General features: G+C 58.6%; 50 protein-coding genes, 1 tRNA gene and 3 pseudogenes (2 of these 54 only partly in view). 32 read left to right on the top strand and 22 right to left on the bottom strand.

The genetic code is table 11. From position 1 onward, the window contains the following. The 8 genes from HF679_RS21840 to HF679_RS21805 form a co-directional block, all read left to right on the top strand. A protein-coding gene (locus HF679_RS21840) for an urease accessory protein UreD (RefSeq protein WP_123756424.1) crosses the window boundary here: on the top strand, window positions 1-702 show its 3' portion. The gene continues 123 nt to the left of window position 1, outside the view; only the last 702 of its 825 coding nucleotides appear in the window; its start codon lies off the left edge, out of view; its stop codon occupies window positions 700-702. A 9-nt stretch (window positions 703-711) separates the two neighbouring features. Further along, window positions 712-1,014: an urease subunit gamma gene (locus HF679_RS21835; protein WP_123756423.1), complete on the top strand. Its 303-nt coding sequence runs from the start codon at window positions 712-714 to the stop codon at window positions 1,012-1,014. A 9-nt stretch (window positions 1,015-1,023) separates the two neighbouring features. Continuing rightward, window positions 1,024-1,344 carry an urease subunit beta gene (locus HF679_RS21830; RefSeq protein ID WP_123756422.1) on the top strand — a complete coding sequence of 107 codons (321 nt, stop codon included), beginning with the start codon at window positions 1,024-1,026 and terminating at the stop codon, window positions 1,342-1,344. After that, complete coding sequence (gene ureC / locus HF679_RS21825; protein ID WP_123756421.1) at window positions 1,337-3,040, top strand: urease subunit alpha; 1,704 nt, start codon at window positions 1,337-1,339, stop codon at window positions 3,038-3,040. Before HF679_RS21830 ends, ureC begins: the two co-directional genes overlap by 8 nt. Window positions 3,041-3,049: 9 nt before the next feature. Then, complete coding sequence (gene ureE, locus HF679_RS21820; protein WP_154144091.1) at window positions 3,050-3,550, top strand: urease accessory protein UreE; 501 nt, start codon at window positions 3,050-3,052, stop codon at window positions 3,548-3,550. Beyond that, on the top strand, window positions 3,551-4,225 hold the full coding sequence (locus HF679_RS21815) for an urease accessory protein UreF (RefSeq protein WP_154144092.1): 675 nt from the start codon (window positions 3,551-3,553) through the stop codon (window positions 4,223-4,225). A gap of 8 nt (window positions 4,226-4,233) precedes the next feature. Then, the gene (ureG, locus tag HF679_RS21810; protein ID WP_154144093.1) at window positions 4,234-4,848 is read left to right on the top strand and encodes an urease accessory protein UreG; all 615 of its coding nucleotides are present in this window, start codon (window positions 4,234-4,236) and stop codon (window positions 4,846-4,848) included. A 167-nt stretch (window positions 4,849-5,015) separates the two neighbouring features. Continuing rightward, window positions 5,016-6,623, top strand: a complete 1,608-nt coding sequence (locus HF679_RS21805) for a purine-cytosine permease family protein (RefSeq protein WP_123756417.1) — start codon at window positions 5,016-5,018, stop codon at window positions 6,621-6,623. A 53-nt stretch (window positions 6,624-6,676) separates the two neighbouring features. Here HF679_RS21805 and tsaD read toward each other — a convergent pair whose 3' ends face one another. After that, the gene (gene tsaD / locus HF679_RS21800; RefSeq protein WP_123756416.1) at window positions 6,677-7,690 is read right to left on the bottom strand and encodes a tRNA (adenosine(37)-N6)-threonylcarbamoyltransferase complex transferase subunit TsaD; all 1,014 of its coding nucleotides are present in this window, start codon (window positions 7,688-7,690) and stop codon (window positions 6,677-6,679) included. A gap of 255 nt (window positions 7,691-7,945) precedes the next feature. On the opposite strand from tsaD, the gene rpsU reads away from it, so the two are divergent. The 4 genes from rpsU (at window position 7,946) to HF679_RS21780 (ending at window position 13,064) form a co-directional block, all read left to right on the top strand. Further along, on the top strand, window positions 7,946-8,161 hold the full coding sequence (rpsU, locus tag HF679_RS21795; RefSeq protein WP_001144069.1) for a 30S ribosomal protein S21: 216 nt from the start codon (window positions 7,946-7,948) through the stop codon (window positions 8,159-8,161). A 176-nt stretch (window positions 8,162-8,337) separates the two neighbouring features. Beyond that, the gene (dnaG, locus tag HF679_RS21790; protein ID WP_123756415.1) at window positions 8,338-10,083 is read left to right on the top strand and encodes a DNA primase; all 1,746 of its coding nucleotides are present in this window, start codon (window positions 8,338-8,340) and stop codon (window positions 10,081-10,083) included. Window positions 10,084-10,202: 119 nt separating this feature from the next. Then, window positions 10,203-12,077: an RNA polymerase sigma factor RpoD gene (rpoD, locus tag HF679_RS21785; protein ID WP_255417679.1), complete on the top strand. Its 1,875-nt coding sequence runs from the start codon at window positions 10,203-10,205 to the stop codon at window positions 12,075-12,077. A 168-nt stretch (window positions 12,078-12,245) separates the two neighbouring features. Continuing rightward, window positions 12,246-13,064, top strand: a complete 819-nt coding sequence (locus tag HF679_RS21780) for an SDR family NAD(P)-dependent oxidoreductase (RefSeq protein ID WP_123756413.1) — start codon at window positions 12,246-12,248, stop codon at window positions 13,062-13,064. Between the two features lie 63 nt (window positions 13,065-13,127). On the opposite strand, the pseudogene HF679_RS21775 reads toward HF679_RS21780, so the two are convergent. The 4 genes and pseudogenes from HF679_RS21775 to HF679_RS21760 form a co-directional block, all read right to left on the bottom strand. Beyond that, a pseudogene (locus HF679_RS21775) lies at window positions 13,128-13,985 on the bottom strand (helix-turn-helix domain-containing protein); the annotation flags it as partial. Window positions 13,986-14,048: 63 nt separating this feature from the next. Continuing rightward, window positions 14,049-14,372: an NIPSNAP family protein gene (locus HF679_RS21770; protein WP_123756411.1), complete on the bottom strand. Its 324-nt coding sequence runs from the start codon at window positions 14,370-14,372 to the stop codon at window positions 14,049-14,051. Then, window positions 14,369-15,484 carry an NADH:flavin oxidoreductase/NADH oxidase gene (locus tag HF679_RS21765; protein ID WP_154144096.1) on the bottom strand — a complete coding sequence of 372 codons (1,116 nt, stop codon included), beginning with the start codon at window positions 15,482-15,484 and terminating at the stop codon, window positions 14,369-14,371. Before HF679_RS21765 ends, HF679_RS21770 begins: the two co-directional genes overlap by 4 nt. A 14-nt stretch (window positions 15,485-15,498) precedes the next feature. Next, a complete protein-coding gene (locus tag HF679_RS21760) occupies window positions 15,499-17,235 on the bottom strand; it encodes an FAD-dependent oxidoreductase (RefSeq protein WP_123756410.1) in 1,737 nt (578 codons plus the stop codon). 388 nt (window positions 17,236-17,623) lie between these two features. On the opposite strand from HF679_RS21760, the gene HF679_RS21755 reads away from it, so the two are divergent. Continuing rightward, complete coding sequence (locus HF679_RS21755; RefSeq protein ID WP_123756409.1) at window positions 17,624-18,562, top strand: helix-turn-helix domain-containing protein; 939 nt, start codon at window positions 17,624-17,626, stop codon at window positions 18,560-18,562. A 33-nt stretch (window positions 18,563-18,595) separates the two neighbouring features. Here the strand turns inward: HF679_RS21755 and HF679_RS24930 are convergent, their stop codons facing one another. From HF679_RS24930 to mug, 3 genes and pseudogenes are all read right to left on the bottom strand, one after another. Continuing rightward, window positions 18,596-20,338 carry a cytochrome P450 gene (locus HF679_RS24930; protein ID WP_227540142.1) on the bottom strand — a complete coding sequence of 581 codons (1,743 nt, stop codon included), beginning with the start codon at window positions 20,336-20,338 and terminating at the stop codon, window positions 18,596-18,598. 33 nt (window positions 20,339-20,371) lie between these two features. Continuing rightward, window positions 20,372-21,388, bottom strand: a pseudogene (gene benC / locus HF679_RS24925) (benzoate 1,2-dioxygenase electron transfer component BenC); the annotation flags it as partial. 257 nt (window positions 21,389-21,645) lie between these two features. Further along, entirely contained in the window at window positions 21,646-22,137 is a 492-nt protein-coding gene (gene mug / locus HF679_RS21745) for a G/U mismatch-specific DNA glycosylase (protein WP_123756407.1), read from the bottom strand. Window positions 22,138-22,261: 124 nt separating this feature from the next. Here mug and HF679_RS21740 point away from each other — a divergent pair. Together HF679_RS21740 and HF679_RS21735 are read left to right on the top strand one after the other, a co-directional pair. Then, window positions 22,262-22,337: transfer RNA gene (locus HF679_RS21740), tRNA-Ile, on the top strand. Between the two features lie 158 nt (window positions 22,338-22,495). Beyond that, window positions 22,496-22,825 (top strand): hypothetical protein, encoded by a 330-nt coding sequence (locus tag HF679_RS21735; protein ID WP_123756406.1) that lies wholly within the window; start codon window positions 22,496-22,498, stop codon window positions 22,823-22,825. A gap of 136 nt (window positions 22,826-22,961) precedes the next feature. Here the strand turns inward: HF679_RS21735 and HF679_RS21730 are convergent, their stop codons facing one another. The 3 genes from HF679_RS21730 to HF679_RS21720 all read right to left on the bottom strand — a co-directional run bounded on the left by HF679_RS21730 (window position 22,962) and on the right by HF679_RS21720 (window position 26,575). Continuing rightward, window positions 22,962-23,261: a DUF1889 family protein gene (locus tag HF679_RS21730; RefSeq protein ID WP_217426887.1), complete on the bottom strand. Its 300-nt coding sequence runs from the start codon at window positions 23,259-23,261 to the stop codon at window positions 22,962-22,964. Between the two features lie 179 nt (window positions 23,262-23,440). Continuing rightward, entirely contained in the window at window positions 23,441-25,381 is a 1,941-nt protein-coding gene (gene dhaR / locus HF679_RS21725; protein ID WP_123756404.1) for a dihydroxyacetone kinase operon transcriptional regulator DhaR, read from the bottom strand. A 96-nt stretch (window positions 25,382-25,477) separates the two neighbouring features. Continuing rightward, window positions 25,478-26,575: a glycerol dehydrogenase gene (locus HF679_RS21720; protein ID WP_123756403.1), complete on the bottom strand. Its 1,098-nt coding sequence runs from the start codon at window positions 26,573-26,575 to the stop codon at window positions 25,478-25,480. Window positions 26,576-26,772: 197 nt separating this feature from the next. Between HF679_RS21720 and HF679_RS21715 the strand changes: the two genes are divergently transcribed. The 4 genes from HF679_RS21715 to dhaM are packed head-to-tail and all read left to right on the top strand — an operon-like array spanning window position 26,773 to window position 30,317. Further along, a complete protein-coding gene (locus HF679_RS21715) occupies window positions 26,773-27,168 on the top strand; it encodes a hypothetical protein (protein ID WP_148060397.1) in 396 nt (131 codons plus the stop codon). Between the two features lie 3 nt (window positions 27,169-27,171). After that, a complete protein-coding gene (gene dhaK, locus HF679_RS21710; protein ID WP_123756402.1) occupies window positions 27,172-28,242 on the top strand; it encodes a dihydroxyacetone kinase subunit DhaK in 1,071 nt (356 codons plus the stop codon). Window positions 28,243-28,252: 10 nt separating this feature from the next. Further along, window positions 28,253-28,885: a dihydroxyacetone kinase subunit DhaL gene (gene dhaL, locus HF679_RS21705; RefSeq protein WP_123756401.1), complete on the top strand. Its 633-nt coding sequence runs from the start codon at window positions 28,253-28,255 to the stop codon at window positions 28,883-28,885. 10 nt (window positions 28,886-28,895) lie between these two features. Continuing rightward, on the top strand, window positions 28,896-30,317 hold the full coding sequence (gene dhaM, locus HF679_RS21700) for a dihydroxyacetone kinase phosphoryl donor subunit DhaM (protein WP_123756400.1): 1,422 nt from the start codon (window positions 28,896-28,898) through the stop codon (window positions 30,315-30,317). A gap of 70 nt (window positions 30,318-30,387) precedes the next feature. Here dhaM and HF679_RS21695 read toward each other — a convergent pair whose 3' ends face one another. Further along, window positions 30,388-31,164, bottom strand: a complete 777-nt coding sequence (locus HF679_RS21695; RefSeq protein ID WP_187042369.1) for a siderophore-interacting protein — start codon at window positions 31,162-31,164, stop codon at window positions 30,388-30,390. A 238-nt stretch (window positions 31,165-31,402) separates the two neighbouring features. Between HF679_RS21695 and HF679_RS21690 the strand changes: the two genes are divergently transcribed. Next, entirely contained in the window at window positions 31,403-31,978 is a 576-nt protein-coding gene (locus HF679_RS21690) for a PadR family transcriptional regulator (protein ID WP_123756399.1), read from the top strand. Between the two features lie 245 nt (window positions 31,979-32,223). Then, entirely contained in the window at window positions 32,224-33,603 is a 1,380-nt protein-coding gene (ygjG, locus tag HF679_RS21685; RefSeq protein ID WP_123756398.1) for a putrescine aminotransferase, read from the top strand. A 57-nt stretch (window positions 33,604-33,660) separates the two neighbouring features. On the opposite strand, the gene lsrG is transcribed toward ygjG, so the two are convergent. The 6 genes and pseudogenes from lsrG to lsrA all read right to left on the bottom strand — a co-directional run bounded on the left by lsrG (window position 33,661) and on the right by lsrA (window position 39,386). Further along, window positions 33,661-33,957 (bottom strand): (4S)-4-hydroxy-5-phosphonooxypentane-2,3-dione isomerase, encoded by a 297-nt coding sequence (gene lsrG / locus HF679_RS21680; RefSeq protein ID WP_123756397.1) that lies wholly within the window; start codon window positions 33,955-33,957, stop codon window positions 33,661-33,663. Further along, window positions 33,954-34,841 (bottom strand): 3-hydroxy-5-phosphonooxypentane-2,4-dione thiolase, encoded by an 888-nt coding sequence (lsrF, locus tag HF679_RS21675; protein WP_187042368.1) that lies wholly within the window; start codon window positions 34,839-34,841, stop codon window positions 33,954-33,956. The genes lsrG and lsrF overlap by 4 nt, the downstream gene beginning before the upstream one ends. Before the next feature lie 11 nt (window positions 34,842-34,852). Next, a complete protein-coding gene (lsrB, locus tag HF679_RS21670) occupies window positions 34,853-35,866 on the bottom strand; it encodes an autoinducer 2 ABC transporter substrate-binding protein LsrB (RefSeq protein ID WP_123756395.1) in 1,014 nt (337 codons plus the stop codon). A 1-nt stretch (window position 35,867) separates the two neighbouring features. After that, a pseudogene (gene lsrD, locus HF679_RS21665) lies at window positions 35,868-36,867 on the bottom strand (autoinducer 2 ABC transporter permease LsrD). Beyond that, a complete protein-coding gene (gene lsrC / locus HF679_RS21660) occupies window positions 36,868-37,902 on the bottom strand; it encodes an autoinducer 2 ABC transporter permease LsrC (protein ID WP_187042367.1) in 1,035 nt (344 codons plus the stop codon). Next, complete coding sequence (lsrA, locus tag HF679_RS21655) at window positions 37,899-39,386, bottom strand: autoinducer 2 ABC transporter ATP-binding protein LsrA (protein ID WP_123756392.1); 1,488 nt, start codon at window positions 39,384-39,386, stop codon at window positions 37,899-37,901. Before lsrA ends, lsrC begins: the two co-directional genes overlap by 4 nt. 217 nt (window positions 39,387-39,603) lie before the next feature. On the opposite strand from lsrA, the gene lsrR reads away from it, so the two are divergent. The 3 genes from lsrR (at window position 39,604) to HF679_RS21640 (ending at window position 44,545) form a co-directional block, all read left to right on the top strand. After that, window positions 39,604-40,575, top strand: coding sequence for a transcriptional regulator LsrR (gene lsrR, locus HF679_RS21650; protein ID WP_123756391.1), 972 nt, complete (start codon window positions 39,604-39,606; stop codon window positions 40,573-40,575). Window positions 40,576-40,612: 37 nt separating this feature from the next. After that, window positions 40,613-42,202 carry an autoinducer-2 kinase gene (gene lsrK / locus HF679_RS21645; RefSeq protein ID WP_187042366.1) on the top strand — a complete coding sequence of 530 codons (1,590 nt, stop codon included), beginning with the start codon at window positions 40,613-40,615 and terminating at the stop codon, window positions 42,200-42,202. 321 nt (window positions 42,203-42,523) lie between these two features. Continuing rightward, window positions 42,524-44,545, top strand: coding sequence for an NADPH-dependent 2,4-dienoyl-CoA reductase (locus tag HF679_RS21640; RefSeq protein ID WP_123756389.1), 2,022 nt, complete (start codon window positions 42,524-42,526; stop codon window positions 44,543-44,545). Between the two features lie 116 nt (window positions 44,546-44,661). Here HF679_RS21640 and rlmG read toward each other — a convergent pair whose 3' ends face one another. After that, window positions 44,662-45,798: a 23S rRNA (guanine(1835)-N(2))-methyltransferase RlmG gene (gene rlmG / locus HF679_RS21635; RefSeq protein ID WP_123756388.1), complete on the bottom strand. Its 1,137-nt coding sequence runs from the start codon at window positions 45,796-45,798 to the stop codon at window positions 44,662-44,664. Between the two features lie 136 nt (window positions 45,799-45,934). On the opposite strand from rlmG, the gene HF679_RS21630 reads away from it, so the two are divergent. The 4 genes from HF679_RS21630 to sstT all read left to right on the top strand — a co-directional run bounded on the left by HF679_RS21630 (window position 45,935) and on the right by sstT (window position 50,249). Beyond that, the gene (locus tag HF679_RS21630) at window positions 45,935-46,435 is read left to right on the top strand and encodes a M48 family metallopeptidase (RefSeq protein ID WP_123756387.1); all 501 of its coding nucleotides are present in this window, start codon (window positions 45,935-45,937) and stop codon (window positions 46,433-46,435) included. Window positions 46,436-46,508: 73 nt separating this feature from the next. Then, a complete protein-coding gene (locus HF679_RS21625) occupies window positions 46,509-47,498 on the top strand; it encodes a Gfo/Idh/MocA family protein (RefSeq protein ID WP_123756386.1) in 990 nt (329 codons plus the stop codon). Between the two features lie 280 nt (window positions 47,499-47,778). Beyond that, window positions 47,779-48,747, top strand: coding sequence for a TerC family protein (locus HF679_RS21620; RefSeq protein WP_174509455.1), 969 nt, complete (start codon window positions 47,779-47,781; stop codon window positions 48,745-48,747). A 254-nt stretch (window positions 48,748-49,001) separates the two neighbouring features. After that, window positions 49,002-50,249, top strand: coding sequence for a serine/threonine transporter SstT (gene sstT / locus HF679_RS21615; protein WP_123756384.1), 1,248 nt, complete (start codon window positions 49,002-49,004; stop codon window positions 50,247-50,249). 18 nt (window positions 50,250-50,267) lie between these two features. On the opposite strand, the gene HF679_RS21610 is transcribed toward sstT, so the two are convergent. The 3 genes from HF679_RS21610 to uxaC all read right to left on the bottom strand — a co-directional run bounded on the left by HF679_RS21610 (window position 50,268) and on the right by uxaC (window position 53,834). After that, window positions 50,268-50,822, bottom strand: coding sequence for a YgjV family protein (locus tag HF679_RS21610; protein ID WP_123756383.1), 555 nt, complete (start codon window positions 50,820-50,822; stop codon window positions 50,268-50,270). A 93-nt stretch (window positions 50,823-50,915) separates the two neighbouring features. Continuing rightward, the gene (locus HF679_RS21605; RefSeq protein WP_123756382.1) at window positions 50,916-52,403 is read right to left on the bottom strand and encodes a UxaA family hydrolase; all 1,488 of its coding nucleotides are present in this window, start codon (window positions 52,401-52,403) and stop codon (window positions 50,916-50,918) included. Window positions 52,404-52,421: 18 nt separating this feature from the next. Then, complete coding sequence (gene uxaC, locus HF679_RS21600) at window positions 52,422-53,834, bottom strand: glucuronate isomerase (protein ID WP_123756381.1); 1,413 nt, start codon at window positions 53,832-53,834, stop codon at window positions 52,422-52,424. 482 nt (window positions 53,835-54,316) lie between these two features. Between uxaC and HF679_RS21595 the strand changes: the two genes are divergently transcribed. The 4 genes from HF679_RS21595 to mzrA all read left to right on the top strand — a co-directional run. Beyond that, window positions 54,317-55,618 carry an MFS transporter gene (locus HF679_RS21595; RefSeq protein ID WP_123756380.1) on the top strand — a complete coding sequence of 434 codons (1,302 nt, stop codon included), beginning with the start codon at window positions 54,317-54,319 and terminating at the stop codon, window positions 55,616-55,618. 129 nt (window positions 55,619-55,747) lie between these two features. Next, a complete protein-coding gene (gene exuR / locus HF679_RS21590; RefSeq protein ID WP_123756379.1) occupies window positions 55,748-56,524 on the top strand; it encodes a transcriptional regulator ExuR in 777 nt (258 codons plus the stop codon). Between the two features lie 332 nt (window positions 56,525-56,856). Next, window positions 56,857-57,519 (top strand): DedA family general envelope maintenance protein YqjA, encoded by a 663-nt coding sequence (gene yqjA / locus HF679_RS21585; RefSeq protein ID WP_123756378.1) that lies wholly within the window; start codon window positions 56,857-56,859, stop codon window positions 57,517-57,519. Window positions 57,520-57,521: 2 nt separating this feature from the next. Then, window positions 57,522-57,671: the start of an EnvZ/OmpR regulon moderator MzrA gene (gene mzrA, locus HF679_RS21580; protein ID WP_123756929.1), read on the top strand. It continues 234 nt past the right edge of the window; only the first 150 of its 384 coding nucleotides appear in the window; it begins with the start codon at window positions 57,522-57,524; its stop codon lies beyond the right edge, outside the window.

Genomic DNA, 57,671 nt, shown 5'->3' with positions numbered 1-57,671 from the left:
CAGCGTCCCTTTTACCCGGAAGAAGATACCTGCCATCTCTATTTGCTCCATCCTCCCGGTGGCATCGTCGGCGGTGATGAGCTGACGATTAGCGCCACGCTCGATGAAGGCTGCCACACGTTGATCACCATGCCCGGCGCCAGCAAGTTTTATCGCAGCAGCGGCCCACAAGCCCGACTGCAACAAACGCTGACGCTGGCGGAAAACGCCACGCTGGAGTGGCTGCCGCAGGATGCTATTTTCTTTCCCGGCGCGCAGGCCACGCTGCACACCGCTTTTCACCTGAGCGCCTCCAGCACGCTGCTCGCCTGGGATCTGCTGTGTCTTGGTCGTCCGGTCATCGGCGAAACTTTTAGCCACGGCAGCCTCAACAACCGCCTTGAAGTATGGATGGATGGCTCGCCGCTGCTAATCGAACGCCTGAGCCTCGCAGATGGGCGGCTGGCCAGTGTGGCGGAGCAGCCGTGGGTCGGCACCCTGCTGTTCTACCCTGCCACTGAAGCCCTGCTGGAGGGCGTACGCGACCGACTGGCGCCGCTGGCGAACTATGCCGGCGCCACCCTCACCGACGGCCTGCTGACGGTCCGATTTTTAAGTGACGACAACTTACTTTGCCAGCGGGCAATGCGTGATATCTGGCAGTTTATGCGCCCGCATTTGACCGGGAAATCCCCGGTTCTTCCCCGAATCTGGTTGACCTAAGAGAACGCTATGGAACTGACCCCCAGAGAAAAAGACAAGCTGTTGCTGTTTACCGCCGCCTTAGTCGCCGAGCGTCGTCTGGCCCGTGGCCTCAAGCTGAACTATCCGGAAGCGGTGGCCCTGATCAGCGCCTTTATTATGGAAGGCGCGCGCGACGGCACCAGCGTAGCGACGCTGATGGAAACCGGCCGTCATGTGTTAAGCCGCGAACAGGTCATGGAGGGCGTGCCCGAAATGATCCCCGACATCCAGGTCGAAGCCACCTTCCCGGACGGCTCGAAGCTGGTCACCGTCCATAACCCGATAATCTGAGGTATCACGATGATCCCAGGTGAATACAAGGTGCAGCCGGGGCACATCGCCCTGAACGTGGGGCGTGCCACCCGCAGCGTGATCGTTGAGAATCATGGCGACCGGCCGATTCAGGTCGGCTCGCATTACCATTTTGCCGAAGTTAACCCGGCGCTGAAGTTTGACCGGGCGCAGGCTACCGGCTATCGCCTGAATATTGCCGCCGGTACCGCGGTCCGTTTTGAACCGGGGCAAAAACGCGAAGTAGAGCTGGTGGCGCTTGCCGGTAGCCGCGCGGTGTACGGTTTTCGTGGCGATGTGATGGGTAATCTGGAGGCACACGATGAGTGATATTTCACGCCAGGCCTATGCCGATATGTTTGGCCCCACCACCGGCGACAAAGTGCGGCTGGCGGACACCGAACTGTGGGTAGAGGTCGAAGACGATCTCACCACCTACGGCGAAGAGGTCAAATTCGGCGGCGGCAAAGTGATCCGCGACGGGATGGGCCAGGGGCAAATGCTGGCCGATGAGTGCGTCGATCTGGTGCTGACCAATGCCCTGATTATCGACCACTGGGGGATCATCAAGGCGGACATCGGGGTCAAAGCGGGGCGGATCTTCGCCATCGGCAAAGCCGGTAACCCGGATATCCAGCCCAACGTAACGATCCCGATCGGCGCCGCAACCGAAGTGATTGCCGCCGAAGGGAAGATCGTCACCGCAGGCGGCGTGGACACCCATATCCACTGGATCTGCCCGCAGCAGGCGGAAGAGGCGCTGGTCTCCGGGGTCACCACCATGGTTGGCGGCGGCACCGGCCCGGCGGCCGGGACCCACGCCACCACCTGCACTCCCGGCCCGTGGTACATCTCACGGATGCTGCAGGCAGCAGACAGCCTGCCGGTGAATATCGGCCTGCTGGGGAAAGGTAATGGCTCCAACCCGGAAGCGCTGCGCGAGCAGGTCGCCGCCGGGGTGATAGGCCTGAAGATCCATGAGGACTGGGGCGCGACGCCAGCGACCATCAACTGCGCGCTGACCGTGGCCGACGAAATGGATATCCAGGTGGCGTTACACAGCGACACCCTGAATGAATCTGGCTTTGTCGAGGATACCCTGGCGGCGATTGGCGGACGGACCATCCACACCTTCCATACCGAAGGGGCGGGCGGCGGCCATGCGCCGGATATCATCACCGCCTGCGCGCACCCCAATATTCTTCCTTCCTCTACCAACCCGACGCTGCCCTACACCGTCAATACCATCGACGAACATCTCGATATGCTGATGGTCTGCCACCATCTCGACCCGGATATCGCCGAAGATGTCGCCTTTGCCGAATCTCGTATACGCCGGGAAACCATTGCCGCAGAAGATGTCCTGCACGACCTCGGCGCCTTCTCGCTGACCTCGTCTGATTCACAGGCGATGGGGCGCGTGGGCGAAGTGGTGTTGCGCACCTGGCAGGTGGCGCACCGGATGAAGGTCCAGCGCGGGCCGCTGGCGGAAGAGCGTGGCGATAACGACAACTTCCGCGTGAAGCGCTATATCGCCAAGTACACCATTAACCCGGCGCTGACCCACGGCATCGCCCATGAAGTAGGGTCAGTGGAAGTCGGGAAACTGGCGGACCTCGTGCTGTGGTCACCGGCATTTTTCGGCGTTAAGCCGGCGACGGTGATCAAGGGCGGCATGATTGCCATCGCGCCGATGGGCGACATCAACGCCTCGATCCCGACGCCGCAGCCGGTGCACTATCGCCCGATGTTCGGCGCTCTGGGCAGCGCCCGCCATCACTGCCGCCTCACCTTCCTGCCGCAGGCGGCGGTAGACGGCGGCGTGGCGCAACGCCTGAATCTGCACAGCGCGACGGCGGTGGTCAAAGGCTGCCGGACGGTGCAGAAGGCCGATATGATCCACAACAGTCTGCAGCCGAATATCACCGTCGACGCCCAGACCTATGAGGTCCGTATCGACGGCGAGTTGATTACCAGCGAACCGGCAGAGGTTCTGCCGATGGCGCAACGTTATTTTCTGTTTTAAGGAGTCCGGATGCTCTATCTGACCCAACGAGTTGATTCTCCCGCGGCAGCGCTGACCGCCAGCGTCACGCTGCCGATTGATGTGCGGGTAAAAAGCCGTATCAAAGTGACCCTTAACGATGGCCGTGAAGCGGGCCTGCTGCTGCCGCGCGGGCTGTTGTTACGCGGTGGCGATGTGCTCAGCAATGAAGAGGGTAGCGAGTTCATCGAAGTGATCGCCGCTAATGAAGGGGTATCGGTGGTGCGCTGCGACGATCCGTTCATGCTGGCGAAAGCCTGCTATCACCTCGGCAACCGCCACGTCCCGCTGCAGATCATGCCCGGCGAACTGCGCTTTCATCACGACCACGTGCTGGACGATATGCTGCGTCAGTTTGGCCTGGCGGTGAGTTTTGCCCAGTTACCCTTCGAGCCGGAAGCAGGCGCGTACGCCAGCGAAAGCCACGGGCATCATCACGGGCACAGTCACGGCCATGATCACGAACATCACCATCACGAGCACAACCACTAAATGCCGACGCCGGAAAAACGTCTGCGGCTGATGCAGCTGGCCAGCAGCAGCCTGCCGGTCGGCGGCTACAGCTGGTCGCAGGGGCTGGAATGGGCTGTGGAAGCGGGCTGGGTGCCGGATACCCCGGCCTTTGAGCGCTGGCAGCTACAGCAGATGGAACAGAGCTTTTTCACCGTCGATCTGCCGCTGTTCGCCCGCCTGTATCGCGCCTGCGAACAGGACGATTTACCGTCCGCCCAGCGCTGGACCGCCTGGCTGCTGGCCTGCCGCGAAACCCGCGAACTGCGCGAGGAAGAGCGCAATCGCGGTGCGGCATTTGCCCGGCTGCTGGCGGACTGGCAGCCGGATTGCCCGCCGCCCTGGCGCAAGCTGTGCCAGCAAAGCCAGCTCGCCGGGATGGCCTGGCTGGGCGTGCGCTGGCAAATCGCCATCCCCGATCTGGCCCTGAGCCTTGGCTACAGCTGGATCGAAAGCGCGGTGATGGCGGGCGTTAAGCTGGTCCCCTTCGGCCAGCAGGCAGCTCAACAGCTGATTTTACGTCTGTGCGATCGTTACGCGGCGGATATGGCCAGCGCCCTTGCGGCACCGGACAGCGCCATCGGCTCCTCGACGCCGCTGGCGGCGATTGCCTCCGCCCGGCACGAAACCCAGTATTCCCGAATATTCCGTTCCTAGGAGACAGCATGAACAATTACAAACACCCGCTGCGCGTTGGCGTCGGCGGCCCGGTCGGTTCCGGGAAAACGGCCCTGCTGGAAGCGCTGTGTAAAGCGATGCGTGACAGCTATCAACTGGCGGTCGTTACTAACGATATCTACACCAAAGAAGATCAGCGCATCCTCACCGAAGCCGGTGCGCTGGAGCCAGAGCGTATCGTCGGCGTCGAAACCGGCGGCTGCCCGCATACCGCGATCCGTGAAGACGCCTCGATGAACCTGGCGGCGGTGGAAGCGCTGAGCGAAAAGTTCGGTAACCTCGACCTGATCTTCGTTGAGAGCGGCGGCGATAACCTGAGCGCCACCTTTAGCCCCGAGCTGGCGGATCTGACCATCTACGTCATCGACGTCGCGGAAGGCGAAAAGATCCCGCGTAAAGGCGGGCCAGGGATCACCAAATCTGACTTCCTGGTGATCAACAAAACCGACCTTGCACCGTATGTGGGCGCATCGCTGGAAGTGATGGAACGCGACACCATGCGCATGCGCGGCGAACGCCCGTGGACCTTCACCAACCTGAAAAGCGGCGATGGGCTGAACAACATCATCGCCTTCCTCGAAGACAAGGGCATGCTGCGATAACATCCTCTGCACCATGCGGACGCGCCTGCGCCCGCATGGTGCACGCCCTGCCCTTTCTTTACGCTCGCTCACCCCACCAGGCCCGCCGCCGCTGCGCCACGATGTGACATCAGGATGTGGCATAAGGTTTGCTAATCATAGTCATGCCTAACCATTAAGGAATGACGATGTCATCACTGGATATTAAAACTGAGCTGCCTGTACAGACCGATACATCAGGCTCCCGGGAAACCCTGGAAGATTATACCCTGCGCTACGCCCCGCTGAGTTTCCGTCGCTGGGGACCGGGCGTCGTCGCGGTAACCGCGCTGGGCGGCATCGCCTATCTGGCGGACTTTTCAATCGGCGCCAGCATCGGCATGGCATGGGGCACCACCAACGCCATTTACGCTATCCTGCTGGCGGCGCTGGTGATTTTTCTGACCGGGATCCCGCTGGCCATTACCGCAGCCCGCTACAACATCGACCTCGACCTCATCACCCGTAGCGCCGGCTTCGGCTATTTTGGCTCGGTGATCACCAGCATTATCTTTGCCGGTTTTACCTTTATCTTTTTCGCCCTTGAAGGCTCGATCATGGCCCAGGGGTTGCTGGTTGGCCTTGGGATCCCGCTGTGGATGGGCTATCTCATCGCCACCCTGATGGTCCTGCCGCTGGTAATTTACGGTATGAAAGCGCTGACCCGCCTGCAGGTCTGGACGACGCCGCTGTGGTTAGTGCTGATGGTGGTGCCGGTGGCCTGGCTGATTGCCAAAGACCCGGGCCTGGTGGACGGCTTCATGAATTTCAGCGGCAAAAACAACGCCGCGCACGTCGACTTAACCGCCATTATGCTCGGCGCCGGCGTGTGCCTGTCGCTGATTATGCAGATTGGTGAACAGATCGATTACCTGCGCTTTATGCCGCCAAAAACGGCGGAGAACAGCAAAAGCTGGTGGCTGGCGGTCTTTTCCGCCGGACCGGGCTGGGTCGTATTGGGGGCGATTAAACAGATCATCGGCGCCTTCCTCGGCTTCTATCTGCTGACCCGCTTCCCGGCGGTGCACAACACCGAACCGGTGCAACAGTTCGTCAGCGTCTTTGATAACCTGGTGCCCGGCTGGCTGGCGTTAACATTGGCCGTGGTGCTGGTGGTGATTTCGCAGATTAAAATCAACGTTACCAATGCCTATTCCGGCTCGCTGGCGTGGACCAGCGCCTGGACACGGACCACCAAACGCTATCCGGGGCGGATTATCTTCGTGATCGTCAACCTGGCGATTGCGCTGGCGCTGATGGAGGGCGATATGTTCAGCGCCCTGTCATGGATCCTCGGCTTCTACTCTAACTTTGCCATTGCCTGGGTTGTGGTGGTTGCCACCGATATCACCGTGAACAAGGGGCTGCTGAAGCTCGCGCCGGCGCAGCCGGAATATCGTCGCGGGATGATTCACAACGTCAACCCGGTCGGCGTGGTCTCTTTCGCCCTGGCCGCTGGCCTGTCGATCTGCGCCTTCTTCGGCCTGCTGGGAGCGACCCTGGCGCCATTCTCTCCGCTGATTGCCCTGGTTGTGGCGCTGGTGATGACCCCGCTGATGGGGATCCTTACCGGTGGCCGTTACTACATCAAACAGCACGACGACGGTATCAGCGAACCGCGCTACGACGCGCAAGGCAACGCTTCCACCACCGTTTACCAGTGTCTCAGCTGTGATGAAGAGTATGAACGTCCGGACGTGATGCACTCGCACAAGCATCAGGGCGCGATTTGCTCGCTGTGTAAGAGTATGGAGTAACGCAGGAAAGCAGGAAAGAAACAGGCCGACGCAGCGTCGGCCTGTAGAGTGGCTTACGCCGCAGGCAGTTCAGCAAGCGGCCAGCGCGGACGCACGGTCACCCCGAGGTCAGGCTTCGCGCCGGTGCGCAGACGCACCATCCCGGCATAGGCGATCATCGCGCCGTTATCGGTGCAGAATTCCGGGCGAGCATAGAAGACTTCGCCGCCGCGCTTAGTCATCATCTGTGCCAGCTTCGCTCGCAGCGTGCGGTTCGCGCTCACGCCACCGGCCATCACCAGGCGTTTAAAGCCGGTCTGTTCCAGCGCTCGCTTGCACTTGATCATCAGAGTATCCACCACCGCATCTTCAAACGCCCGGGCGATATCGGCACGGGTCTGCTCGTCGTCGGTGTTATTGCGGATGGTGTTAGCCGCGAAGGTTTTCAGGCCTGAGAAGCTAAAATCCAGCCCCGGACGGTCGGTCATCGGACGCGGGAAGACAAATCGTCCCTCGGTGCCCTGCGCCGCCATTTTAGACAGCATCGGCCCGCCAGGATAATCCAGCCCCAGCAGCTTCGCCGTTTTATCGAAGGCTTCGCCTGCGGCATCATCGATAGACTCGCCCAGCAGCGTGTACTGGCCAATGCCGGTGACGCTGATCAACTGGGTATGGCCACCGGAAACCAGCAACGCCACAAAAGGATATTCCGGCGGATTATCTTCCAGCATCGGTGCCAGCAGGTGGCCTTCCATATGGTGCACCGGAATCGCCGGTACATTCCAGGCAAACGCCAGCGAGCGCCCGACCGTAGCGCCGACCAGCAGCGCGCCAACCAGACCCGGTCCGGCGGTATAGGCCACTGCATCAATGTCTTTTGCCGTCAGCCCGGCCTCTTTTAATGCTGCCTGGATCAGCGGTACGGTTTTGCGCACGTGATCGCGTGAAGCCAGCTCAGGCACAACGCCGCCGTAGTCAGCATGTAATTTCACCTGACTATACAGTTGGTTGGCTAGCAGCCCTTTTTCGTCGTCATAAATGGCGATGCCGGTTTCATCGCAGGATGTTTCAATACCCAGTACACGCATGTCTTTTTTACCTCACTCTAATACCGCGCAGTGTAGGACCAATGCCGGTTGATGTATACCCTCAGCGTATCGCGGTAAAACTTTGTTCGCCCCAGGAAGAAGGCTCGTGTATACTCCTCACCCTTATAAAAGTCCTTTCAAAAAGGGCGCAGGTGCTTTACAAAGCAGCAGTAGTTGCAGTAAAATTCCGCACCATTTTGAAATAAGCTGGCGTTGATGCCAGCAGCAAACCGAATTAATAAAGGTGAGAGGCACATGCCGGTAATTAAAGTACGTGAAAACGAGCCGTTCGACGTAGCTCTGCGTCGCTTCAAGCGTTCCTGTGAAAAAGCGGGTGTTCTGGCGGAAGTTCGTCGTCGTGAGTTCTATGAAAAACCGACTACCGAACGTAAGCGCGCTAAAGCTTCTGCAGTGAAACGTCACGCGAAGAAACTGGCTCGCGAAAACGCACGCCGCACTCGTCTGTACTAATCTGTTGAGGGCACAGCCCTCAATTCAGACCGAGTTGTAGTTGTAAGGCCGTGCTTCCGGAAGGAATGCGCGGCTTATTTTCGTTTATGCATTAGCATATACACAGCATCAGGTCAGAACGTCCGCAGTCAACGCTGAGGCCGTCTACAGGATCATGTGTATAGTTTACGGGGCCTATGGCTGGACGAATTCCACGCGTATTCATTAATGACCTGCTGGCTCGAACCGACATCGTCGATCTTATCGACGCGCGGGTAAAGCTCAAGAAGCAGGGCAAGAACTACCACGCGTGCTGTCCATTCCATAACGAAAAAACCCCCTCTTTTACCGTCAACGGTGAAAAACAGTTTTACCACTGCTTTGGTTGCGGTGCGCACGGCAACGCCGTCGACTTCCTGATGAACTACGACAAGCTCGAGTTCGTGGAGACGGTCGAAGAACTTGCCGCCATGCACAACCTCGAAGTGCCATACGAAGCAGGCAGCGGGCCGAGTCAGATAGAGCGCCATCAACGGCAAAGTCTCTATCAGTTAATGGACGGTCTGAATGCGTTTTACCAACAGTCTCTGACACACCCCGCCGCCGACCCTGCGCGCCAGTATCTGGCAAAACGCGGTTTAAGCAGCGAGGTCATTGCGCGCTTCGCGATTGGCTACGCGCCGCCCGGTTGGGATAACGTCTTAAAACGGTTTGGCGGCAATCAAGAAAACCGCCAGTCGCTTATCGATGCCGGCATGCTGGTTACGAACGATAAGGGGCGCAGTTACGACCGCTTCCGCGAACGGGTGATGTTCCCCATCCGCGATAAGCGAGGCCGGGTCATTGGGTTTGGTGGACGCGTGCTGGGCGATGCCCTGCCGAAATACCTGAACTCCCCGGAAACCGATATTTTCCATAAAGGTCGCCAGCTGTATGGCCTTTATGAGGCGCAGCAGGATAACGCCGAACCACCCCGTCTGCTGGTTGTCGAAGGCTATATGGACGTTGTGGCGCTGGCGCAGTACGACATCAATTATGCCGTAGCGTCGTTGGGAACCTCGACCACAGCTGACCATATTCAGCTGTTGTTCCGGGCCACCAACCAGGTCATCTGCTGTTACGACGGCGACCGGGCCGGCCGCGATGCCGCCTGGCGAGCGCTGGAAACGGCGCTACCGTACATGACCGACGGTCGTCAGCTACGCTTTATGTTTCTGCCTGACGGTGAAGACCCGGATACGCTGGTGCGTAAAGAGGGTAAAGCGGCGTTCGAAGCGCGGATGGAGCAGGCTCAGCCGCTCTCCACGTTTTTGTTTAACAGCCTGATGCCGCAGGTCGACTTAAGCACCCCGGATGGGCGCGCGCAGCTCAGTACGCTGGCGCTGCCGCTGATAACCCAGGTGCCGGGCGAAACGCTGCGCATATATTTACGTCAGGAATTAGGCAACAAGTTAGGGATTTTAGATGACGCCCAGCTTGAACGTTTAATGCCAAAACAGACAGAAAGTGGTGCCCCGCGTCCCGCACCGCAGCTAAAACGCACGACCATGCGTATACTTATAGGGCTGCTGGTGCAAAACCCGGACCTGGCCCCGCTGGTTCCACCTTTAGAAGGTCTGGATCAGCGCAAAATGCCGGGACTGGGTCTGTTCAGCGAACTGGTGAAAACCTGTTTGTCACAGCCAGGTCTGACGACCGGGCAGCTTTTAGAGCAGTATCGCGGCACAAATGAGGCCGCCACCCTTGAAAAACTGTCGATGTGGGACGATATAGCAGATAAAGATATCGCGGAAAAAACCTTCACCGACTCGCTCAACCATATGTTTGATTCACTGCTGGAACTGCGGCAAGAAGAGTTGATAGCTCGTGACCGCACACACGGTTTAAGCAGTGAAGAACGCCGGGAACTCTGGACCATCAGTCAGGAACTGGCAAAGAAATGAATTGCACGGCTTAAGTGCCGAATATCGTTCGGGAAGCCCCCGACAGCCGCGCTGAGGCGCAGCGGCAATAATATAAGTACGCCCTCGCTTTAAATGTTGGCAGTTTGTTGTCGACACCAATCAAACGAAATAAGTGTGGATACCGTCTTATGGAGCAAAACCCGCAGTCACAGCTGAAGCTTCTTGTCCAACGTGGTAAGGAGCAAGGCTATCTGACCTATGCCGAGGTCAATGACCATCTGCCGGAAGATATCGTCGACTCCGATCAGATCGAAGACATCATCCAAATGATCAATGACATGGGCATTCAGGTGATGGAAGAAGCACCGGATGCCGATGATCTACTGCTGGCTGAAAACAGCAACAACACTGACGAAGATGCAGAAGAAGCAGCTGCACAGGTGCTGTCCAGTGTTGAATCTGAAATCGGACGGACAACCGATCCGGTGCGCATGTACATGCGCGAAATGGGTACCGTCGAACTGCTGACGCGTGAAGGCGAAATTGACATCGCCAAACGTATTGAAGATGGGATTAACCAGGTTCAGTGCTCCGTTGCTGAATATCCGGAAGCCATCACCTATCTGCTCGAGCAGTACGATCGCGTTGAAGCGGAAGAAGCACGTCTGTCTGACCTGATCACCGGCTTTGTCGATCCTAACGCTGAAGAAGATCTGGCGCCGACCGCAACGCACGTCGGTTCTGAACTGTCTCAGGAAGAGATGGATGACGACGAAGACGAAGATGAAGACGACGATGACGACAGCAGCGATGACGACAACAGCATCGACCCTGAGCTGGCGCGCGCGAAATTCGGTGAACTGCGTACGCAGTACGAACTGACCCGCGACACCATTAAAGCAAAAGGTCGTAGCCACGCCGCCGCGCAGGAAGAAATTCTCAAGCTGTCCGAAGTGTTCAAACAGTTCCGTCTGGTACCGAAACAGTTCGATTACCTGGTTGGCAGCATGCGTAGCATGATGGATCGCGTCCGTACTCAGGAACGCATCATCATGAAACTGTGCGTTGAACAGTGCAAAATGCCGAAGAAAAACTTCATCACGCTGTTCACCGGCAACGAAACCAGCGAAACCTGGTTCAACGCCGCTGTCGCTATGAACAAGCCGTGGTCTGAAAAGCTGCATGACGTGAAAGAAGACGTTCAGCGCGGCCTGATGAAACTGCAGCAGATTGAAGAAGAAACCGGCCTGACCATCGAGCAGGTTAAAGATATCAACCGTCGCATGTCCATCGGTGAAGCGAAAGCCCGCCGTGCGAAGAAAGAGATGGTTGAAGCAAACTTACGTCTGGTTATTTCTATCGCCAAGAAATACACCAACCGTGGTCTGCAGTTCCTGGATCTGATTCAGGAAGGTAACATCGGTCTGATGAAAGCGGTTGATAAGTTCGAATATCGTCGCGGCTACAAGTTCTCCACCTACGCGACCTGGTGGATCCGTCAGGCAATTACCCGCTCTATCGCGGATCAGGCGCGCACCATCCGTATTCCGGTGCATATGATTGAGACCATCAACAAGCTCAACCGTATCTCCCGCCAGATGCTGCAGGAAATGGGTCGCGAGCCGACGCCGGAAGAGCTGGCTGAACGTATGCTGATGCCGGAAGATAAAATTCGCAAAGTGCTGAAAATTGCCAAAGAGCCAATCTCCATGGAAACGCCGATCGGCGACGATGAAGATTCGCATCTGGGTGATTTCATCGAGGATACCACCCTCGAGCTGCCGCTGGATTCCGCTACCACGGAAAGCCTGCGTGCCGCCACTCACGACGTTCTGGCTGGCCTGACCGCCCGTGAAGCGAAAGTTCTGCGTATGCGTTTCGGTATCGATATGAACACCGACCACACGCTGGAAGAAGTCGGCAAACAGTTCGACGTAACCCGCGAACGTATCCGTCAGATCGAAGCGAAAGCGCTGCGTAAGCTGCGTCACCCGAGCCGTTCTGAAGTGCTGCGTAGCTTCCTCGACGATTAATCGGTTCCGATTAACGATCCGACAAAAAGCCAGTCAACCGACTGGCTTTTTTTATTTCCGCGAAAAATCCTCTTCTGCTTTTCGTTCGTGCATTCCTTTTCGCCAGCGCTTATCGAACAATAAACGCTCTGCTTACCCCTGCATATACCAATAAAAAAGGAAGACACCATGACTGAATCACAGACCACTCATGACTGGTTGGGTCTGGCTAATCGCGTCTTTGCCGTGAGCGGCGCCGCCAGCGGGATCGGCGAAGCCATCGCCACCGCGCTGGCGCAGCAAGGCGCCGATGTCGCCCTGCTCGACCGAAACCCTCAGGGGTGTGAAGCGCTGCGCCAACGCCTGCAAAAGTACCCCGGCAAACGCCTGGCCGTCGCCTGTGATGTGGCTCATGAAGAACAGGTAAAAGAAGCGGCACAGAGCGTGCGCGCCCACCTCGGCCCCTGCTATGGGTTGGTCAACGCGGCCGGTATTTTACGCCCGGCGGGGCTGGCGGATATCAGCCTCGAGCAGTGGAACGCCCAGCTGGCAGTGAACCTGACCGGCTATCTGCTGTGCGCGCGTGAATTTGCCCACGATATGCGCGCCGCCAGATGCGGCAGCATCGTGCATATCGGTTCTATTTCCGGGCGTATCCCGCAGCCCTGGAGCGGCGCCTACAGCCCGGGGAAAGCGGCGGTGGGTCTACTATCGCAGCAAATTGCCGTGGAATGGGGCCAGGAAGGTATCCGCAGTAACCTGGTCGCCCCGGGGATGATTGAAACCGCCCTGACCGCCGAGTACTACGCGCAACCCGGCGTACGCCAGAGCCGCGAATCCTTCACCGCCAGCCAGCGTATCGGTAAGCCGGAAGACATTGCCCGCGCCGTTCTGTTCCTGCTAAGTGAACGCTCGAGCTATATCAACGGCGCGGAACTGGGAGTGGATGGCGGCCTGCCCACCATGCTGATGGGGAAAATCCCGCGTCCCGGTTACTCCGGCAACTAAACTGCCCGCCAGCCTGGCGGATGATGCTATTCCGGGAGGCTGGCGGTCTGGTTCCACCGGCCTCTCGCGGAAGCCGCGCGGCGACACGCCGGTACTGCGGCGAAAGAAACGCGAAAAATAGGTCGCGTCGCTGAAGCCAAGGTAATCCGAGATTTGGCTCACCGTCATGCTGGTGTACAGCAGGCTGCGCTTGGCCTCAAGCAGCAGACGCTGATGCAGAACGCTCAGCGCGCTGCAACCATAAAACTCCCGACACAGGGTGTTGAGATGCGCGCCGGACATCGCAATCTGGCTGGCGTAATGGGCAATCTGAAAATGTTCGCGGTAGTGGCTTTCCACCAGCTGATTAAAACGCCGAATAACGGCGCGCTTACGCTCCACCTTATCGCTCACCTCCGGACGGGGCAGCGCCTGGCGATTCAACCACACCATCAGCGCGCTCAACTGTGAATAGAGCATCATGTCCCGGGCATCGTTGTCCGCCTGGCACTCCTGATGAAGGGTGTGAAACAGGGAATGAATTTGCCATCCTGACTCGCCAACCGGCAGACAGGCCGGCTGATCGAGCACCTGCAAAGACCGGCCAAACTGCTGTTCAAACTGCGCGACCAGGGGGGCAGCAAGCGACAGTGAAAAGCCTTCGGTTCCGGATGAAAAACGAAAGCCGTGCACGCACAGCACCGGGATTATCTGAATACAGGCATCGCTAAAATGGTGGGTCATCCCTTCGATCTCGATCTCGCCCTGCCCCTTATGAATATAAAGCAGCTGGATCAGATCGGTATGCTGGTGCGCCTGAATACTCCAGTCATACAGGCTGCTGCGGCTCTGGATCGATTCGCAGTGCAGCAGATCCGGCGTGGTCCAGTGCCGGTTTTCGCCGTACAGTTTAAAAACCGGAATGTGGTTAACCTGGTTCATGATGCCTCCATCAACATCGTCACGCTTCCCCTCACCCGGCGGTGAGGGGAAAGTGGATCGGGTTCAGCGGGACGGCATCGCCGCCGCGCGGATCAGCCGGGTCTCCTGAGAAATAATCAGCTGCTCAGACGCGCTTAAATAGGCCGCGAAATCCGGATGCGTATCGCGCAGGGCGCTGCGGCGCTCATACTCGCTCAGGCTCTCGTATCCCCACAGGTGCACAAACTGATTCTGCGGGCCGACAAGGCTGGTGTAGAACCCCAGCGGCTGGCCCAGCGTATCCAGCAGCACCGGCATCGCCAGGCGATGAAACACCTCCAGAAACTCGCCCATCTTGCGCAAGCGGATGGTATAGATCCGATGATCCACTATCGGCATCGTGTTCATTTGGCCTCCTGAGTCTGGTGCGTTGGCCACCCCAGCGGACCAAAACGATCGTACGGTTTCGGCCATGGCGCCGGTACCCCCAGCGCGATCGCCGCATGAATGGGCCAGTTTGGATCGTCCAGCAGACCGCGGCCAATCGCCACCAGATCCGCGCGCTGCTCATCAATGATGGCCTCCGCCTGCGCGGCTTCGTAGATCAGCCCCACCGTAATGACCACCGCGTCGGGAAGCGCCGCTTTCACCGCTTGCGCGAAAGGCACCATATAGCCGGGCTGGTCGGCGGGCGGTTGCTGGTTATAGATGTTATAGCCGCCAGAAACATGAAGATAATCATAGCCAAGCTGGTGTAGCTCACGTGCAAACTGCACCGCTTCATCCAGCAACAGCCCCCCTTCGGCAAACTCGCCGCCGTTAAAGCGCACGCCCAGCAGACGGTTTTTCGGCCAGGCATCGCGTAACGCCCGGGCGACCCGCAGCGGGAAGCGCATGCGGTTTTCAGCGCTGCCGCCATACTGGTCATCACGCTGATTACTGAGCGGCGATAAAAACTGATTCAGCAGATACCCGTTCGCCGCGTGCAGTTCGACAAAGTCCACGCCGGCCTCCAGCGCCCGCTGCGCCGCCTCGACGAAGCCGGCGATGATCCGCGTCATACCGGCTTCGTCCAGCGCCGCCGGCACACGCCAGCCGGGCTTGTACGCAATGGCCGACGGCGCCACGGTCGGCCAGCCGCCTTCGTCATCCGCCAGCGAAGCGCCCTGGTTGCGCCACGGCGGGTTCGTCCCCGCTTTACGCCCGGCATGATTAAGCTGCACGCCGATGGGGGTGTTGCTGTAGGTGCGAATATCCGCGAGCAATTGACCGAGCGCCTGCTGCTGATCGTGGTTCCACAGCCCAAGGCAGCAGGGCGTAATCCGGCCATCGGCGGTCACGCCGTTGGCTTCACAAATCACCATTCCGGCCCCGGAGATCGCTAATCCGCCAATGTGCTGGGCATGCCAGGGCGTGGCGATACCGTCGTCTGACGCTGAATATTGCGACATCGGCGGCACGACAATGCGGTTGGTCAGCGTCAATGGGCCGACCGGTAACGGACTGAAGAGTGTTGACATGGTGTTCTCCAAACTCATGATGCGGCACGCTGCGGCATCGTTTCGGTTTCCCCCAGAGCCGTCAGGCTGCAGGCGGCGATATAGCCAAAGGTGGCGGCAGGGCCAAGGGTGATCCCCGCTCCGGGATAGCTTCCCCCCATAATGCTGGCCATCTCATTCCCCGCGGCGTACAGCCCCGGAATGGCGATCCCCTGGTTATCCAGCACCTGGGCGTTGGCATCGGTTTTCAGCCCATGGAAGGTGCCGAGGTCGCCCATAAACATCTTCACGGCATAGAACGGCCCGTGCTCGATCGGAGCCACGCAAGGGTTAGGTTGGTGATTCGCATCGCCAAGGTAGCGGTTATACGCAGATTCGCCGCGGCCAAACTGCGGGTCTTTGCCCTGCCGTGCGGCGGCGTTGTAGGTGGTCACCGTGTTTTCGAGTGCCGCAGGCGGTACCCCGATTTTCTGCGCCAGTTGCTGCAACGTTTTGCCGGCGACCAGATAGCCGCTTTTCAGGTACAGCGACACCGGCAACGGGGCCGGTTTGGCAAAGCCCATCCCGTACTGGCGTAACGCCCGCCGATCGCAGATTTGCCAGGCGAAGGTTTCGGTATCCTCACGGCAGGTTTCCAGCATGGCGATGCCAACATCGTGATAGGAGTCGGCCTCGTTGCAGAAGCGAACTCCATGGCGGTTAACCATGATAAAACCCGGCTTATAGCGGTCGACGAGGTGCGGAAAGACATATTCCCGACGCCCGATGTTCACTTTCGAGGCCGGGATCCACGCCGCTCCATGGCGGTAGCTATCATCAAAGCGGGCGCCGATGCGTTCCGCCATCGCGATGCCATCGCCGGTATCCACGCCCGGCGGGGTGGGCGAGAGCTGGCTCCCGCCGCGCCGGACGTGCGGATAACTCTTTTTCAGCCGCGGTTCATCGCGCGCAAACCCGCCGCTGGCCAGCACCACTCCGCGTCTGGCATACAGCGCGATGCGTTCCCCTTGATGCTCAACCATGACGCCGCGGACCACGCCCTGCTCCACGATAAGATCTTTTGCCGCCACGCCGGTATGAATCGGGATGCCGAGATCCAGCGCCGAGCAGGCCAGCCGGGCCACCACCGCATTACCGCCGTTTGCCGTGACGCCGCGTCCATAGCGGGCCAATTCCAGCAGATGGCGGCTCAGGCGTTTCGCGACGTAGATAAACGAGGTCAGGGAACGGGTCGCATTGAAAAAGTGCTTCAGATCGTTATTCGATGAGCTGAACATCATGCCCATGAAGGTGATGGTGCGCAGAGGCTTACGCAAACGGCGCATTGCCGGGCCAAGCGCGCGAATATCAAAGGCTTCCGGTACTACCGAGCGCCCGCGCATCACGCCGCCAGGTGCATCGGGGTGGTAGTCCGGGTACTGATAGAGGTTGCAGCGAAAGCGGCTCTTTTCCTCCAAAAAGCGCAGCATTTGCGGACCATGGCGTAAAAATGCCTCCACCATCTCCGGGCGGTAGCTCTCCCCCGCCTCGCCCTGCAGATAGGTACGGGCCGCCTCCTGGCTGTCTTCGATCCCCTGCTGACGCGCCAGGTGATTATCGGGGATCCACAGCACGCCGCCGGAAAAGGCCGTGGTCCCGCCGAACACCCGATCTTTTTCAATGACCTGTACATCCAGCCCCTTCAGACCGGCGGTGACGGCGGCGGAGAGACCGCCAACGCCGCTGCCGACCACCAGAACATCGCATTCGCGAACGAGAAGTTCTCCGGCCATCAGCACTCTCCCCTGGATTGCACAGCACGCAAACCGGCGTCAGCACGAGCGTTCGGGTTTTTCATAGGGTACCTCGCAGATGAATGATCTAAATTGTCGATTTATTGTTTTAAATTTGTTTCATTTGCATTTTTGACATCTCACCGGGGAAAAAGAAGGTCACTTTCTCGCCAAAACATGCACTTTTGAAAAATTGCGCAGAAGTGTGCCGGGCTTCAAATTTCTCATCCGAAAACGCTACGTTGGGGGACAAACATCATTCCGACCGAGCTCACAAGATGAGGATCTTGCACTTGCGCGGCAGAAACGTTTACTGCCGAATAAATGCCCCGTCATCCTCTGGAGATAGCCCTTATGCAGCAGAGTCACCCCACTCAGAGCCAGCGCCATGCCTGCTAACGGCCTCCGCCAGCGGGAGCTGCCAAACTATGCGCTGTACGGCGCCGAGGCCGCGCAATCCTCCGTCGATATCGTGCATCACGAGCGCATTCCATCGCGCGCGGGCCGCTTTGACTTCGATATCACGCCCCACTTTCATGACACGTTAATTCAGGCGCTGTATGTGACGCACAGCAGCGGCGAGGCCACCATCGACGGTAAGGTCTGGGCCTTTAACGCGCCGTGCCTGATCGTCGTACCGGCCCGCTCGGTCCACGGCTTTCGCTTTTGCAAAAATGTCGATGGCCACGTGATGACGGCGGCCCAGTCGGCTATCGAATCCGTCGCCATCACCGTGGCGCCTGAACTGCTGACCTTCGTGCGAACGCCGGCGGTACTGACCGTCGATCCCGCAAGCCGCTGCGGCGAACCGCTGGAGACGCTGTTTGAGGCCATCGGCCGGGAAGCCGAGCGCCCCGAGCGCTGGCAGTTCACCGCCGGACTGGCGCTGGCGATCACCCTGTTTGTCCAGATCGCCCGTCTCAGCGAGAAGGCCCGGCTGGCGGGCAACCCGGCACGCGCGGCGCTTGCCGCGCGTATCGAGCGCTTTCGCACGTTGCTTGATGAGCGCTGCCGCACGCGTCGTCCGGTTGCCAGCTATGCCAACGCCATGGGCGTCACTCCCGGCCAGCTGACGCGGATTTGTCGCGAAGCCTTCGGCATTTCGGCGATTGAAGCCATCGACCGGCGGGCGATCCACGAAGCCAAAAGGCTGCTCGGCTATTCATCCTTCAGCGTGAAGCAGATAGCCGGCGAGCTGGGCTTTCGTGACGAGGCCTATTTTGGCCGCTTCTTCCGCAAGCAGACCGGCTTGCGCCCCACCGAATACCGCATCAAGGAGCAGAGCCGGCTGTCGCTTTACTCCCCGAACGACGCTGACGAACCGTAACCGCCGCCGGAACCCGGCGGTGGCTGGAGCGACTTAATCAGGGCGTTTGCTTAAGCGCACGAACAGATGTTCCGGCCCGGAGTTGGTCAGGTTATTGCCGCGCACATACTGAATGGGCCGTTGCGGATCGAAGGTTATCTCCCCCACTTTTTGCGCCACCAGCCTGCTCGCTATCAATGTTTCGAGCTTCGCCAGCGGCTGGCCGAGACATTTGTGGATGCCGTTGCCAAAGCCAAGATGCCCGTTGGTGTCGCGGTCGATATCGAAGGTGTCGCCATCAGGGAATTTCCGGCTGTCGCGATTGGCGGCGGACAACAGCAGGCGCACCACCGCCCCTTTCGGCAGCGTCACACCCGCGATTTCAGTCGCTTCGGTGGTGATACGACTCACCCGCTGCACCGTGCCGCGATAGCGAGCCACCTCCTCAACAAAGCGCTCGGCATCGTCAAGGTTGTCGCGGATCCGGCCCACCAGTTGCGGCTGTTCGGCAAACATCCGGAAGGCGTTGGCCACCAGAATAGTGGTCGTGTCATGCCCGGCGATAAACACGAAGGCGCACAGTTCGGTGGACTCTTTTTCAGAGAGCAGCCCCTCTTTCCACATACGGGCAATATGGCCGCCGATAGACTGGCTGTTGCTGAGGTACAGGCGCTCCATCGCTGCCTTAAGATAGGCGAAGAAAGCTTTCGCACTCTGCTCGTCCGTACCGGTTCCCGGCGCGTTTCGGGCCAGACGGCCGAAGTAGCTGAAGGTTTCATCGGACCAGAACTTCATCTTATCTTCGTCTTCGTTGGGCACGTCGATCAGCGCTGAAATCGTGGCGATACTGAGCGGAATAGCAAACTCCTCCACCACGTCGCCTCCGCCTTTGGCAATCAGGTTATCGATCAGCACTTCGGCGCGTCGCTCGATCTCGGCGATAAACGGCTCCAGCGACAGCGGCATAAACGAAGGCTGAACCACCTTCCGCAACCGCGAGTGGGCCGGGGAGTCGAAGAGCGTCAGGAAGGTCAGCGGCGGCGGGCTGACGACTTCCGAGGAGAACAATTTCGGATTACGAATCGCCTGATACACATCTTCGTAGCGCGAGAGGAACCAGACGTCGGAGGTCGCCGACTGGCAGCGCAGGACCGGCGCGTGTTCACGCATCCAGCGATAGTGTTCGTAGGGATCGCCCTGATAGCCATCGTCCACCACCTTAAACGGCGCCAGTTCCGGAGGCCACTCCAGCTCATGGGAATAGGCCGGCATGGCGAGGGCCGCAAACGGACAGCGCGCCGGTTCCGGTTCTGGTTCCGCCACCGGAGGCAACGGTGTCGTTTTCACCGCAGCAGGCGCGCTGGCGGCAGGCGTCATCTGCTCCAGCGCCCGGCTCATAGTCGCTCGTGAGTGCAGTGCGTGCTGCGCCAGCACGTTGCGCGCCGCGTTGAGATCGTCGTATTCAAATGCCGCCACCAGATCCCGGTGCTGCTGAACGATGTCCCCCACAATCTCGATGGTGTTGGTCAGCGCCCGGCCGATGTAATCCTGAATGGCGAGCTGTTTGTAGAGCGCGATGAGTAAGGCATTCTTTGACGCTTCAATAAGAAACATGTGGAAGGCGTGGTTCGCCTCGCTATAGCGCGCCACATCGATAAACCGCCGTCCGGAGACCCACGGGGCCATCGCCTCCGCCAGCCGGCGGAAGGTCATGAGCTGTTCCGCAGAGAGGCGTCCCATCGTCAACTGTACCGCACCAAGCTCCAGTGCCAGACGCAGGTCGAAGGCGTTATCCACATCGACCGGGGCGATCGGCGCTTCACCCGTCTGGGCCACGACCGCGCTCCCGGCGAATTTCTCATAGTAAAAGTTGCGCGGCGTTAACTCGCGCGACGAGAGATATGAGCGCACGGCGTCCACCATCGGCGGCGGCCCGCAGAGGTAAATATCCACATCACCCTCGTTGAGCTGCTGCCCGGTGATATGTTGCGTGACATAGCCTTTATGGGGATAGCTGCTGTCCGGGTCCGCCACAGTACAGAGGAAGCTGAAGTTCGGCAGGCGGCTGGCGTATTCTTCCAGCGCCGCGATTTCGACGAGGTCCTCATCCCTGGTCACGCCAAAGATCAGATGCACCGGCTGTTCGCCGGGACCGTCCTCAACCATTTTATCCAGCATTGACAAGAACGGCGCGAGGCCGGTCCCTCCCGCGAGGAACAGTACGGGACGCTCGATCGCCCGAAGGTAGAAGCTGCCCATCGGCCCCTGCAACGTAATGGCATCGCCAATGCGCGCCTGTTCACGGACCCAGGTCGACATCAACCCCTGCGGTACGTTGCGGATCAGGAATGAGACCTCGTCTTTCGACGGGCCAGAGCTGAAGGAATAGGAGCGCGTCTGGTCGCTACCGGGAACCGTAACATTGACGTACTGGCCGGGGAAAAAGCTCAGCGCCTGGCGATCGTCCAGCGCGACGGAGAAGGTCAGCGCCGTGGCCGAGATTTGCTGGCTGGCGGTTACCCGCCCTTGATAAACGGCATCGCTGGCGCCCGACATCCCGGAGGCGGCAGCGATGTTCACCACGCAGTCGCTGGAGGGGTGCATTTGGCAGGTCAGCACCCGGCCGGCAGCCACTTCTTGCGCTGAAAGCGCGTCGTCGACATAGTCCCCGTGCTGGTACTGACCGGATTCGCAGGTTGACTTGCAGGTGCCACAGACGCCGTCACGGCAGTCGAGTGGGATATAGATTTTCGCTCTCAGGGCGGCATCCGCAACGGACTCTCCCGCACGGCATTCTATGGACTGCGTCGCTCCGTCTTCGAAGCGAAGGGTAATGTGATGCGTCATCTCGTTTATCCTTCAGGTCAGTAGCAGTTTGACAGGCCATCGGTTCCGCAAGCCGGAACCTTGAGCTTCATAAAATGCCGGATGCCATTTGGGATCAACGGACAGAGATGACATAAAACAGGACAAAACAGGCATCACACCGAGTTAGCGGCGGAGGTCACATTCCGAAAGGGCGTCGTGATATTGCCTGACACCGGGTTCAGGCCGGCGTCAGGGCAGCAGAGAAATGTCGGGATAAAGCGCGGTATAGCGTTGATTCAGAGCGAATCGTACAGCTCGCGATAGGCTTCAGTCAGGTTTTCCAGCGTGGCGCGATTGAGCCCGCTGGGGTTTGGCAACACCCATACTTGCGTGGCATCGATGATGACCGACTGCTTTCCCCAGCGCGCGCCGCGCACCTGAAAGGCTTTCTCAAAAGCCTGTTTGCCGAGGATCGCCAGCGCTCGCGGCTGATACTGTTCCATTTTCAGGGTGAGCTCCCGCCCGCCGCTGCGAAACTCCTGCAACGCCACTTCGCTGGCCTGCACCGTCGGGCGTTCCACCAGCATCGTGATACCGCAGCCGGTATCGAGCAGATGCTGCTCCTCTTCCGGCGCCAGCAGGCGCTCGGTAAATCCGGCCTGGTGAATCACCTTCCAGAAGCGATTGCCCGGATGGGCAAAATGAAAGCCGGTATGCGCGGAGGACTTCCCGGGGTTGATGCCACAGAAGACTACCCGCAGGTCCGGAGCCAGAATATCGTTGATCATCTTTTCACCCACTCAATACCGAAAAGGTGATTATAAAGGATTGAAAATGCGTTGTTTATAAAATCAGCAGCCGTGCGTTTTACGCTGGATTGCGCTTGCCAGTTACTTTATAATCCCTCGCCACGGCCCCTTAGCTCAGTGGTTAGAGCAGGCGACTCATAATCGCTTGGTCGCTGGTTCAAGTCCAGCAGGGGCCACCAGACACCGCAAGGGCTGGCGAGAAATCGCCGGCCCTTGTGCTTTTTAGCGTTTCGCACTGCCACCACACCAGTTAACGCCCGCCAACAGGCCATTAAAGGACTGTCGCTGCCCACGGAACACCATTACATTTCGCCCCTTTCATTTTGAAGGCGATACGATGGATTTCAGAAAGGTCATGATTTTGGCTTTGGTTGCGGGGTGGTTTTCGGTTTCGGCTAATGCAAGCGTGTTTCCCGCTTCAAGCGGTCCGGTGCTGGCGTGTGGCGCCGACGGGGGTCAGCATTATCAGGTGGATGTGACGCTGTTCCCGAAAACACTGCGGGTAAACGGTACATTTCTGGAGCTGCAGTCATCGACGGATGCCAATGACGGTTTTAAAGTCGGCATCTACAAGCAAACGGGCGGCCTTGAGAACGCCATGCTGGCGGTGAAAGCAGGTTTTAAACCGGTGCTGATAGAACACAACGCGACCTACGTGTGCGGTTAGAAATCGCCGCCATCGTCACTGAAGCCATCCGCAGACAGGTAAAAATAAAAGGAGCGCCGTTAATAACGGTTCGCTCCTTTTTTATACCTTATACGCTGAACAGCACGGTCATGAATGGGCGGTTGAAACGCTCAACTCACACCAGTTCCCGCAGCTGCTCCCGCATGTAGGAAGAGAAGAACTCAGGGTTTTTAATAATGAGACGGTCACCAGATGCGATCTTATCTGCCCATCCGGCCACTTTTTCCGTGAACCCGGCGTTCCATCCCTCCTGCTGACCTCGCGCCATCACGTCGTCGGCACTTGCAGGAACACCTAACTCATTCAAATACTTTAAAATGCCTTTAGCTGTGCTTTCATCCATTGAAGGCGGAGCCGGTTCTGATGTGTTCATACCACCAATAAAATCTAATGCTTTATCTATCGCTGTTGGCATGCTCTTATCCTTAAAATTAACCATGTGATGAACATGTTTATACTATGGACCCAAGTTCGCCGGGATATCAAAGAGAACGTTGCCTTTATTTGATTCAGCCCTCATTCAAACGTTTGCATGGCGGTTTTCTGCGCACTTAAAACGCTCGTTTGCGCACTAACTGGCGCGCCGCGCGGGCGTCAGGTCAACGATGAGTCCTGGTTTTTACGCTTGAACTGGCTGGCGTCGATATCGTACTGCTTCATCTTGCGCCACAACGTCGTGCGCCCGATATTGAGCAGGCTGGACATCTCCTGCACCCGGCCACTGGTGACGCGGGCGGCATGAATAATTGCCTCTTTTTCGATGGCGCTGAAGGTCAGGCTGGCGGGTAAGAGCGGCGACGCGCTGTCGCTGCTGCCCAGACGCTCGGAGAAGAGATATTCCGGCAGGTTGCTCAAGCGGATATGGCCGTTATCGCTGCTGATGGCGATATTTTCAATAATGCTGTTGAGCTCAAAATCATTGCCCGGCCAGGAGTAGTTCACCAGCTGCGCCAGGGCGTCGTCGTCCACTTTCAGGCGCGATGAAAAACGCCGCTCCAGACTGCGCAGACGGTTATGCACCAACGCGGAAATACTGCTGCGTCGCGACCGCAGCGGCGGAATGGCAATCTCAAACGAGTGCAACGCATAGTAGAGCTGGCGGCTAAAGCGGTTCTGCTCCACCAGGTTGGCGAGGTCGACGGTGGTGGTGGCGATCACTTTCACATCCACTGGGATCAGCCGGCGGGCATCGAGCCGGGTTAACACCCCCTGCTTAATCACCTGCAACAGCACGGACTGCAGTTCCGGCGCCAGGTACTCGATTTTTTCCAGGAATAAGGTCCCGCCGCTGGCCAGCTCCAGGCGGCTCAGACGGCCGTTTTGATCATCGGTCGGCGCGCTGCCCATAAAATCCTGCCCCAGCACGTTGTCGGCATACAGCTGGCAGTTAACCGCAATATACGGGCCGCCCGCCCGTTCACTTTCATTATGAATCGCCTGGGCGATCAGCTCTTTCCCGACGCCCTCTTCGCCGCACAGCAGAACCGGGAAAGCGCCGCGTGCGGCCTGCCGGCCAAAATGTATCAGCCGCCGCGTTTGCGGATCGTCCGCAGACATCTGCTCGAACGTATGGCTCACTTTGCCCAACTGGCTGGTCATCAGCTGACGCAGCTGCTCCACCGGATGCAGCAGCAGAATAAAGCTGTTGCCCTGCGCTTCGACAATCGGCTTGAGGGTAATCACGGCGTCGATAAACTGATGCTGACTCTCAAACGTCACTTCCGCATGATTCAGCGCCCGCGCGTGCTTAATGGCCCGACGCAGCAGCGCCGGCAGCATCACCAGGTCGTGAATATTTTTCCCCTGGCTGGCCTGCGCATCCAGATGCAGGAGCCTCGCGGCCTGGACGTTAATAAACTGCAGCACCCCTTGCTCATTCCACGCCATCACCCCGTCGTCCATGCTTTCCAGCAGGCCGTACATCTGGTTGAGGTGGCGATTGGATTCGGCGAGCAGGCTGTCGGTGAGCAGTGAATTCCCCACCTCCCGGGCAATCGCGAGGGTCAGGGACAAATCAGAAGCCGCCTGCTGTTCGCGCAGACAGCACAGCGAAATGGAGCCAAACAGGCGCCCGTGATTATCAAACACCGGCGTCGAGCTAAATGACCAGTCGTGCAGCGCCTGTTTAAAATGTTGATCGCCGGAGGTTCTCACCGGCTGTCCCAGCATCGAAGCCAGCGACAGCGCGCAGCTGCCGATAATGCTTTCGGCGCAATAGCTGCCGTCGAGGAACCCTAGCGTTTCCAGCTGCGCCAGCGTCTGCGCTTCACCGCAGCGGCTGAGAATACAGGCGGACTCATCCAGAATGAACAGCGCGCAGGGGCGGCCGTCCATAAATTCCCAGGCATCTTCCAGCGCGGCCTGGCCGATAGTCAGCAACGCGGTTTTACGCCGACAGATCGACTCAAACGTCAGCCCCTGCGCCTGATGCGGCGCCTGCCAGGTGTCCCGCTGCATAAACCGGCTGCAACGATGCCACGACTGGCCAATTACGGAAGATGCTGATTGTGAAGAATCCTGAGTCTGCGCCGCCATGTCCCTTTCCACTGTTGACCAATAGACAACCCCTCCGGCAGAGACTGTCGGAGGGGAGAAACGTCCTTCACGTTCAGACCACGCGTTCGCGTAACCTTAACGCGCCAGCCACTGCTGACCGAGCAGGTCGGCCGTCATAATCGCGGCATAGACGTTATCAGGCGCCACGGCAAAAGGCATGTTATGGATGGTTTCACCTTCCGCACAGGTCGCTTTCGCCACCGCCTGAATTTTCCCTTCAATGCCCTCTTTCACGCCCATCTGCGCCAGCGTCACCGGCAGCCCCACTTTCTGACAGAAGCCCAGCACCGTCTCAATCTCTTCCATCGGGCTGTTTTGCAGCACCAGTTGAGCCAGGGTGCCAAAGGCGACTTTCTCGCCGTGGTACAGATGGTGGCACTCTTCCAGAATGGTGAAGCCGTTGTGAATAGCGTGCGCCGCCGCCAGGCCGCTGCTTTCAAAGCCTATGCCGCTGAGGTAGGTGTTGGCTTCGACAATGCGCTCCAGCGCATCGGTTACGACGCCGGCCTGGGCCGCCAGACGCGCTTTTTCGCCTTCCGCCAGCAGCGTATCATAGCACAGGCGGGCCAGGCTCAAGGCCGCCGCCGTGGACTGGCCGCCGGCCATGCTGGTAGCCCTGGCATCAAAACAGGCCTTCGCTTCAAACCAGGTGGACAGCGCATCGCCCATCCCCGCCACCAGCAGACGCACCGGCGCTTTGGCGATAATCGCCGTGTCCATCACCACCATATCCGGGTTTTTCGGGTAGATCAGATACTCTTCAAATTCACCGGCTTCGGTGTAAATCACCGACAGCGCGCTGGTTGGCGCATCGGTCGAGGCGATGGTCGGGATCACCACCACCGGCAGCTTCTGGTAGAAGCCGATGGCTTTGGCGGTATCGAGCGTCTTACCGCCGCCAATCCCCACCACGCCGCGGCAGCCGTGCTGCTGCAGAATGGCGATCAGGCGGTTGATTTCCGCATGGCTGCATTCGCCGTTAAAGCGTGTGGCATGGCAGCTGAGCCCGTGGTTATGCAGGCCATTAAGCACCTTCTCCCCCGCCAGCTTCATGACGAAGTCATCGGCAATCACGAAAAAACTGTCCGCCAGGTTTTTGGCATACTGGCCAAACAGCGTGGATGCATCAGGTCCCTGAAGATATTTGGCCGGAGATTGAATAACGTTTAGCATTCCTTTCACCCTCAAATAAGTGCATGTTTTACATGATGTGCCCTGGCGTCATCCCGTTCAGCTTTCGGTAAAAGGCGGGAACGGGAGCATGACCGGAGCGATGCAAACACTGTAGGGCGAGCGGCGAACAAAAAAATTTTTGCCGATTTTGTTCTGATCTGAAACGACGATCGATTTTTAATGTTTCATATTGGAACATGACTGACGAAGAAACGCCGGGATTGCGATCCCGATCGGCCCCTTCAGTCACCAACCGTCACAAAACCACGGACCAGCGGCGGGTGATGTTGCCCTCTGCGGCAAAAAAAACGCCGAAAAAGTCGTCCCGGCCGCCATCCGCCGCCGTGGCGCACGAGGTGAAAAAACTGCCCTGGCTCGCATTTTTCGCATTTCCTCAGCAAAAACGTTCCATTACGGAACGAAAATTAATAATCATGTTCCGTAATGAAACCCGTTTTCGCGGCATTTTTTTTTCCGTTAACTCAGCCAGAATCATCACATCGCCGGTTGTTGTTCCCGCCAGGCGATACCCCTACACGATGACCGCCTCCGTGCGCAGAGAGGCCGCATCGCATCACGTCGACGGAGCATGAATAATGAAAAAACTGATTAACCGTGTCGAAGATGTCCTGAGTGAACAATTACAAGGCCTCGCCAGGGCCCACCCTGAATTAACGCTGCATCAGGACCCGGTCTACGTCACCCGCGCCGATGCGCCGGTGGCCGGAAAAGTCGCGCTGCTCTCCGGCGGCGGAAGTGGACACGAGCCGATGCACTGCGGCTATATCGGCAAAGGGATGCTCTCCGGAGCCTGCCCGGGCGAGATTTTCACCTCGCCGACGCCGGACAAAATGTTCGAGTGCGCCATGAATATCGACGGCGGTGAAGGCGTACTGCTGATCATCAAAAACTACACCGGGGATATCCTCAATTTCGAGACCGCCACCGAGCTGCTGCATGAAAGCGGCGTCAAGGTCACCACCGTGGTGATCGATGACGACGTGGCGGTCAAAGACAGCCTCTACACCGCCGGACGCCGTGGCGTCGCCAACACCGTGCTGATAGAGAAGCTGGTCGGTGCCGCCGCCGAACTCGGCGATTCGCTGGAAGCCTGCGCTGAGTTGGGCCGCCGCCTTAACAACCATGGCCACTCCATCGGCATTGCGCTGGGCGCCTGCACCGTGCCGGCCGCCGGACAGCCGTCGTTTGAGCTACAGGATAATGAGATGGAGTTCGGCGTCGGTATTCATGGCGAACCGGGCATCGACCGTCGCGCCTTCAGTTCTCTCGATCGCACCGTGGATGAGATGTTCGACACCCTGCTGGAGAACGGGAACTACAGCCGTACCCTGCGCCAGTGGGATCACCTGAAAGGCAGCTGGCAGGACGTGCAGCAAAGCAAACAGGCGTTGCAGAAAGGCGACCGCGTCATCGCCCTGGTCAATAACCTCGGCGCGACCCCGTTATCGGAGCTGTATGGCGTATTCAACCGCCTGGCGACACGCTGCGAGGAGCACGGCATCACGATCGCCCGCAGCCTCGTCGGCAGCTACTGCACATCGCTGGATATGGTGGGCTTTTCCATCACCCTGCTGAAAGTCGATGACGCCACGCTGACGTTATGGGACGCCCCCGTTCACACCCCTGCGCTGAACTGGGGCCACTAAGGAGCACGACATGTCACTGAACAGAACGCAAATCGTTAACTGGCTCTATCGCTGCGGCGATACCTTCACCCGCGAGAAAGATTTCCTGACCGGCCTCGATAAAGAGATTGGCGATGCCGACCATGGTCTGAACATGCATCGCGGCTTCAGCAAAGTGGTGGAGAAGCTGCCGTCCATTGCCGATAAAGACATTGGTTTTATTCTCAAGAATACCGGGATGACGCTGCTTTCCAACGTCGGCGGCGCCAGCGGGCCGCTGTTCGGCACCTTCTTTATTCGCGCAGCCCAGGTGACTCAGGCTCATCAGAGCCTGACCCTCGATGAGCTGTATCAGATGATGCGCGAAGGGGCCGAGGGCGTGGTCAACCGTGGCAAGGCAGAGCCCGGCGACAAAACCATGTGCGATGTCTGGTTGCCGGTGGTCGAGTCGCTGCGCCAGTCCGGCGAACAGCACCTGTCGGTGCAACAGGCGCTGGACGTCGCAGCGCAGCAGGCGGAGGAAGCCGTTCGTTCCACCATCACTATGCAGGCCCGCAAAGGCCGCGCCAGCTACCTCGGTGAGCGCAGCATCGGGCATCAGGATCCGGGGGCAACCTCGGTGATGTTGATGATTCAGGAACTGGCGGCAGCCGCCAAAGCGTAAGGATAAGGCGATGGTAAACCTGGTGATTGTATCTCATAGCGCCCGGCTGGGCGAAGGCGTCGGGGAACTGGCCCGGCAGATGTTAATTGGCGATGGCTGCAAGCTGGCGATCGCCGCCGGGATTGACGATCCGCAGAACCCGATCGGCACCGATCCGCTGAAGGTGATGGAGGCGATCGAGTCCGTGGCCGATACCGACCACGTGCTGGTGATGATGGATATCGGCAGCGCCCTGCTCAGCGCCGAGACCGCGCTGGATCTCCTCGATCCGGCCATCGCGGCCAAGGTCCGCCTGTGCGCCGCTCCGCTGGTCGAAGGCACGCTGGCGGCCACGGTCAGCGCCGCCACCGGATCGGATATCGATAAAGTGATCGCCGACGCCATGCACGCCCTGGAAGCCAAGCGCGTGCAGCTGGGGTTACCATCGTCAGCGCAAGAGGTCATTGAGGCTGCGCCCAATGTTGACGATCTGAGCGGGCAGTCCGTCTCGGTGGTGATCAAAAATCACAACGGGCTGCACGTCCGCCCGGCATCGCGTCTGGTGGCGGCCTTAGCCGGGTTCCAGGCGGATCTGGTGCTGGAGAAAGGCGGTAAATGCGTATCGCCGGACAGCATCAACCAGATTGCCCTGCTCCAGGTTCGTTGCAACGATACCTTGCGGCTGCTGGCCCGCGGGCCGGACGCCGAGGCGGCGCTGGCGGCATTTCAGGCGCTGGCGGCAGAAAACTTTGGCGAGCAGCCGGACGCCACGCCCACCGCCCCTGCGCCGGCTGTCGTCCGCGTCCAGGGGAGCGCAATGCGCTACCCGCGCCCTCAGGCCCGGCCGGAGCGGCAAAGCGGCGCGGATATTGCCGATGAGATGCAGCGCCTGAAACAGGCGATCGACCAGACCCTGGCGGATCTCACCGCGCTGACCACGCTGGCGGAAGATCGTTATTCCGCTGATATCGCGGCGATTTTTTCCGGCCACCATACTCTGCTCGACGATCCTGATTTATACGACACTGCCTGCGAGATCATGCGAAATGAGCACTGCGGCGCGGCCTGGGCGTGGTATCAGGTGCTGGTTGATCTTAGCCAGCAATACCGCGATCTGGACGATGCCTATCTGCAGGCTCGCTATATCGATATCGACGATCTGCTGCAGCGTACGCTGCGCCATCTCGCGGGCCACAACGAGGAGCCGCTGCGCCTGCAAGGACCGACGATCCTCATCGCCGACGATATCTTTCCTTCCACAGTCGTGCAGCTGGATCCCCGGCAGGTAAAAGGCATCTGTCTACAGGAAGGCAGCGACCTCGCCCACGGGGCGATTATCGCCCGCCAGGCCGGCATCGCCTTCCTGTGCCAGCAACGTGAAGTGCTGAGCCGCTTTCATGACGGTGAAGCGCTGACGCTGGATGTCACCGGGCAGCGCGTGATGCGCAGCTAAAGGTAAGGTTAAAGTGGCCCCGGGCTACGCTTCTATGTCGTTACCCGGGGAGCGCTCGCAGGAGCAGCGATTACTTGCTGTGCCAGTAGGCCTGAGAGCGCACCAGCTGCGGATCAATCTCATCGTTTTCGAAGCGACCAAGCAGCGATTTGACGACCGCGCCCTCGCCGGTGACCCAGATAAAGTAATCCTCTGGCGGAACGCTCACCTGTGCCAGACGCTCTGCCACGACGGAGGGTTGATGGCCCACCACCCACTCAATATTAAAGCCCTGCAGGTCCGCCAGATAATCCTGGTAAGACACATCGCCGATGGTGACCAGCGCCGTCACCTGCGGGCGCATGGGCAGACGGCTGAGGCCGAGCAGGCGACGGCGCAGTGCCGGCATCCCGGACTCATCACAGACATACAGCTGCCAGGCATAATCTTCCGGCACCACCAGTGAACCTCGCGGCCCGCCAATCACCAGGGTATCGCCCGGTTTGGCCGCCAGCGCCCAGCTGCTGGCAATCCCGCCGTCGTGGATAAAGAAGTCATATGCCAGCTCATGGCGCTCGGCATCGTACAGCGGCGTATAGTCGCGGGTTGCCGGACGCACGCTCTCACCCCAGTTAATGCCTTCATCAGTGACCTGCGGCGGCGTAAACGCGGCGCCGGCTTCGGGGAAAAACAGTTTGGTATGGTCGTCAAACCCCTGGGAAACAAAACCGTCCAGCGCGTCCCCGCCCAGCACAATGCGCTGAAAAGCCGCGCCGATACGCTCTACGCGCAGGACGGTTAGTTCACGGAAACGCAGCTCATTACGAACGCGTTGCGGGTACTGAGTGTTTTTCGTTTTTATCATCATCGATTCGATCGCCTTCGTGAAAAATAGATATATCTAAACATGACCTAAATGATAATGATTGCCATTAAAAAAGAATGCAAGTTATTTTTGATATAGTCGTGACAAAAAGCAAAAAAGTCCAAAACCACAAATAAAAACATTTAAAATCAACAAATTATAAAAATATCAGATCTCATGCTTGCTAACCGTCATTTTTTAGATATAAATTAGATATATCAAAACTAATGAGGAATACACGATGCGACATCATCATGAAGAAGGGCGCGGGCCACGTGGGCACCGCGGCGAACGTGGGGAACACGGCCACAGAGGCGGTGATCATGGCGAGCACGAACGCAGAGGCGGCGGACGCCGTCAGCGTTTCTTTGGTCACGGCGAACTGCGACTGGTTATCCTCGATATCCTGACTCGCAACGCCAGCCACGGCTACGAACTGATTAAAGAGATAGAGACCCTGACTCAGGGTAACTATAGCCCTAGTCCGGGCGTTATCTACCCGACCCTCGATCTCCTGCAGGATCAGGGTCTGATCAGCGTTGAAGAGGAAAATGGCCGCAAGAAAATCGCCATTACCGCCGAAGGCAGCCAGCTGCACGCCGAAAATCTCGAGCAACTGGCTCAAATTCAGGAGCGTTTACAGGCGCGGATGGTCGGCTGTGAACTGCGCAAAAATCCGCAAATGAAGCGGGCGCTGGAGAACTTTAAAGCCGTACTGGATCTGAAAGTGAATCAGCAACCCACCAGCGACGCGCAGCTCAAGCAGATCGTCGCCGTTATCGACCGCGCGGCCATGGAAATTTCTCAGCTCGATTAAGCCCCCTTCTGCCCTCTAATTGGGCAACCTGCACCGCCGCGAAGCACGCGGCGGTATAGCAGCCAGCAGGTTATCAGCTCCTTTCAGGAGTAAAACATGCCAAAAATATCGCCGTGAGATTAAATTCCGCGCATATCCGCTTTCACGCTGCGTTTATCCCGATTTTCAGCGCCTCCACCGAAGTGGCGTAATCCCTGCAATACTTAATTCAGTATCATGTGATACGCCCGCCCCAGGAGCTCACTTTGAACAGGTTACCTTCCAGCGCATCGGCTCTGGCCTGCAGCGCACACGCACTGAATCTCATTGAGAAGCGAACGCTTGATCATGAGGAGATGAAAGCACTTAACCAGGAGGTCAGGGAATACTTTAAAGAGCATGTCAATCCAGGGTTTTTAGAGTACCGAAAATCGGTCACCGCTGGCGGGGATTACGGAGCCGTAGAGTGGCAGGCGGGAGGGTTAAATACGCTTGTCGACACTCAAGGACAAGAGTTTGTCGATTGTCTGGGTGGTTTTGGGATTTTTAATGTAGGGCACCGTAATCCAGTTGTGATTTCCGCCGTCGAGCATCAGCTCGCTAAACAACCTCTTCATAGCCAGGAACTGCTGGACCCACTTCGGGCCATGCTGGCCAAAACGCTGGCGGCATTAACGCCCGGCAAACTGAAATACAGCTTCTTCAGTAACAGCGGTACGGAATCGGTCGAAGCGGCGCTCAAGCTCGCCAAAGCTTACCAATCGCCACGCGGCAAATTTACCTTCGTGGCCACCAGCGGCGCGTTCCATGGGAAATCGCTGGGTGCTCTGTCGGCTACGGCCAAATCAACCTTCCGTAAGCCTTTTATGCCGCTGCTGCCGGGCTTTCGTCACGTGCCGTTTGGCGATATCAACGCCATGCGCACGCTGCTCAGTGAGTGCAAGAAAACCGGTGATGACGTCGCGGCGGTGATCCTTGAACCGATCCAGGGCGAAGGCGGCGTGATCCTGCCGCCTCAGGGCTATCTGCCGGCGGTACGCAAGCTGTGTGATGAGTTTGGCGCACTGCTGATCCTCGATGAGGTGCAGACCGGCATGGGGCGCACCGGCAAAATGTTTGCCTGTGAGCACGAGAACGTTCAGCCGGACATTCTGTGCCTTGCCAAAGCCCTCGGCGGCGGTGTGATGCCAATTGGCGCGACGGTCGCCACCGAAGAGGTGTTCTCGGTGCTGTTCGACAATCCGTTCCTGCATACCACCACCTTCGGTGGAAATCCGCTGGCCTGTGCCGCGGCGCTGGCGACGATCAACGTTCTGTTGACGCAAAATCTCCCGGCACAGGCGGAACAGAAAGGCGAACTGCTGCTGGATGGCTTCCGTCAGCTGTCCCGCGAGTACCCGGATCTGGTGAATGAGGTGCGCGGTAAAGGAATGCTGATGGCGATTGAGTTCGTGGATAACGAAATCGGCTACAGCTTCTCCAGTGAGATGTTCCGCCAGCGCATTCTGGTGGCGGGGACCCTCAACAATGCCAAAACCATCCGCATTGAGCCACCGCTGACGCTGACGCTTGAGCAGTGTGAGCAGGTGCTTAAAGCGGCACGTACAGCATTGGCTGCACTGCGGGTTTCAGTGGAAGAGGCCTGATCGACCCCCTGCCTCTCCGCACACGGGGAGGCAGGTATTTCCGCTTCACGTTTTTCCTTAATCTGCCGGCAGCAGCCCCACAAAACTGCGCTTGTGCCGCGGCTGCGACATCATCTCCTCCAGTTTCTCCACGCAGGCCAGGTAGTGCGGGGTTTTCTTATGCGCCAGCACCGCCGCGTCGTCTTTATAGGCTTCATAGATAAAAAAGCGGGTCTTCACTTCCGGGTCCTGCAGCACGTCAAAACGCAGATTGCCTGGCTCCTGCAGCGCTCCTTCGTGGTTGGCGCGAAAGACGTCGAGAAACTCATCCACCCGCTCCGGCTTGATATTAATCTCCACCAGCGTCACGTTCATTTTAGCTCTCCCTGTTTCTCTTCCTGCCAGAACTGGTACGCCTCGCGGGCGCTGATATTCTCATGGACCACTTTTTTCACCGCTTGCAGCATGGCGCGCGGCGCGCTGGACTGGAAGATATTGCGCCCCATATCCACGCCGGATGCCCCCTGGTCGATTGCCCGCCAGCACATCTCAAGGGCTTCGAGTTCCGGCAGCTTTTTCCCGCCGGCGATCACGATCGGCACCGGACAGCTGGCGGTGACCTTTTCAAACCCCTCTTCGACAAAATAGGTTTTCACAAACTGCGCCCCCATCTCGGCGGCAATCCTGCTGGCTAACGAGAAGTAGCGGGCATCACGGGTCATCTCTTTCCCCACGCCGGTGACTGCCAGCACCGGCATGCCGTAACGGTTCCCGGCGTCCACCAGCCTGATGATGTTGTTGATCGACTGATGCTCATACGAGCTGCCGATATAGACCTGGGCCGCCACCGCACAGACGTTCAGGCGCAATGCGTCCTCCATCGCTACGGCGACGCACTCATTGGAGAGTTCGCTGAGGATTGAGTTGCCGCCGGATGCCCGCAGCACCACCGGCTTGTTGGTCGCCGCCGGGACCTGGCTGCGCAGCACCCCGCGGGTACACATCAGCACATCGGTTTCATCAAACAACGGGGCGATAGAGAGGTCAATCCGCTCCAGCCCGGTGGTCGGCCCCTGGAAGTAGCCGTGATCGAAGGCCAGCATCACCGTCCGGTTGCTGTGCGGATTAAAGATACGCGCCAGTCGGGACTGCATCCCCCACTCCAGCGAGCCGCAGCCTTTCAACGTATAGAGCGTGTTTTTCTGCGGCCGGTCAAAACCGAAGTCTTTTCCCTCTTTGATATCGTCTAAATCTGCCATCTCATCCTCCCTCAGAAGTCGTAGTTATTGATGTTCTCTTTGGTGAACACCACGCGCTCCGGCAGCAGCACGATCCCGTTGCCTTTCGCTTCATACTGATAACCCTGCACGCTGTTTGGCTCGACCTTCAGCGCCCCGAGATCTTTCACTTCCACACTGTCACCGACGTTAAGATCGCCCTTTTTCAGCAAGCGATCGGCGACGTTGACCGCAATTTTGCCCTGCTGCACCACGTCCCACAGGCCGAAGGCTTTCACCGTGCCGCGCTCAACGTACGGGCGCATCACGTTCGGCGTACTGAAGCCGACGATGGCGACGCCCTGGCGTTTGAGATTTTCTGCCGCCTGTGCGGCGGCCGGCAGCGCGTTGGCGTCCGGGGCAATAATGGCGTCAAGATCCGGGTAGGCTTTTAAGATCCCCTCAGCGGTTTGCAGGGAACGGGTGGCATCGTTATAGCCAAACTGGGTGGTGACAATTTGCCACTCCGGGTGCTCTTTTTCGATTTTGGCTTTTGCCTCTTTCACCCACTGGTTCTGGTCGGTGACCGTAGGGCTGGAGTAGAAAAACGCCACTTTGGCGGCCGGTTTACTCACCTGCTTCCCGGCCATCTCCACCAGCAGGCCACCGAGCTGCTGCGGCGTGCCTTGATTGATATAAATACTGCGGCACTCTGGCTTGGTGTCGGAATCCCAGGTCAACACCTTCACCCCGCGCTGCATCGCCCGCTTCAGCGCCGGACACAGGCCGTCCGGCGACACCGCAGAGACGATAATCGCGTTGTAACCCTGGTTGACGAAGTTATTGATAAGCTGCACCTGACCCGAAACGCTGGGTTCAGTGGGGCCGTCGTAGGTGACATCCACGCCGAGCGCTTTGCCCGCCTCTTTCGCGCCGTTGCCGCCGCTGGTAAAGAAGCCGACGCCAACCAGCTTAGGAATAAAAGCGATGCGGTCTGCCGCCTGGGCGGTGGCTACGCTCATCGCGATCGCGAGGGCACTGATGTGCAAGAGATGTTTAGCTTTCATTTTATGCTCCGAGTGAGTTATGCGCGTGAAACACGTCGCCAGGCCATCCGCAGCCATTCACGGTGCAGGCTCAGCGAGCGCCCCATCACCACCACAACCAACAGCGCCCCTGACAGCGCGCTCGACACCTGGTTGGGGATGCCGACCATCTGTAAACCCTGTTGCAGATACCCCACCAGCAGTGCCGCCAGTGCCGTACCGAGGATCGAACCGGACCCACCGTAGATATTCGCCCCGCCGAGCACGGCGGCAGTGAGGGCCGGCATCAGCAGGTCGCGGCCGAGATCCGAGCGCGCCGAGCCGAAGTAGGAGACCAGAATCAGCGCCGCTATCGCCGACGCCACCCCCACCAGGCCATACAGCACATACGGCATGCCGTTCACCGACAACGCCGCATAGCGCGCGGCCCGGGGGTTTTGTCCCAGCAAAAAGAGGTGACGGCCAAAGCGCCCGCGGTGGGCCAGCAGCCAGAAGAAAAAGCTCAGCACCGCAAACAGCACCAGCGGTAACGGCAGCGGAAGCCCGGGCAGCGTCAGGTTAGCAAAGGCGGTAAAGCTGTCCGGGAAACCGCCAATCCCTTCATAACCGGTCGCCCCTGCCATCCCGGAAAGCAGCAGCGCCGCACCGCCGTAGAGGTACAGCGTGCCGAGGGTGATCACCAGCGGGCTGATGCCGGTGTAGTGAATCAGTGCTGCGTTAAGCAGGCCGCACAGCAGCCCCACCACGAGGGTCAGCGGGATCGCCAGCGCCATCGGCCAGCCCGCCTGCATCATCACCCCGAGGGCAATGGCGCACAGGCCAATGGTGGAGCCCAGCGAAATATCGATCCCGCCGCTGATGATCACCAGCGTCAACGGCAGCGCGACGATACCGATACAGATAAAATCGCTGGTGCTGAACAGCAGCATGTTGATGTCCAGCATCCGCGGGTTGATCGCGCCAAACAGCAGGATCTCCAGCACCAGTAACAGCAGCAGCGCGCATTCCCAGTTGAGTTTCATCTACGCCACCTCTTTGTTCTTACGGTTGGTGAACGGGGTGACGTGCTTTCCCCCTTTGTTACCGGACTGAAAGCGGCTGTACTTCAGCGCCCGCTGATGACGCGCCAGCGCCTGGCGCAGCCGTCCGTCGAGCACCAGCACGCCCAGCAGCACCAGACCGGCGATAAAATCGTTCCACCACGCCGGCAGCCGAAGCAGCACCAGCACGGTATCGATTTGCGTCAGGAAAAAGGCGCCGAGGAAAGCGCCCACCAGCGTGCCGGTTCCGCCCAGCAGCGAGATCCCGCCGAGGACGCAGGCGGCGATGGCTTTCATCTCCAGCCCGCTGCCGGTCTGGTTAGGGACAAAACCGATCTGCGCGGCAAAGACGATCCCGGCGCAGGCCGCCAGCATGCCGTTCAGGGTGAACGCCAGCATGCGCGTGCGATTCACCGCCACGCCGAGCTGACGCGCGGCGGCCAGGTTGTCGCCCACGGCGTAGAAGTCACGGCCAAACGCGGTGCGCGCCAGCAGCCACGCGCCTACCAGCAGGAGCCCCAGCACCAGCCAGCCCAGCGGCGAGACGCCGATAAACAGCGGCTCCGACAGCGACTTCAGGCTATCGGGCAGCCCCTCGATCCACTTGCCGCCGGTCCACAGCAGCATCACCCCGCGATACAGCCCCAGGGTTCCCAGGGTGGCGACAATCGCCGGAATACGCAGCCCCACCACCAGCAGGCCGTTAAACGCCCCGGCCAGGGCGCCAACCGCCAGCGCAAAGCCGATGGCCAGCGCCAGGTCATAGCCGGCGTTGAGCGCGGCACCGACCGCAATCGCGCTCAGGCCGACGGTCGAACCGACGGAAACATCAATATTGCGGGTCAGCATCACCAGCGTGGCCCCCAGCGCCAGCAGGCACAGGATTTGCGAACTGGCAAAGATCATCGCCAGAATCTGCAGGCTGAACCAGGCCGGGTTGAGGGCGATCAGCAGCGCAAACAGCGCCAGAATTGCCAGCAGCGCGCTGAGCTCGCGGTTTCTGAGTAACGTTTTCATGACTCTCCTCCAAAGGCCAGGGTCATCATGCGATCGACGGTCACCGCCGGCCGGAGCAGTTCACCGCTCTGCCGGCCCTGATGCATCACCAGTACCCGGTCGGCCAGCCCGACAAACTCATCGAGATCGCTCGATATCATCAGCACCGCCACGTTTTGCGCGGCGACGCTTTTCAGCAGCTGGTAGATGTCGGCCCGGGCAGAAACGTCGACGCCGCGCGTGGGTTCATCGACGATCAGCAGCAGCGGGTTGGCCTCCAGACAGCGGGCCAGCAGCACCTTCTGTTGATTGCCGCCGGAGAGCGTCCGCACGGTCTGCTCGCTATGATTCAGTTTGATGCCCAGCGCCCGGTGGTAGCGCTCCACCACCGCCGCTTCGCGCTGGCGCTGCTGCCACCACGATGGCTGGTTGAACATCACCGTGTTCCAGCGTACCGGCGCATCGAGAAACAGCCCGGACACCTGCCGGTCCTCGGGCAAATAGACCAGCCCGCTGGCCAGCCGCTGGCGGGTGCTGTCGCGGCTGACATCGCGGTTCTCCAGCCACACGCGCCCGGCCCGCGACGCACGCAGCCCGTACAGCGTTTCGGCAAATTCGGTGCGCCCGGATCCCACCAGCCCGGCCAGGCCGACGATCTCGCCGGCGTGGATCTCCAGACTGAGATCGATAAACCCTTCGCCGGTCAGATCCTCCACCCGCAGCACCGGAAAATCCTGCGGTTGAGTACGGCGGTTGCCCGGCAGCGCCAGCCACAGCTTCTGCGAATCGCTCAGATCGTGCTGGCGGTCGGCCGGCGTCATCGCGCTAATCAGCTGGGCGTCGCTGTATGCCGCCGTTTCACCGCTCAGCACCACCGCGCCGTCCCGCATCACCGAGATATGGCTGGCGATCTGGCGGATCTCCGGCAACTTATGCGAGATAAAAACGATACCGACGCCGAGATCCTGTAGCGCGCGGATCTGACGAAACAGGCGATCCGTCTCGCCCGGGGTCAGCGAAGCCGTCGGTTCATCGAGGATCAGGATCTGCGCATCGCGCATCAGGCCGCGCAGGATCTCCACCATTTGCTGATCCGCCACCTCCAGCGTGCCGGCTGCCGCCTCCAGATTGATCTGGCAGTTCAGCTGCTGCAGCTTCTCCTGCAAACGTTCGCCGTTTTCGGGCCGTCTCGGCAGGCGGAAAAGAATGTTCTCGCGCACCGTCAGGTTGGGAAACAGCATCGGCTCCTGAGGCACCAGGTAAATCCCTAACTGGTGAGCCAGCGCCGGATTGAGGCGCGAAAATGTGCGGCCGCCGAGCGTCAGTTCACCGTCATCAGGCGTTTCGACCCCGGCGATAATCTTCATCAGCGTCGATTTCCCCGCGCCATTGCCGCCCATCAGCGCATGCACCTGGCCGGAAAAGAGCGTGAAATCAATGCCCTTCAGCACGGCGATGCCGGAGAACTGTTTGCGGATCTGGCGGGCTTCAAGCAATGGCTTCATTGTCACGCCTCGTATGAACAAATGATTTTTTAATTTAATAATGTTCAAAAGCGTAGACCGTGAACTATATTTACAACCGTGCAAAGATCACAGATTGGTGCTTTAGATCGTTGGAAAAAATCGCCAAACCATGAAAGATCGGTTTTGCCAGTCGGCTCACACTTTCCGGCTGCGCAAGAGCGAACATATGATCTAAATTTTTATAAGAGTTCACTTTATGAGCGAAAAACGCATTACGGAAGAGAGCCGCTACGCTGGCCTGGCGTTAGCCGAAGAGGAGCTGGTGGCGCGCGTGGCCTGGTGTTACTACCACGATGGATTGACGCAGAACGATATTGGCGAGCGCCTGGGGCTGCCGCGCTTAAAGATCTCCCGCCTGCTGGAGAAAGGCCGCCAGTCCGGGGTGATCCGCGTGCAGATCAACTCTCGCTATGAGGGGTGCCTGGCGCTGGAAACCGAACTGCAGCAGCGTTTTGGCCTGAAGATCGCCCGGGTGCTGCCGGCGCTCAATACCCCGCCGATGAACACCCGTCTGGGGATCGGCGCGGCGCAATCGCTGATGGGCGTCCTCGAACCGGGGCAGCTGCTGGCGGTGGGTTTTGGTGAAGCGACCATGAGCTGCCTGCAGCATCTCAGCGGGTTTATCAGCTCGCAGCAGGTACGCCTGGTTACGCTCTCCGGCGGCGTCGGCCCGTATATGACCGGCATCGGCCAGCTGGACGCCGCCTGTCGCGTCAGCATTATTCCGGCACCGCTGCGGGTCTCTTCGGCCGATGTGGCAGAAATTTTACGCCGGGAGTCGAGCGTGCGGGACGTGATCCTTGCGGCAACGGCGGCAGATGCGGCGGTCGTGGGCATCGGCGCCATCGACCAGCATCGCGATGCCACGATCCTGCGCTCTGGCTACATCAGCGAAGGCGAACAGCTGATGTATGCCCGCAAAGGCGCGGTGGGCGACATTTTGGGGTATTTCCTGCAGGCCGATGGTCAGCGGGTTGAGGGGCTGGAGATTCACCGGGAATTGCTCGGGGTGACCCTCGACGAACTGGCGCAGCTGCCGACCATTGTCGGCGTTGCCGGTGGGACGGAAAAAGCGCAGGCGATTTATGCCGCCCTGGTGGGCAAACGCATCAATGGCCTGGTAACGGAAGAGACAACAGCACGCGCGGTGCTCACGCTGGCCTCCTGACGGCCCTGCGCCGCGCAACAATCGCGAGGCGCATGTCATGAGTTACCTGTTAGCGTTAGATGCCGGGACCGGCAGTATTCGGGCGGTAATTTTCGATCTCAGCGGCCGCCAGCTGGCGGTCGGCCAGGCAGAATGGAAGCACCTGAGTATCGAAAATGTGCCCGGCTCAATGGAGTTCGACCTCACCACCAACTGGCAGCTGGCCTGCCAGTGCATTCGCCAGGCGCTGGCAAACGCCCATCTCCAGGGGGCCGATATTCAGTCCGTGGCCTGCTGTTCGATGCGTGAAGGCATCGTGCTGTACGACCGTAACGGCGAGGCTATCTGGGCCTGCGCCAACGTTGATGCCCGGGCCAGCCGCGAAGTGGCGGAGCTCAAAGAGATCCACGATTTTCATTTTGAATCCGAAGTGTATGACGTCTCCGGCCAGACCCTGGCGCTGAGCGCCATGCCGCGTCTGCTGTGGCTGGCCCACCATCGCCCGGATATCTACCGCAAAGCGGCAACCATCACAATGATTAGCGACTGGCTGGCGGCAAAACTCTCCGCCGAGCTGGCCGTCGACCCGTCCAACGCCGGTACCACCGGCATGCTCGACCTGTTCAGCCGCGACTGGCGCCCGGCGCTGCTCGACATGGCGGGACTGCGCGCGGATATGCTCTCCCCGGTCAAAGAGACCGGGACGCTGCTCGGCGCGGTGACCCACGCGGCGGCGCAGCAGTGCGGCCTGCGGGCCGGCACGCCGGTAGTGATGGGCGGCGGCGATGTTCAGCTCGGCTGCCTGGGTCTTGGGGTGGTGCGCGCCGGGCAAAGCGCCGTGCTGGGCGGAACCTTCTGGCAACAGGTGGTCAACCTGCCGGAAGTACGGACCGACCCGGACATGAACATCCGCGTGAACCCGCACGTCATTCCCGGCATGGCGCAGGCGGAGTCCATCAGCTTCTTTACCGGCCTGACCATGCGCTGGTTCCGCGATGCGTTTTGCGCCGAAGAGAAGCTGGTTGCCGAGCGCCTCGGGGTGGATGCCTATTCCCTGCTGGAGGAGATGGCCAGCCGCGTACCGGCAGGCTCGCACGGCGTGATGCCAATTTTCTCCGACGCGATGCATTTCAAGCAGTGGTATCACGCCGCGCCGTCGTTTATTAACCTCTCCATCGACCCGGAGAAATGCAACAAGGCCACGCTGTTCCGCGCGCTGGAGGAGAACGCAGCCATCGTCTCCGCCTGTAATCTGGCGCAGATTTCGCGCTTTTCCGGGGTTGCCTTCAACAGTCTGGTATTCGCCGGCGGCGGCTCGAAAGGCGCCTTGTGGAGCCAGATCCTCAGCGACGTCACCGGCCTGCCGGTGCGGGTGCCGGTGGTGCGCGAAGCCACCGCGCTGGGCTGCGCCATTGCCGCCGGGACCGGCGCCGGTCTGTACCACGATATGGCGAGCGCCGGGGAAAAACTGGTGAGCTGGCATCGGGTCTTTACACCTAACCCGGCCCACCGCGAGCTGTATCAGGGGATGATGGAAAAATGGCAGTCGGTCTATGCCGACCAGCTGGGTCTGGTGGACAGCGGTCTGACCACCTCGATGTGGCAGGCGCCGGGGCTGGTTCCGCCCGTCCGGGCGCGGACGCCGTAACCTGCCTCACCCCGACGACACCGTCCACACCACAGGCGGCGCATGCTGACTCCAGCATCGCCGTTCAGCTGGCCTGCAGGATCTTTGAATCCCATCACAATCACCGCACTCTCTTTTTCCCTTTTTCCGCGCGACGGCTAAATTAGTAACTCATCCGACCACATAACAATAATGTTACATATCCGAAATCATTCAAGCTGCATGAAGGCGGCAAGGCCGTAAATCCCCAGGAGCTTACATCAGTAAGTGACTGGGGTGAGCGGGCGCAGCCAACACATATGCAGTTTGAAGTATGACGGGTATAAGAGACTGGAAGCCATTATGAGCCACTACCCGTCGTTATTCGCCCCGCTCGACCTGGGTTTCACCCAGCTGAAAAACCGCGTGCTGATGGGTTCCATGCACACCGGGTTGGAAGAACATGCCGACGGCGCAGAGCGGCTGGCGGCCTTTTACGCCGAACGCGCCCGTCACGGCGTGGCGCTGATTGTCACCGGCGGCGTGGCCCCTGCTGCTTCCGGGGTTACGATGGCAGGCGGCGCGGTGCTCGACGATGCCCACCATCTGGCGCACCACCGGCAGATTACCGAAGCGGTACACCGCGAAGGCGGCAAAATCGCCCTGCAGATTCTGCATACCGGGCGCTACAGCTATCAGCCGCAGCTGGTGGCCCCGTCGGCGTTACAGGCGCCGATTAACCGCTTTACCCCGCACGCGCTGAGCCATCAGGAGATCCTGCAGCTGATCGACGATTTCGCCCGCTGCGCGCAACTGGCCCGGGAAGCCGGTTACGACGGCGTTGAAGTGATGGGTTCAGAGGGCTATTTGATTAACGAATTCCTCGCCACCCGCACCAACCAGCGTACCGATGAGTGGGGCGGCGATTATGCCCGGCGCATGCGCTTTGCCGTGGAAGTGGTGCGCGCGGTCCGCGAACGGGCCGGCCACGACTTTATTATTATCTACCGCCTGTCGATGCTCGATCTGGTGACCGACGGCAGCACGCTGGAGGAAGTCACCACGCTGGCGCAGGCCATCGAAGCGGCGGGCGCCACAATTATCAATACCGGTATCGGCTGGCACGAGGCGCGCATTCCCACCATCGCGACCCCGGTCCCGCGCGGAGCCTTCAGTTGGGTGACCCGCAAGCTCAAAGGCGCGGTGTCGATCCCGCTGGTGACCACCAACCGCATCAACGATCCTGGCGTTGCGGACGCGATCCTCGCCCACGGTGATGCCGATATGGTGTCGATGGCCCGTCCCTTCCTTGCCGATGGCGAGTTCCTGAGCAAAGCGCAAAGCGGACGGGCGGACGAGATCAACACCTGCATCGGTTGTAATCAGGCCTGCCTGGATCGGATCTTCGTCGGCAAAGTCACCTCCTGCCTGGTCAACCCGCGCGCCTGCCATGAGACCCTGATGCCGGTGACAGCAGCTCCGACACCAAAACGCCTGGCGGTGGTCGGCGCAGGCCCGGCCGGACTAGCATTTGCCGTGAATGCCGCCGCGCGCGGCCACTCTGTGACCCTGTTTGATGCACAGCAGGAAATCGGCGGTCAGTTTAATATCGCCAAACAGATCCCAGGCAAAGAGGAGTTTTACGAAACGCTGCGTTACTACCGCCGGATGCTGGATCGGCACGGCGTTAACGTACGCATCGGCGATCGGGTGACGGCGGATCGCCTGACGGCGTTCGACGAAGTGATCCTCGCCACCGGGATCGCCCCGCGGATGCCGGAGATCGACGGCATCACCCACCCGAAAGTGCTGAGCTATCTCGACGTCCTGCGTGACAAAGCGCCGGTGGGCGATAACGTGGCGATTATTGGCTGCGGCGGGATCGGTTTTGATACCGCGATGTTCCTGAGCCAGCCCGCCATCGCCACCAGCCAGAATATCGCCGAATTCTGCAAAGAATGGGGCATCGATACCAGTCTGCAGACCGCCGGCGGCCTGCGCCCGGAAGGGCCGCAGCTGGAGAAAAGTCCGCGCAAAATTGTGATGCTCCAGCGCAAGGCCAGCAAGCCTGGCGACGGTTTAGGTAAAACAACCGGCTGGATCCACCGGGCGACCTTGCTGGCGCGCGGCGTTAAGATGATCCCGGCCGTGAGCTACCAGAAGATCGATGATGAGGGGCTGCATGTGACGATCGGCGGAGAGCCGCAGGTGTTGCGCGTCGATCAGGTGGTTATCTGTGCCGGGCAGGAGCCGCGCCGCGAGCTGGCGGATCCGCTGCGTGCGGCAGGGAAAGTGGTGCATCTGATTGGCGGGTGCGATGTGGCGATGGAGCTGGATGCCCGCCGCGCCATCGCCCAGGGGACGAAGCTGGCGCTGGAGATTTAACGGGAGTTCCCGGGATTTCCAGGGATTTCCCGGGGGCGCTGCGCTTGCCCGGGCTACATGCGCTGGCTACACAGATACGGGCTACTGAGAGGAGTAGCCCGGCGGGCGGTCTGCGATTAGCGCAACTTGCGCATTTTCACCGCTTTCAGCACCACGAATTTATTGTTGGTGGCGACGGTGGTGCAGTTGCCGAAAATCTTCTTCAGCTTGTGGAAATAGTCGAGGTGACGGTTCGCCACGATGTACAGCTCGCCGTTGATCTTCAGGCAGCGGCGCGCGTGGTGGAACATCTCCCACGCGATATTGTCCGTCAGCGCATGCTTCTGGTGGAACGGCGGGTTGCACAGCACGGCGTTAAAGCGGAAAGGCTCGACGCCTGACAGGGCGTTGTTGATCATAAACTCGCAGCGATCCAGCGCGTCCGGCATGTTGGTTTCGACATTCAGGCGGCTGGAGGCGACGGCCATCGGCGACTCATCGACGAACACCACGCTGGCCTGCGGGTTTTGCTCCAGCAGCGTCAGCCCGACCACCCCGTTGCCGCAGCCCAGATCGACGATTTCGCCTTCAAGGTCTGACGGCAGGTGTTCGATAAAGAAGCGCGCGCCAATATCCAGTCCGGTACGTGAGAACACGTTCGCGTGGTTGTGGATCGTCCAGTCGGTCCCTTCCAGCTTCCAGCTTAAAGTCTGCGGCGCATCGGCAAGAGCCGGGGCGCTGAAGGTACAGTTGATCAGGCGGGCCTTTTTCCAGGCCAGGGTGGTGGTGGTCGGCCCCAGCACTTTTTCAAACAGCTCAAGGGTCGAGGTATGGATGTCACGGGCTTTTGCCCCGGCGATGATTCGGGTTTCCGGCGTCACGACCAAACGCAATGCGCGCAGCTGCTGCTCCAGCAGGGCCATGGTTTTCGGCACTTTGATCAGCACGATACCCGGCGCTTGCGGGTACTCTGCCGTGCTGTCGAGGAACTTGACGCTGGATTCTTCGATCGCGTTATGGCGTAAATTCTCACGGGTGGCGAGTTCGGTTAAATAGGAGTCGCCGATGCTGAACGGGGTATGCTCCGCCAGGGCGCAGCTCAATGCGCCAAAGGTATCATTCAGAATCAGGACCGGGCCGTTAATCTCCGTGTCATCTAACTGCTGCAGCAGATATTCATCCGCCGCTTCCCACGCCTGAAGCGGGTTGACGTCATCCGTTTCCGGAAAACGTTTCAATGTCAGTGAACGGAAACCGTTGTCTAAGTGGCTCATCGGCCCTCCTGAGTGGTAAAATTTCGGTGTTATCCCTGAAAGGGTGCGTGAGTATACCCTTTTTGCACACAAAATCATTCAGGATGCGCCGAAGCCACCTGAAAGAGGATGTGATGTTCTTCTGTCTGGAGTATTGATGAGCCAACTGACTTACCTGCAGGGCTACCCGGAGCATTTGCTTTCTCAGGTCCGCACCCTAATCGCCGAGCAACGTCTGGGCGCGGTGTTGAATAAACGCTACCCCGAAGGCCACGACGTCAATAACGATAAGGCGCTGTATCAGTACACCCAGGATCTGAAGTCGCGCTATCTGCGCGGCGCCGCGCCGATCAACAAGGTCATGTACGACAACAAAATTCACGTGCTGAATAACGCGCTCGGCCTGCATACCGCCATTTCACGGGTTCAGGGCGGCAAGCTGAAGGCCAAAGCTGAAATCCGGGTGGCGACGGTGTTCCGCGATGCGCCGGAGGCCTTTCTGCGTATGATTGTGGTCCATGAACTGGCGCACCTCAAAGAGAAAGATCACAACAAAGCCTTCTATCAGCTGTGCTGTTATATGGAGCCTCAGTACCACCAGCTGGAGTTCGATACCCGCCTGTGGCTAACGCATCTTTCGTTAAATCGTTCTGCGTAATGGCGCACTGGTTTTGTCATGCTGGCATGGTAGAGTGGCAAAAGGTCCCCTTTAACGGAGTTCGTCAACGTTTATGATACGTTTCGCTGTTGTTGGTACAAACTGGATAACCAAACAGTTTGTCGATGCCGCCCATGAAACTGGCAAGTATAAACTCACCGCAATTTACTCTCGCAGCCTTGAACAAGCCCAGGCTTTTGCGCGCGATTATCCCGTCGACCATCTGTTCACGTCGTTGGAGGATCTGGCGCAGAGCGATGCCGTTGACGCCGTGTATATTGCCAGCCCGAACTCCCTGCACTTCCCGCAAACGCAGCTGTTCCTGAGCCATAAAAAGCATGTGATTTGTGAAAAGCCGCTGGCCTCCAACATTCAGGAAGTCGAAGCCGCCATCCTTACCGCCCAGGAAAACCAGGTGGTGCTGTTCGAAGCCTTCAAAACCGCCAGCCTGCCGAATTTCCTGCTGCTGCAGCAGTCGCTCAGCAAAGTGGGCAAACTGCATAAAGCCTTTATCAACTACTGCCAGTACTCCTCCCGCTATCAGCGTTACCTTGATGGCGAGAACCCGAACACCTTCAACCCGGCGTTCTCCAACGGCTCGATCATGGATATCGGTTTTTACTGCCTGGCCTCCACCGTCGCGCTGTGGGGTGAACCGCGCGCCGTGCACGCCAGCGCCAGCCTGCTGGACAGCGGCGTCGATGCTCAGGGTACCGTGGTACTGAGCTACGCGGATTTTGACGTCACGCTGCACCACTCAAAAGTGAGCGATTCTACGCTGCCAAGCGAAATCCAGGGCGAAGCCGGTGCGCTGGTGATCGAGAAAATCTCGGAGTGCCAGAAGGTTGCTTTCATCCCCCGCGGTGGCAAAGCGCAGGATCTGACGCAGCCCCAGCACATCAATACTATGCTGTATGAGGCGGACGTTTTCGCGGATCTGGTCGAGGCCAACCAGGTGAATCACCCGGGTCTGGAAGTCAGCCGGATTACGGCCAAACTGCTCAGCGAAATTCGCCGTCAGACCGGTGTGGTATTCCCGGCGGATAATCCACAGGTGGCGTAAAAGAGTGTAAAGAGGCCGTCATCGACCATTGACGCCTCTTATGACTTGTAATATTTTGTTACGTGCAAAGGGGAGTAACTTCCTTGCCGGTGGATCGTCATTACGATGCGTGCAAAACCGCATCCGGTCGCCGGGCAATAACCAAAGCGTTCGCCTTCAGTGTGCGGTATTTTGGTTGTTGTAAGTGAGACCTTGCCGGAAGGCGAGGTCTATGCATAAACACGCAGCGGCTGCCGTCTTCCGACGTCAGCCGTTTTGTTTTTATGTAAGGAATCGAGTAATGAATACTGTCGGCACACCGTTATTGTGGGGTGGATTCGCCGTTGTCGTCGTGATCATGCTGGCCATCGATCTGTTTCTTCAGGGTCGGCGTGGCGCGCATGGCATGACCATCAAGCAGGCTGCAGGCTGGTCGATGCTTTGGGTCACCCTCTCCCTTCTCTTTAACGCCGCTTTCTGGTGGTACCTGGCGCAGACCCAGGGCCGCGAGGTTGCCGATCCTCAGGCGCTGGCTTTCCTTACCGGCTATCTGATTGAGAAAGCGCTGGCCGTTGATAACGTCTTCGTCTGGCTGATGCTGTTCAGCTACTTCGCCGTGCCGCCTGCGCTGCAGCGTCGGGTGCTGGTTTACGGTGTTCTTGGGGCGATCGTGCTGCGTACGGTGATGATCTTCGCCGGAAGCTGGCTTATCTCACAGTTCGAGTGGCTGCTCTACATCTTCGGTGCGTTCCTGCTGTTTACCGGTGTGAAAATGGCGCTGGCGAAGGAAGATGATTCCGGCATCGGCGACAAACCGCTGGTACGCTGGATCCGCAGCCACCTGCGCATGACCGATAAAATTGAAAATGAACACTTCTTCACGCGCAAGAACGGTGTCCTGTTCGCTACCCCTCTGCTGCTGGTGCTGATCCTGGTGGAGTTAAGCGACGTTATCTTCGCGGTCGATAGCATCCCGGCGATTTTCGCCGTGACCACCGACCCGTTCATCGTGCTGACCTCAAACCTGTTCGCGATCCTTGGCCTGCGCGCCATGTACTTCCTGCTGGCAGGCGTGGCGGAGCGCTTCTCGATGCTGAAATATGGCCTGTCGGTGATCCTGGTGTTTATCGGTATCAAGATGCTGATCGTCGATTTCTACCACATCCCGATTGGCGTTTCGCTCGGCGTGGTGGGCGGCATTCTGACCCTGACCCTGTTGATTAACGCCTGGGTCAACATGCAGAACGACAAGAAAAAATTACAGCAATAAGCCGTAAATGGCCGGGTGAAGAGGTTTTTTGCCCGGCCAGCAACTGACACCATGCATTATCCCTCGCTATGTCACACATTCGTTAATATATAGTTAAAAAATAAGATCTGAACGAAATAAGCAGCATTTTACGCTTCCTACCCGCCGCGCTTTCCGTATACTCGACCAGGCAAACATTTATTTACATCCGGACATAAGCGTAACAAAGAGTACGTACATGAGACGGACAGCGACATCACCACAAGGAATGCATTATGACGACACAAACTCCTTCATCGGGCCTGCTACGGCGTCTTGTTCAGGGTAGCCTGGTAAAACAAATTTTAGTGGGGCTGATTCTTGGCGTGCTGTTAGCGCTGGTGTCAAAACCGGCGGCCATTGCCGTTGGCCTGCTCGGCACGCTGTTTGTCGGCGCGTTAAAAGCCGTCGCACCGGTACTCGTATTGATGCTGGTGATGGCATCGATCGCTAACCACCAGCAGGGGCAGAAGACCAGCATCCGTCCGATTCTGTTCCTGTACCTGCTGGGGACCTTCAGCGCTGCATTAACCGCCGTGCTGTTTAGCTTTGCCTTCCCTTCCACGCTGCATCTGTCCGCTGCCGCCGGCGATATCACCCCGCCATCGGGGATCGTCGAAGTCCTGCGCGGGCTGCTGATGAGCATGGTGTCGAACCCTATTGATGCGCTGCTGAACGCCAACTATATCGGGATCCTGGTATGGGCCGTTGGCCTGGGCTTTGCGCTGCGTCACGGCAATGAGACGACCAAAAACCTGATCAACGATGTGTCCCATGCGGTGACCTTCATTGTGAAAATGGTGATTCGCTTCGCGCCGCTGGGGATTTTCGGCCTCGTCTCATCCACCCTGGCGACTACCGGCTTCTCTACGCTGTGGGGCTATGGTCAGCTGCTGGTTGTGCTTGTGGGCTGTATGCTGCTGGTGGCGCTGGTGATTAACCCGCTGCTGGTGTTCTGGAAGATCCGTCGCAACCCGTATCCGCTGGTGCTGACCTGCCTGCGTGAAAGCGGCGTGTACGCCTTCTTTACCCGCAGCTCCGCCGCCAACATCCCGGTGAATATGGCGTTGAGCGAAAAGCTGAACCTCGATCGCGATACCTACTCCGTCTCCATCCCGCTGGGTGCCACCATCAACATGGCCGGGGCCGCGATTACCATTACGGTGCTGACGCTGGCCGCCGTCCATACCATGGGTATCCCGGTGGATCTGCCGACCGCCCTGCTGCTGAGCGTCGTGGCATCGCTGTGCGCCTGTGGTGCTTCCGGCGTCGCCGGTGGCTCTCTGCTGCTGATCCCGCTGGCCTGTAACATGTTCGGCATCCCGAACGATGTCGCCATGCAGGTGGTTGCTGTGGGCTTCATCATCGGCGTTCTGCAGGACTCCTGCGAAACGGCACTGAACTCCTCTACCGACGTGCTGTTCACCGCCGCGGCCTGTATGGCTGAAGACGATCAGCTGGCGAAAAACGCGCTGCGCGATTAATCCTGCCGACCCTCTCCGCTAACGTGCGGAGGGGGTTTCTTGCATCTCTGCCACTTCCTGTTTAAACGGATCGATCCCCCGCTTTATCATGCGTCGGAAACGGATAATATTCAGACCGTTGACGATCAAAAAGCTGCCTTCAATCAGCGTTCCGCCAATCGACCCCAGCCACAGGTTATGCGTCACCCAGCAGGCGGTAGAGCACCACATGACGCAGCGAATGGTCAGCCCTTTACAGCGGAACAGGGCCCAGGTGCTGGCTACGGTGCCCACAACCGGCAACAGCTCCATCGGATGCTGTAGTTTCCCCAGCCCCAACACCAGAGTCAGCACAATAAAAATCGTCATCACCCACAGGCTACGGGTGCGCAATGAAATCAAGGTGCGCACGGCGTTCAGCCCGGCGCTCATGCCCGCCGGTATCGCCCCCATCAGAATAAAGTGCAGACCGATGATCCCGCTGTACAGCGCCAGCTGACGTTTAAAACGACCTTCGTCGCGGTGCACAAAGGTGGTGATACCGATACAAAAGGCGATGACACCGACGCCCTGGGCAACCCAATACGCAGTCATGAAAGATCCTTTTCAGCAAAAAGAAAAAAACGGCGTTCCTGCGAAGGAGCGCCGTTTTCACGTTAACGACAAAGACCGGGGTCCCTCTCGAACCTACAAGGTGACGCCGCTCTTGAAGATCGCCAGCTCGCGGAAATCATTGCGTTCATTGCAGGTCGGTTTGCCATTCACGAACTCAACCAGGGTATCGACAAACTCTTCCAGCAGCTGCGGCATGGCTTTGCCATGAATCAACTGCCCGGCATCGAAGTCGATCCAGTGTTTCTTCTTCGCAGCAAGCTCGCTGTTGGTGGCAATTTTTACCGTCGGTACAAAACCGCCATACGGGGTACCGCGACCGGTGCTGAACAGCACCATATGACAGCCTGCGCCGGCCAGCGCGCTGGTGGCGACCGCATCGTTACCCGGTGCGCTCAGCAGGTTGAGGCCATGCACTTTCAGACGTTCGCCGTAGCGCAGGACGTCCACCACCTGGCTGGAACCCGCTTTCTGGGTGCAGCCTAATGATTTATCTTCCAGCGTGGTGATGCCCCCCGCTTTATTGCCCGGCGATGGGTTCTCGTAGATCGGCTGGTTATGCGCGATGAAGTACTGTTTAAAGTCATTGACCATGGTCACCAGCTTACCGAAGGTCTCTTCGTCGCGGCAGTGGCTCATCAGGAGCTGCTCAGCACCGAACATTTCCGGCACTTCGGTCAGCACGGTGGTGCCGCCGTTGGCGATCAGGTAATCCGAGAAACGGCCCAGCATCGGGTTCGCGGTGATCCCGGACAGGCCGTCGGATCCGCCGCACTCCAGGCCAAACTTCAGTTCGCTCAGCTTACCCGGCTCACGTTTGTCGTGGCGCATCACGTCATACAGCTGATGCAGATGCTCAAGCCCGGCTTCCACTTCGTCGTCCTGCTTCTGGCAGACCATAAAGTGGACACGCTCGGGGTCGAAATCCCCGAGGGTTTCACGGAAGGCATCCACCTGGTTGTTCTCACAGCCCAGGCCAATCACCAGCACCGCCCCGGCATTCGGGTGACGCACCATGTTTTGCAGCATGGTGCGGGTGTTCACGTGGTCATCCCCCAGCTGCGAGCAGCCGTAGGTGTGGCTGAAGAGGAACACGCCATCGGTGCCTTCCGCATCCTGGGTCTCTTTCAGGAAGCGGTTCTGGATCTGACGAGCGATACCGTTAACGCAGCCGACGGTCGGCAGGATCCACAATTCATTGCGCACCCCGACGTCACCATTCGCACGACGATAAAGCTGGACATCACGGTCTTCCGGCTGTGCCGATGGCTCGATCAGTTCCGGCTGATAGCTATACTCGTCAAGGTCGCTCAGGTTGGTCCGCGTGTTATGAGCATGAATATGCTCACCTGGCGCGATATCCGCCAGCGCGTGACCAATGGGCAGACCATACTTAATGACGTTATCTCCCTTCGCAATCGCGCGTAATGCAAACTTATGACCGCGTACAACGTCCTGGCTGAGGGTGACCGTATCACCGTCGATGGTGACCTGAGTCCCCGCAGCCATGTCAGCTAACGCGACAGCAACGTTATCCTGCGAATGGATTTTAATGTATTGCATATCAACCGGCCTCTGGTCTTAGTTCAGTTCAATAGCGAAGTAATCACGCGCATTGTTAAAGCAGATATTTTTCACCATCTCACCCAACAGCTGGATATCCGCTGGCGCTTCGCCGGCTTCAACCCAGCGGCCAATCATCTGGCACAGAATGCGACGGAAATATTCATGACGGGTGTAGGACAGGAAGCTGCGGCTGTCGGTTAACATCCCGACGAAACGGCTCAGCAGGCCGAGCTGTGCCAGCTGGGTCATCTGACGTTCCATCCCGTCTTTCTGATCGTTGAACCACCAGCCGGAGCCGAACTGCATCTTGCCCGGCATCCCTTCGCCCTGGAAGTTGCCGATCATGGTGCCCAGCACTTCGTTATCGCGCGGGTTCAGGCAGTAAAGAATGGTTTTCGGCAGCAGGTTCTCTTCATTCTGCTTGCTCAGCAGCTTCGACAGCTCTTCCGCCATCGGGCGGTCGTTGATGGAGTCAAAGCCCACATCTGGCCCCAGCAGTTTGAACTGACGCAGGTTATTGTTGCGCAGTGCGCCGATATGATACTGCTGCACCCAGCCGCGACGGGCATATTCAGCCCCGAGGAAGACCAGCACCGCCGTTTTAAACTGCGCCACTTCCTGTTCGTTCAGCGCCGCGCCGGAGAGGCGACGGGCCAGAATGCTGTCCAGTTCCGCTTCGCTGGCTTCAGCAAACAGCACCACGTCGAGCGCGTGGTCAGACACTTTACAGCCGTGAGCGGCGAAGTGATCCAGGCGTTTCGTCAGCGCGGACTGCAGATCGGCAAAGCGGCGAATGTCGGTATCAGACACTTCACCCAGCTTCGCCATGTAGTCGTTGAACGTCGCCTGTTCGATGTTGAAGGCTTTATCCGGGCGCCAGCTTGGCAGCACTTTGGTTTTGAAGGTGGTCACTTTGGCCACCGCCGCGTGATGTTCCAGCGAATCGATCGGATCGTCGGTGGTACCGACCATTTTGACGTTCATCTGGGTCATGATCCCGCGGGCAGAGAAGCGGTCCTGAGCCAGCAGGTCGTTGCACTGATCCCAGATAGCCCCCGCAGTTTGCGGCGATAACAGCTGACCGGTAATACCAAACGGACGGCGCAGTTCCAGGTGCGTCCAGTGATACAGCGGGTTGCCGATTGTATGCGGTACGGTGGCGGCCCAGGCGTCAAACTTCTCGCGGTCCGAGGCATCGCCGGTACACAGGCGCTCAGCCACGCCGTTGGTGCGCATCGCGCGCCACTTGTAGTGGTCGCCTTTCAGCCAGATGTCATACAGGTTTTTAAAACGGTAATCGTCGGCAATCTGCTGCGGCGGAAGGTGGCAATGATAGTCGAAAATCGGCTGATCTTTGGCGTAATCATGGTACAGACGACGAGCAAACTCGGTATCAAGCAGAAAATCTTCGGTCATAAACGCTGTCATTTTCATTTCCTCTTCGCTCCCCTTGAGGAGCCGTTCAGATGATTGACTCTATGCTGACAAAGTTATCACACCAATTTCTACAGGCCGAAATCTTTTTCGTGAGTTAGATCAATAAACGCTGACAAAAAAAGTACTCACTCCGGAGTAAACACCGCTGCAAGCCGCGCCAGTACTGGCTTCTTCCGCAGGGAATAATACCCCCATAAACTTTCCCACTTTTGTGACAGCACTCAACTTTTAAAGTTGTATGACAAGTTATCGTTCTGCCGTCGCAACATATAAACCGTTGGAATGATTTCGCGATGATTTATCTCATCGCATTGACCGGTATGGATACCGAATTAAGCAAAACAACTGATGGCAAGGTTCGGGCCATATGGGTTAATCCCCCTGAGCCCTCCGTTTCTCCTTCTCAGCCCCGGTGACAGGGTTTGAAGATGGCCGCACTCGCTGCGGAGATAAAACAAACGATGAGGTTTTACATGCGTAAAATTAAAGGGTTACGTTGGTATATGATTGCACTGGTGACCATGGGCACCGTGCTGGGCTACCTGACGCGTAACACTGTGGCTGCGGCTGCGCCGACTCTGATGGAAGAGTTACACATCTCCACCCAACAGTATTCCTATATCATCGCAGCTTATTCAGCTGCTTATACCGTCATGCAGCCCGTTGCGGGCTACGTTCTTGATGTCCTGGGGACGAAAATCGGTTACGCCTTCTTCGCGATTGCCTGGGCTATTTTCTGTGGCTCCACGGCGCTGGCGGGCAGCTGGGGTGGATTAGCGTTGGCACGTGGCGCCGTCGGTGCGGCAGAAGCCGCGATGATCCCGGCAGGCCTGAAGGCCAGCTCTGAGTGGTTCCCGGCAAAAGAACGTTCTATTGCCGTAGGCTACTTCAACGTCGGCTCCTCTATCGGCGCAATGATTGCTCCGCCGCTGGTGGTCTGGGCTATCGTGATGCACAGCTGGCAGATGGCGTTCATCATTTCCGGCGTCTTAAGCTTTATCTGGGCGATGGCATGGCTGGTATTCTACAAACACCCGCGCGACCAGAAAAAATTAACCACCGAAGAACGTGACTACATTATTGGTGGTCAGGAATCTCAGCATCAGACCAATAACGGCAAGAAAATGTCTCCGTGGCAGATTCTGCGCAACCGCCAGTTCTGGGGCATCGCCCTGCCGCGTTTCCTGGCTGAGCCAGCCTGGGGTACCTTTAACGCCTGGATCCCGCTGTTCATGTTCAAAGTCTACGGCTTTAACCTGAAAGAAATCGCGATGTTCGCCTGGATGCCGATGCTGTTTGCTGACCTGGGTTGTATTATCGGGGGTTACCTGCCGCCGCTGTTCCAGCGCTGGTTTGGTGTGAACCTGATTGTATCCCGTAAAATGGTGGTCACCATGGGCGCCCTGCTGATGATTGGCCCTGGGATGATCGGCCTGTTCACCAGCCCGTTCGTTGCTATCGCCCTGCTGTGCGTCGGTGGCTTCGCTCACCAGGCCCTGTCCGGTGCGCTGATTACGCTCTCTTCCGACGTGTTTGGCCGTAACGAAGTGGCAACCGCCAACGGTCTGACCGGTATGGCGGCATGGATGGCAAGTACCATGTTTGCTCTGGTGGTCGGTGCGCTGGCCGATACCATTGGTTTCAGCCCGCTGTTTGCCGTACTGGCGGTCTTCGACCTGTTGGGCGCCGTCGTCATCTGGACCGTGCTGAAGAACAAACCAGCCGATGACGACTCTCCCTCGCTCAAAACGAGTAAACCGGCGACGCAGAGCTAGTTGTCATACTGATTGAGTTGTTCACCAGGCCGCCTTCTTACAGGCGGCTTTTTCATGTCTTACAGTGGTGAGATGGGCGTAAAAGTGGTATAACAAATCCAATATTGTCGCCATCTTCCGGGAGTGAATATGGAAATCACAGAACCGCGTCGTTTGTATCAGCAGCTTGCCGCTGAGCTCAAGGCGCGTATTGAGCAAGGCGTCTACCTTGTGGGCGATAAACTGCCTGCAGAACGGTTTATCGCCGACGAGAAAAGCGTCAGCCGCACCGTGGTTCGCGAAGCCATTATCATGCTGGAAGTGGAAGGCTATGTTGAAGTCCGTAAAGGCTCAGGCATCCACGTTATCTCCAACCACCCGAAATACCAGCAGGCCATTGATGAGAACCTGGAGTTCGCCAGCTATGGTCCGTTTGAACTGCTGCAGGCGCGTCAGCTGATTGAAAGTAACATCGCTGAGTTCGCCGCCACCCAGGTGACCAAGCAGGACATCATGAAACTGATGGAGATCCAGGAGAAATCGCGCAAAGAGAAGTCGTACCGCGATTCTGAGTGGGATCTGCTGTTTCACGTCCAGGTTGCGCTGGCGACGCAGAATACTGCCCTCGCGGCTATCGTCGAAAAAATGTGGACCCAGCGCGTGCATAACCCGTACTGGAAAAAACTGCATGATCACATTGACCTGCGCACCGTGGATAACTGGTGCGACGATCATGACGAAATCCTCAAGGCCTTGATTCGCAAAGATCCGCACGCGGCAAAACTGGCAATGTGGCAGCATCTGGAAAACACCAAGCTGATGCTGTTCAACGAAACCAGCGATGATTTTGAATTCAACGCCGATCGTTATCTGTTTGCCGATAATCCTGTTGTTCACCTCGATACGGCGACCAACAGCGTAAAATAAGCGATTATCCGCCTGTCGGGCAGGCCGTCTGCGCCTGCCTGTTCCCGCGTTTGGGTAAGCAAACATATATAGTGTCAGCCTGTGTAAAGACACTCGCCACCCGCCATTGCAATCAGCAAAATCAATGCGCAACAAACTGCAATTTTTCTGACGAAAAGTCGGTGCCTTTGTTACAATTAGATGCATTTTGTCGCTCTGAGAGTTAGCTTTTGCTGGCTTCACTTTTGAACAAGGAACCGTTCAGAACGCATGAGCAGCGGCCATAATCTAATAAGAATCCAGGTCGCTACCGCGTTCAGACATATCGTTAACCGATGTACCAGGAATCGTGAATGGAACTATTAACCCAATTGTTGAATGCTCTGTGGAGCCAGGATTACGAAACCCTCGCCAATCCCTCCATGATTGGCATGCTGTATTTTGTCTTATTTATGATTTTGTTCCTTGAGAACGGCCTGCTTCCTGCCGCCTTCTTACCCGGTGACAGCCTGCTGGTGCTGGTCGGCGTGCTGATTGCCAAAGGGGCGATGGGTTTTCCGGAAACGCTGCTTCTCCTGACCACCGCCGCCAGCCTGGGCTGTTGGCTCAGCTATATCCAGGGGCGCTGGCTTGGTAATACGCGAATAGTCCAAAACTGGCTGTCACATTTGCCGTCGCACTACCACCAGCGTGCGCATCACCTGTTCCACAAGCACGGGCTCTCCGCGCTGTTGATTGGCCGCTTTATTGCGTTCGTACGTACGCTGCTACCCACCATCGCCGGGCTGTCCGGTCTGAATAATGCCCGTTTTCAGTTCTTTAACTGGATGAGCGGCCTGCTGTGGGTGCTGATTCTGACCACCCTGGGCTATCTGCTGGGTAAAACGCCGGTCTTCCTGAAGTATGAAGATCAGCTGATGTCCTGCCTGATGCTGCTGCCGGTGGTGCTGCTGGTGTTTGGTCTGGTCGGTTCGTTAGTTGTCCTGTGGAAGAAAAAACACAGTAGTCGGGGATGAAGATGGTCAAAAAAAGCCTCTCTCTGCGCCAGATTGGCTGGATGCTGGGCGGCTCTGTGCTTCTGTGCGCCCTGTTCTGGCTCTGGCTTGCTGTCCAACAGCAGGAATCCACCCTGGCGATCCACCCTGTCACCCAGGGTGTTGGCATGCCG

This window comes from Enterobacter sp. JUb54 (genome assembly GCF_014298075.1).
Classification (GTDB): Bacteria; Pseudomonadota; Gammaproteobacteria; order Enterobacterales; family Enterobacteriaceae; genus Klebsiella; species Klebsiella lignicola.
The sequence above is the reverse complement of the archived record's forward strand: the minus strand, read 5'-3'. Positions and strand labels throughout refer to the sequence as shown.

Coding starts and splice junctions, on each gene's coding strand:
- HF679_RS21835 (WP_123756423.1), top strand. CDS start 712: ATGGAACTGACCCCCAGAGAAAAAGACAAGCTGTTGCTGTTTACCGCC.
- HF679_RS21830 (WP_123756422.1), top strand. CDS start 1,024: ATGATCCCAGGTGAATACAAGGTGCAGCCGGGGCACATCGCCCTGAAC.
- ureC (WP_123756421.1), top strand. CDS start 1,337: ATGAGTGATATTTCACGCCAGGCCTATGCCGATATGTTTGGCCCCACC.
- ureE (WP_154144091.1), top strand. CDS start 3,050: ATGCTCTATCTGACCCAACGAGTTGATTCTCCCGCGGCAGCGCTGACC.
- HF679_RS21815 (WP_154144092.1), top strand. CDS start 3,551: ATGCCGACGCCGGAAAAACGTCTGCGGCTGATGCAGCTGGCCAGCAGC.
- ureG (WP_154144093.1), top strand. CDS start 4,234: ATGAACAATTACAAACACCCGCTGCGCGTTGGCGTCGGCGGCCCGGTC.
- HF679_RS21805 (WP_123756417.1), top strand. CDS start 5,016: ATGTCATCACTGGATATTAAAACTGAGCTGCCTGTACAGACCGATACA.
- tsaD (WP_123756416.1), bottom strand. CDS start 7,690: ATGCGTGTACTGGGTATTGAAACATCCTGCGATGAAACCGGCATCGCC.
- rpsU (WP_001144069.1), top strand. CDS start 7,946: ATGCCGGTAATTAAAGTACGTGAAAACGAGCCGTTCGACGTAGCTCTG.
- dnaG (WP_123756415.1), top strand. CDS start 8,338: ATGGCTGGACGAATTCCACGCGTATTCATTAATGACCTGCTGGCTCGA.
- HF679_RS21780 (WP_123756413.1), top strand. CDS start 12,246: ATGACTGAATCACAGACCACTCATGACTGGTTGGGTCTGGCTAATCGC.
- HF679_RS21770 (WP_123756411.1), bottom strand. CDS start 14,372: ATGAACACGATGCCGATAGTGGATCATCGGATCTATACCATCCGCTTG.
- HF679_RS21765 (WP_154144096.1), bottom strand. CDS start 15,484: ATGTCAACACTCTTCAGTCCGTTACCGGTCGGCCCATTGACGCTGACC.
- HF679_RS21760 (WP_123756410.1), bottom strand. CDS start 17,235: ATGGCCGGAGAACTTCTCGTTCGCGAATGCGATGTTCTGGTGGTCGGC.
- HF679_RS21755 (WP_123756409.1), top strand. CDS start 17,624: ATGCCTGCTAACGGCCTCCGCCAGCGGGAGCTGCCAAACTATGCGCTG.
- mug (WP_123756407.1), bottom strand. CDS start 22,137: ATGATCAACGATATTCTGGCTCCGGACCTGCGGGTAGTCTTCTGTGGC.
- HF679_RS21735 (WP_123756406.1), top strand. CDS start 22,496: ATGGATTTCAGAAAGGTCATGATTTTGGCTTTGGTTGCGGGGTGGTTT.
- HF679_RS21730 (WP_217426887.1), bottom strand. CDS start 23,261: ATGCCAACAGCGATAGATAAAGCATTAGATTTTATTGGTGGTATGAAC.
- dhaR (WP_123756404.1), bottom strand. CDS start 25,381: ATGGCGGCGCAGACTCAGGATTCTTCACAATCAGCATCTTCCGTAATT.
- HF679_RS21720 (WP_123756403.1), bottom strand. CDS start 26,575: ATGCTAAACGTTATTCAATCTCCGGCCAAATATCTTCAGGGACCTGAT.
- HF679_RS21715 (WP_148060397.1), top strand. CDS start 26,773: ATGACTGACGAAGAAACGCCGGGATTGCGATCCCGATCGGCCCCTTCA.
- dhaK (WP_123756402.1), top strand. CDS start 27,172: ATGAAAAAACTGATTAACCGTGTCGAAGATGTCCTGAGTGAACAATTA.
- dhaL (WP_123756401.1), top strand. CDS start 28,253: ATGTCACTGAACAGAACGCAAATCGTTAACTGGCTCTATCGCTGCGGC.
- dhaM (WP_123756400.1), top strand. CDS start 28,896: ATGGTAAACCTGGTGATTGTATCTCATAGCGCCCGGCTGGGCGAAGGC.
- HF679_RS21695 (WP_187042369.1), bottom strand. CDS start 31,164: ATGATGATAAAAACGAAAAACACTCAGTACCCGCAACGCGTTCGTAAT.
- HF679_RS21690 (WP_123756399.1), top strand. CDS start 31,403: ATGCGACATCATCATGAAGAAGGGCGCGGGCCACGTGGGCACCGCGGC.
- lsrG (WP_123756397.1), bottom strand. CDS start 33,957: ATGAACGTGACGCTGGTGGAGATTAATATCAAGCCGGAGCGGGTGGAT.
- lsrF (WP_187042368.1), bottom strand. CDS start 34,841: ATGGCAGATTTAGACGATATCAAAGAGGGAAAAGACTTCGGTTTTGAC.
- lsrB (WP_123756395.1), bottom strand. CDS start 35,866: ATGAAAGCTAAACATCTCTTGCACATCAGTGCCCTCGCGATCGCGATG.
- lsrC (WP_187042367.1), bottom strand. CDS start 37,902: ATGAAAACGTTACTCAGAAACCGCGAGCTCAGCGCGCTGCTGGCAATT.
- lsrA (WP_123756392.1), bottom strand. CDS start 39,386: ATGAAGCCATTGCTTGAAGCCCGCCAGATCCGCAAACAGTTCTCCGGC.
- lsrR (WP_123756391.1), top strand. CDS start 39,604: ATGAGCGAAAAACGCATTACGGAAGAGAGCCGCTACGCTGGCCTGGCG.
- lsrK (WP_187042366.1), top strand. CDS start 40,613: ATGAGTTACCTGTTAGCGTTAGATGCCGGGACCGGCAGTATTCGGGCG.
- HF679_RS21640 (WP_123756389.1), top strand. CDS start 42,524: ATGAGCCACTACCCGTCGTTATTCGCCCCGCTCGACCTGGGTTTCACC.
- rlmG (WP_123756388.1), bottom strand. CDS start 45,798: ATGAGCCACTTAGACAACGGTTTCCGTTCACTGACATTGAAACGTTTT.
- HF679_RS21630 (WP_123756387.1), top strand. CDS start 45,935: ATGAGCCAACTGACTTACCTGCAGGGCTACCCGGAGCATTTGCTTTCT.
- HF679_RS21625 (WP_123756386.1), top strand. CDS start 46,509: ATGATACGTTTCGCTGTTGTTGGTACAAACTGGATAACCAAACAGTTT.
- HF679_RS21620 (WP_174509455.1), top strand. CDS start 47,779: ATGAATACTGTCGGCACACCGTTATTGTGGGGTGGATTCGCCGTTGTC.
- sstT (WP_123756384.1), top strand. CDS start 49,002: ATGACGACACAAACTCCTTCATCGGGCCTGCTACGGCGTCTTGTTCAG.
- HF679_RS21610 (WP_123756383.1), bottom strand. CDS start 50,822: ATGACTGCGTATTGGGTTGCCCAGGGCGTCGGTGTCATCGCCTTTTGT.
- HF679_RS21605 (WP_123756382.1), bottom strand. CDS start 52,403: ATGCAATACATTAAAATCCATTCGCAGGATAACGTTGCTGTCGCGTTA.
- uxaC (WP_123756381.1), bottom strand. CDS start 53,834: ATGACAGCGTTTATGACCGAAGATTTTCTGCTTGATACCGAGTTTGCT.
- HF679_RS21595 (WP_123756380.1), top strand. CDS start 54,317: ATGCGTAAAATTAAAGGGTTACGTTGGTATATGATTGCACTGGTGACC.
- exuR (WP_123756379.1), top strand. CDS start 55,748: ATGGAAATCACAGAACCGCGTCGTTTGTATCAGCAGCTTGCCGCTGAG.
- yqjA (WP_123756378.1), top strand. CDS start 56,857: ATGGAACTATTAACCCAATTGTTGAATGCTCTGTGGAGCCAGGATTAC.